The sequence below is a fragment of the Peribacillus sp. NPDC096447 genome, from assembly GCF_044762725.1.
Classification (GTDB): Bacteria; Bacillota; Bacilli; order Bacillales; family DSM-1321; genus Peribacillus.
The window spans coordinates 230686-288356 of the sequence record NZ_JBIWEV010000001.1 but is presented as its reverse complement, the minus strand read 5'-3'; the positions used below and the strand labels follow the sequence as shown (position 1 = coordinate 288356).

The 57671-nt window shown below is 40.3% G+C and carries 59 protein-coding genes and 1 riboswitch (2 of these 60 only partly in view); of the genes, 53 read left to right on the top strand and 6 right to left on the bottom strand.

Translation table 11 applies throughout. The features are described from left to right. Positions 1-203, top strand: the 3' portion of a protein-coding gene (locus ACIQZD_RS01420; protein ID WP_101222466.1) for a GNAT family N-acetyltransferase. 142 nt of this gene lie to the left of the window's left edge; 203 of the gene's 345 nt are visible here — the last part of the coding sequence; its start codon lies beyond the left edge, outside the window; its stop codon occupies positions 201-203. 28 nt (positions 204-231) lie between these two features. Here the strand turns inward: ACIQZD_RS01420 and ACIQZD_RS01415 are convergent, their stop codons facing one another. Together ACIQZD_RS01415 and ACIQZD_RS01410 are read right to left on the bottom strand one after the other, a co-directional pair. Beyond that, a complete protein-coding gene (locus ACIQZD_RS01415) occupies positions 232-768 on the bottom strand; it encodes a DUF309 domain-containing protein (protein WP_402897488.1) in 537 nt (178 codons plus the stop codon). 166 nt (positions 769-934) lie between these two features. Next, on the bottom strand, positions 935-1027 hold the full coding sequence (locus ACIQZD_RS01410) for a YjcZ family sporulation protein (protein ID WP_072273196.1): 93 nt from the start codon (positions 1025-1027) through the stop codon (positions 935-937). A gap of 215 nt (positions 1028-1242) precedes the next feature. Here ACIQZD_RS01410 and ACIQZD_RS01405 point away from each other — a divergent pair, with 215 nt between their 5' ends. From ACIQZD_RS01405 to ACIQZD_RS01320, 18 genes are all read left to right on the top strand, one after another. Beyond that, positions 1243-2010, top strand: coding sequence for a segregation/condensation protein A (locus ACIQZD_RS01405; RefSeq protein WP_101222464.1), 768 nt, complete (start codon positions 1243-1245; stop codon positions 2008-2010). Next, entirely contained in the window at positions 1997-2578 is a 582-nt protein-coding gene (gene scpB, locus ACIQZD_RS01400; protein ID WP_076365560.1) for an SMC-Scp complex subunit ScpB, read from the top strand. The genes ACIQZD_RS01405 and scpB overlap by 14 nt, the downstream gene beginning before the upstream one ends. A 55-nt stretch (positions 2579-2633) precedes the next feature. Beyond that, a complete protein-coding gene (locus tag ACIQZD_RS01395; RefSeq protein ID WP_402897485.1) occupies positions 2634-3050 on the top strand; it encodes a hypothetical protein in 417 nt (138 codons plus the stop codon). 21 nt (positions 3051-3071) lie between these two features. Further along, a complete protein-coding gene (locus ACIQZD_RS01390) occupies positions 3072-3560 on the top strand; it encodes a YpuI family protein (protein ID WP_402897483.1) in 489 nt (162 codons plus the stop codon). A gap of 121 nt (positions 3561-3681) precedes the next feature. Beyond that, a complete protein-coding gene (locus ACIQZD_RS01385) occupies positions 3682-4557 on the top strand; it encodes a superoxide dismutase (RefSeq protein ID WP_137016090.1) in 876 nt (291 codons plus the stop codon). An 880-nt stretch (positions 4558-5437) separates the two neighbouring features. Next, a complete protein-coding gene (gene ahpC, locus ACIQZD_RS01380) occupies positions 5438-6001 on the top strand; it encodes an alkyl hydroperoxide reductase subunit C (RefSeq protein ID WP_034308115.1) in 564 nt (187 codons plus the stop codon). 178 nt (positions 6002-6179) lie between these two features. Further along, the gene (locus tag ACIQZD_RS01375) at positions 6180-7826 is read left to right on the top strand and encodes an FAD-dependent oxidoreductase (protein WP_402897480.1); all 1647 of its coding nucleotides are present in this window, start codon (positions 6180-6182) and stop codon (positions 7824-7826) included. A gap of 158 nt (positions 7827-7984) precedes the next feature. Next, positions 7985-9145, top strand: coding sequence for a D-alanyl-D-alanine carboxypeptidase family protein (locus tag ACIQZD_RS01370; RefSeq protein WP_402897479.1), 1161 nt, complete (start codon positions 7985-7987; stop codon positions 9143-9145). Then, the gene (locus ACIQZD_RS01365) at positions 9138-9731 is read left to right on the top strand and encodes a nucleoside recognition domain-containing protein (RefSeq protein WP_101222457.1); all 594 of its coding nucleotides are present in this window, start codon (positions 9138-9140) and stop codon (positions 9729-9731) included. Before ACIQZD_RS01370 ends, ACIQZD_RS01365 begins: the two co-directional genes overlap by 8 nt. 1 nt (position 9732) lies before the next feature. Continuing rightward, entirely contained in the window at positions 9733-10272 is a 540-nt protein-coding gene (locus tag ACIQZD_RS01360; protein ID WP_137023788.1) for a spore maturation protein, read from the top strand. Between the two features lie 301 nt (positions 10273-10573). Further along, the gene (gene rluB, locus ACIQZD_RS01355; RefSeq protein ID WP_034308106.1) at positions 10574-11314 is read left to right on the top strand and encodes a 23S rRNA pseudouridine(2605) synthase RluB; all 741 of its coding nucleotides are present in this window, start codon (positions 10574-10576) and stop codon (positions 11312-11314) included. Positions 11315-11522: 208 nt separating this feature from the next. Then, on the top strand, positions 11523-12053 hold the full coding sequence (resA, locus tag ACIQZD_RS01350) for a thiol-disulfide oxidoreductase ResA (RefSeq protein ID WP_402897475.1): 531 nt from the start codon (positions 11523-11525) through the stop codon (positions 12051-12053). Between the two features lie 18 nt (positions 12054-12071). Further along, positions 12072-13721 carry a cytochrome c biogenesis protein ResB gene (gene resB / locus ACIQZD_RS01345; RefSeq protein WP_402897473.1) on the top strand — a complete coding sequence of 550 codons (1650 nt, stop codon included), beginning with the start codon at positions 12072-12074 and terminating at the stop codon, positions 13719-13721. Then, the gene (gene ccsB / locus ACIQZD_RS01340) at positions 13714-14892 is read left to right on the top strand and encodes a c-type cytochrome biogenesis protein CcsB (protein WP_402897471.1); all 1179 of its coding nucleotides are present in this window, start codon (positions 13714-13716) and stop codon (positions 14890-14892) included. The genes resB and ccsB overlap by 8 nt, the downstream gene beginning before the upstream one ends. Positions 14893-15186: 294 nt before the next feature. After that, on the top strand, positions 15187-15903 hold the full coding sequence (locus ACIQZD_RS01335) for a response regulator (protein WP_101222452.1): 717 nt from the start codon (positions 15187-15189) through the stop codon (positions 15901-15903). Then, positions 15900-17693: an ATP-binding protein gene (locus tag ACIQZD_RS01330; protein WP_402899832.1), complete on the top strand. Its 1794-nt coding sequence runs from the start codon at positions 15900-15902 to the stop codon at positions 17691-17693. Before ACIQZD_RS01335 ends, ACIQZD_RS01330 begins: the two co-directional genes overlap by 4 nt. Before the next feature lie 213 nt (positions 17694-17906). Continuing rightward, positions 17907-18467 carry an RNA polymerase sigma factor SigX gene (gene sigX, locus ACIQZD_RS01325; RefSeq protein WP_101223453.1) on the top strand — a complete coding sequence of 187 codons (561 nt, stop codon included), beginning with the start codon at positions 17907-17909 and terminating at the stop codon, positions 18465-18467. After that, positions 18433-19656 carry a hypothetical protein gene (locus tag ACIQZD_RS01320; RefSeq protein ID WP_402897468.1) on the top strand — a complete coding sequence of 408 codons (1224 nt, stop codon included), beginning with the start codon at positions 18433-18435 and terminating at the stop codon, positions 19654-19656. Before sigX ends, ACIQZD_RS01320 begins: the two co-directional genes overlap by 35 nt. 132 nt (positions 19657-19788) lie before the next feature. Here the strand turns inward: ACIQZD_RS01320 and serA are convergent, their stop codons facing one another. After that, positions 19789-21363, bottom strand: coding sequence for a phosphoglycerate dehydrogenase (serA, locus tag ACIQZD_RS01315; RefSeq protein WP_402897466.1), 1575 nt, complete (start codon positions 21361-21363; stop codon positions 19789-19791). Between the two features lie 341 nt (positions 21364-21704). Beyond that, positions 21705-21841, top strand: a riboswitch (FMN riboswitch). Positions 21842-22006: 165 nt separating this feature from the next. On the opposite strand from serA, the gene ACIQZD_RS01310 reads away from it, so the two are divergent. After that, a complete protein-coding gene (locus tag ACIQZD_RS01310; RefSeq protein WP_214750431.1) occupies positions 22007-22588 on the top strand; it encodes an ECF transporter S component in 582 nt (193 codons plus the stop codon). A 127-nt stretch (positions 22589-22715) separates the two neighbouring features. Here ACIQZD_RS01310 and ACIQZD_RS01305 read toward each other — a convergent pair whose 3' ends face one another. Then, positions 22716-22964, bottom strand: a complete 249-nt coding sequence (locus tag ACIQZD_RS01305) for a ferredoxin (protein WP_034308087.1) — start codon at positions 22962-22964, stop codon at positions 22716-22718. A 290-nt stretch (positions 22965-23254) separates the two neighbouring features. Here ACIQZD_RS01305 and ACIQZD_RS01300 point away from each other — a divergent pair, with 290 nt between their 5' ends. The 20 genes from ACIQZD_RS01300 to fni all read left to right on the top strand — a co-directional run bounded on the left by ACIQZD_RS01300 (position 23255) and on the right by fni (position 42307). Next, complete coding sequence (locus ACIQZD_RS01300; RefSeq protein WP_402897463.1) at positions 23255-24316, top strand: YpbB family protein; 1062 nt, start codon at positions 23255-23257, stop codon at positions 24314-24316. Between the two features lie 2 nt (positions 24317-24318). Continuing rightward, a complete protein-coding gene (locus ACIQZD_RS01295) occupies positions 24319-25824 on the top strand; it encodes a RecQ family ATP-dependent DNA helicase (RefSeq protein ID WP_402897461.1) in 1506 nt (501 codons plus the stop codon). Further along, complete coding sequence (locus ACIQZD_RS01290; protein WP_402897459.1) at positions 25814-26440, top strand: CPBP family intramembrane glutamic endopeptidase; 627 nt, start codon at positions 25814-25816, stop codon at positions 26438-26440. Before ACIQZD_RS01295 ends, ACIQZD_RS01290 begins: the two co-directional genes overlap by 11 nt. Continuing rightward, complete coding sequence (locus tag ACIQZD_RS01285) at positions 26418-27242, top strand: LysM peptidoglycan-binding domain-containing protein (protein WP_402897457.1); 825 nt, start codon at positions 26418-26420, stop codon at positions 27240-27242. The genes ACIQZD_RS01290 and ACIQZD_RS01285 overlap by 23 nt, the downstream gene beginning before the upstream one ends. Before the next feature lie 142 nt (positions 27243-27384). Then, the gene (locus ACIQZD_RS01280) at positions 27385-27843 is read left to right on the top strand and encodes a YpbF family protein (RefSeq protein WP_137016062.1); all 459 of its coding nucleotides are present in this window, start codon (positions 27385-27387) and stop codon (positions 27841-27843) included. A 95-nt stretch (positions 27844-27938) separates the two neighbouring features. Next, positions 27939-28754, top strand: coding sequence for a metallophosphoesterase (locus tag ACIQZD_RS01275; protein WP_402897454.1), 816 nt, complete (start codon positions 27939-27941; stop codon positions 28752-28754). Between the two features lie 98 nt (positions 28755-28852). After that, positions 28853-29746 carry a MerR family transcriptional regulator gene (locus tag ACIQZD_RS01270; RefSeq protein ID WP_402897452.1) on the top strand — a complete coding sequence of 298 codons (894 nt, stop codon included), beginning with the start codon at positions 28853-28855 and terminating at the stop codon, positions 29744-29746. Positions 29747-29836: 90 nt separating this feature from the next. Continuing rightward, positions 29837-30412, top strand: coding sequence for a genetic competence negative regulator (locus ACIQZD_RS01265; protein WP_101222440.1), 576 nt, complete (start codon positions 29837-29839; stop codon positions 30410-30412). Positions 30413-30680: 268 nt separating this feature from the next. After that, positions 30681-31958: a Glu/Leu/Phe/Val family dehydrogenase gene (locus ACIQZD_RS01260; RefSeq protein ID WP_402897450.1), complete on the top strand. Its 1278-nt coding sequence runs from the start codon at positions 30681-30683 to the stop codon at positions 31956-31958. Positions 31959-32109: 151 nt separating this feature from the next. Next, positions 32110-33078 carry a YpdA family putative bacillithiol disulfide reductase gene (locus ACIQZD_RS01255; protein WP_402897448.1) on the top strand — a complete coding sequence of 323 codons (969 nt, stop codon included), beginning with the start codon at positions 32110-32112 and terminating at the stop codon, positions 33076-33078. A 27-nt stretch (positions 33079-33105) separates the two neighbouring features. Next, positions 33106-34071, top strand: a complete 966-nt coding sequence (locus ACIQZD_RS01250; RefSeq protein WP_402897446.1) for an asparaginase — start codon at positions 33106-33108, stop codon at positions 34069-34071. A gap of 97 nt (positions 34072-34168) precedes the next feature. Next, on the top strand, positions 34169-34855 hold the full coding sequence (gene prsW / locus ACIQZD_RS01245) for a glutamic-type intramembrane protease PrsW (RefSeq protein WP_402897444.1): 687 nt from the start codon (positions 34169-34171) through the stop codon (positions 34853-34855). Between the two features lie 125 nt (positions 34856-34980). Next, positions 34981-35820, top strand: a complete 840-nt coding sequence (sleB, locus tag ACIQZD_RS01240) for a spore cortex-lytic enzyme (protein WP_402897442.1) — start codon at positions 34981-34983, stop codon at positions 35818-35820. A 14-nt stretch (positions 35821-35834) separates the two neighbouring features. Continuing rightward, positions 35835-37190, top strand: coding sequence for a germination protein YpeB (ypeB, locus tag ACIQZD_RS01235; RefSeq protein ID WP_137016047.1), 1356 nt, complete (start codon positions 35835-35837; stop codon positions 37188-37190). A 163-nt stretch (positions 37191-37353) separates the two neighbouring features. After that, positions 37354-38013: a flagellar brake protein gene (locus ACIQZD_RS01230; RefSeq protein WP_402897439.1), complete on the top strand. Its 660-nt coding sequence runs from the start codon at positions 37354-37356 to the stop codon at positions 38011-38013. A 66-nt stretch (positions 38014-38079) separates the two neighbouring features. After that, on the top strand, positions 38080-38277 hold the full coding sequence (locus tag ACIQZD_RS01225; protein ID WP_402897437.1) for a YpfB family protein: 198 nt from the start codon (positions 38080-38082) through the stop codon (positions 38275-38277). A gap of 351 nt (positions 38278-38628) precedes the next feature. After that, complete coding sequence (gene cmk / locus ACIQZD_RS01220) at positions 38629-39303, top strand: (d)CMP kinase (protein ID WP_402897434.1); 675 nt, start codon at positions 38629-38631, stop codon at positions 39301-39303. Beyond that, complete coding sequence (locus ACIQZD_RS01215) at positions 39300-39887, top strand: lysophospholipid acyltransferase family protein (protein ID WP_402897431.1); 588 nt, start codon at positions 39300-39302, stop codon at positions 39885-39887. Before cmk ends, ACIQZD_RS01215 begins: the two co-directional genes overlap by 4 nt. Positions 39888-40101: 214 nt before the next feature. Beyond that, positions 40102-41241: a 30S ribosomal protein S1 gene (gene rpsA, locus ACIQZD_RS01210; RefSeq protein ID WP_101222432.1), complete on the top strand. Its 1140-nt coding sequence runs from the start codon at positions 40102-40104 to the stop codon at positions 41239-41241. 19 nt (positions 41242-41260) lie between these two features. Further along, a complete protein-coding gene (fni, locus tag ACIQZD_RS01205) occupies positions 41261-42307 on the top strand; it encodes a type 2 isopentenyl-diphosphate Delta-isomerase (RefSeq protein WP_402897429.1) in 1047 nt (348 codons plus the stop codon). A gap of 66 nt (positions 42308-42373) precedes the next feature. Here the strand turns inward: fni and ACIQZD_RS01200 are convergent, their stop codons facing one another. Next, positions 42374-42505 (bottom strand): YpzI family protein, encoded by a 132-nt coding sequence (locus ACIQZD_RS01200; RefSeq protein ID WP_101222431.1) that lies wholly within the window; start codon positions 42503-42505, stop codon positions 42374-42376. 112 nt (positions 42506-42617) lie between these two features. Here ACIQZD_RS01200 and ACIQZD_RS01195 point away from each other — a divergent pair, with 112 nt between their 5' ends. The 4 genes from ACIQZD_RS01195 to ACIQZD_RS01180 all read left to right on the top strand — a co-directional run bounded on the left by ACIQZD_RS01195 (position 42618) and on the right by ACIQZD_RS01180 (position 47798). Further along, entirely contained in the window at positions 42618-43238 is a 621-nt protein-coding gene (locus ACIQZD_RS01195) for a YphA family membrane protein (protein WP_402897426.1), read from the top strand. Between the two features lie 464 nt (positions 43239-43702). Continuing rightward, positions 43703-45013 carry a ribosome biogenesis GTPase Der gene (der, locus tag ACIQZD_RS01190; RefSeq protein WP_137016033.1) on the top strand — a complete coding sequence of 437 codons (1311 nt, stop codon included), beginning with the start codon at positions 43703-43705 and terminating at the stop codon, positions 45011-45013. A 16-nt stretch (positions 45014-45029) separates the two neighbouring features. Next, a complete protein-coding gene (locus ACIQZD_RS01185; RefSeq protein WP_402897425.1) occupies positions 45030-46082 on the top strand; it encodes an NAD(P)H-dependent glycerol-3-phosphate dehydrogenase in 1053 nt (350 codons plus the stop codon). 378 nt (positions 46083-46460) lie between these two features. Then, positions 46461-47798, top strand: coding sequence for an APC family permease (locus ACIQZD_RS01180; protein WP_402897424.1), 1338 nt, complete (start codon positions 46461-46463; stop codon positions 47796-47798). 319 nt (positions 47799-48117) lie between these two features. Here the strand turns inward: ACIQZD_RS01180 and ACIQZD_RS01175 are convergent, their stop codons facing one another. Continuing rightward, positions 48118-48273, bottom strand: coding sequence for a hypothetical protein (locus ACIQZD_RS01175; RefSeq protein WP_402897422.1), 156 nt, complete (start codon positions 48271-48273; stop codon positions 48118-48120). 229 nt (positions 48274-48502) lie between these two features. Between ACIQZD_RS01175 and ACIQZD_RS01170 the strand changes: the two genes are divergently transcribed. The 9 genes from ACIQZD_RS01170 to ACIQZD_RS01130 form a co-directional block, all read left to right on the top strand. Continuing rightward, positions 48503-50608, top strand: coding sequence for a sigma 54-interacting transcriptional regulator (locus ACIQZD_RS01170; protein WP_402897420.1), 2106 nt, complete (start codon positions 48503-48505; stop codon positions 50606-50608). 300 nt (positions 50609-50908) lie between these two features. Then, positions 50909-52282, top strand: a complete 1374-nt coding sequence (locus ACIQZD_RS01165) for a putrescine aminotransferase (protein ID WP_402897418.1) — start codon at positions 50909-50911, stop codon at positions 52280-52282. A 210-nt stretch (positions 52283-52492) separates the two neighbouring features. Then, the gene (locus ACIQZD_RS01160) at positions 52493-52690 is read left to right on the top strand and encodes a DUF2768 domain-containing protein (RefSeq protein ID WP_101222425.1); all 198 of its coding nucleotides are present in this window, start codon (positions 52493-52495) and stop codon (positions 52688-52690) included. A gap of 13 nt (positions 52691-52703) precedes the next feature. Beyond that, positions 52704-53429, top strand: a complete 726-nt coding sequence (locus ACIQZD_RS01155) for a hypothetical protein (RefSeq protein WP_402897416.1) — start codon at positions 52704-52706, stop codon at positions 53427-53429. A 232-nt stretch (positions 53430-53661) separates the two neighbouring features. Continuing rightward, entirely contained in the window at positions 53662-55140 is a 1479-nt protein-coding gene (gene spoIVA, locus ACIQZD_RS01150; protein WP_101222423.1) for a stage IV sporulation protein A, read from the top strand. Between the two features lie 502 nt (positions 55141-55642). Further along, the gene (locus tag ACIQZD_RS01145) at positions 55643-55915 is read left to right on the top strand and encodes an HU family DNA-binding protein (protein WP_034308023.1); all 273 of its coding nucleotides are present in this window, start codon (positions 55643-55645) and stop codon (positions 55913-55915) included. A gap of 308 nt (positions 55916-56223) precedes the next feature. Beyond that, entirely contained in the window at positions 56224-56790 is a 567-nt protein-coding gene (gene folE, locus ACIQZD_RS01140) for a GTP cyclohydrolase I FolE (RefSeq protein WP_063233209.1), read from the top strand. Positions 56791-56810: 20 nt separating this feature from the next. Then, positions 56811-57059: a trp RNA-binding attenuation protein MtrB gene (mtrB, locus tag ACIQZD_RS01135; protein ID WP_137016024.1), complete on the top strand. Its 249-nt coding sequence runs from the start codon at positions 56811-56813 to the stop codon at positions 57057-57059. A 248-nt stretch (positions 57060-57307) separates the two neighbouring features. Then, on the top strand, positions 57308-57671 hold the beginning of the coding sequence (locus ACIQZD_RS01130; RefSeq protein WP_402897413.1) for a heptaprenyl diphosphate synthase component 1. 467 nt of this gene lie beyond the right edge of the window; the window shows 364 of its 831 coding nt (coding positions 1-364); it begins with the start codon at positions 57308-57310; the stop codon falls past the right edge of the window.

The window sequence follows — 57671 nt, the reverse complement described above, 5'->3', positions numbered from 1 at the left end:
AAGATGAAGAGATTACGGGCTTGATCGGGATAGAAGTCTCTCCAAATCACATTGAGATACAACATATATCTGTAAATCCATCCTTCCGGAAGCAAGGTATCGGTAAAACGATGGTCAGGGCCATCAAGGAGCAATATCCTGACAAAGAATTAAAAGCAAATGAGTTTACCGAAAGCTTTCTTGACAGATGTGAAGAATTCTGAATATGAAAGCTGGAAAGGAGGACCACCTTTAAGGGCGGTCCTCCTTTCTTGTTTTTCGAAGGGATAGCTGCCGATCCCTTTCAGAAATGACATCCGAACGGTCACGCATTAGATGCTTATCGACTATGGATGAATTAGCCATGTCGCTGTCTGCACCCCATATGTACCCTTCTTGCAAACACATGGTCTGGCATATTTCAATCAAGCCTTGATCCGCAATCGGCAGATTAATGCTTTCATATGGCTTTTGAGATAACATTCGCTCATGGGTGTCCTCGAGCAATTTGAACAGTCGTTCTGGATCGAGTCCCAACTCCAGGAGCTCGGCCTTTTTATGGTGGAGATTTGACAGGGCTTTAGACAGGGTCCTTGAAGCCCCTTTTTTGTTTCCCCTGCGATCATGATACAGGGCAACCGCAATTTGAATGAGCCCGACCCAATGAGAGTCACGCTCTTTTGGTGCGGTTTCTTTCCAATATTCTTCAAGAATTTCATGACATTCGAAGTAATCCCTAGTCCCATGGAAATGGACAAGGAAAGAAAGGTAGTCTTCCGCGTAATTCAATAGGAGCACCCCTTTTGTTTGATGGAATTATCTAAGGTAAGGCAAAAAACATTTTCTTATAGCCTAACACCCGCTATGTATACTCACCAAGTTTAGCATAGAATTTTTTCTTGGAAAATAAAGAAAGCCGATTGCAAGGCAATCAGCTTGATTCGTCAGTCTTCAATTAACACCAAGAAGCACCGACGATAACTAATAAAATGAACAATACTACAATAAACGCGAATCCGCCGCCGTTTCCAAAACCACCTGCACCCATAATGAGTACCTCCTTTGTTCTGCTATTCTTACATTTCTAGGTTATGTTGGATTTCGTAATGTGATTGGGCAACGACCCATTTGTCGGAAATCCCTAATAAAAACTTTTCTAGGGACAGTAAATTATTATTTGGATAAAGGGCGGCAATCCACTATACTTGATTAGTAAAAGAAATAGGCCTTTTCCGGCCAATTAGATTTAAATGAGGTAATTTAATGGGTTATAATATAAAAATTGACGCTTTCGAAGGTCCGATGGATTTACTCCTGCATTTGATTAATCGCCTGGAAATAGACATCTACGATATTCCGATGGCTGATATTACAGATCAATACCTAGGGTACATCCATACAATGCAGCATCTGGAATTGGATGTGGCCAGCGAATATCTGGTGATGGCTGCAACACTGCTTGCCATCAAGAGTAAAATGCTGCTTCCAAAGCATGAAGATGAACAATTGATTGATGAAGATGGGGAAATATTTGAGGAAGATCCACGGGACGAGCTTGTGGAAAAACTATTAGAATATAAAAAGTATAAATATGCAGCCGAAGAATTTAAAGGGATGGAAGAAGAACGCAGCTTGCTGTTCACTAAACCCCCAAGTGATTTATCTGTTTATGTGAAAGAAGCGGAAAGTGATAAACAAGAGTTGAATATAAGTCTATATGATATGTTGGGTGCTCTGCAAAAACTGCTGCGAAGGCAAAAAATTCAAAAGCCGCTATACACGAAAGTAACGAAACAAGAGATATCGATAGAGAAACGAATGGATGAAATCATGATTGAGTTACAATCAATAAAAGGGAAGAAAAGTTTTTTTGAACTGTTTTCGCTCCCGGTTAAGGAGCATATCGTCATCACTTTCATGGCGGTGCTGGAACTGATGAAACTAAATGAAATCATCGTTGAACAGGAAGATAATTTTTCGGAAATCATGATTGCTGCTAAGGAAGGTGTAGAACCAGTTGGAAGTTATTAATTGGAAAGGGATTCTTGAGGCATTATTGTTTGCTGCCGGAGATGAAGGGCTCTCCGTCAAACAAATTGCCTCTGTCCTGGAAATTACGGAATATCAAGCAACCGACATCGTTGAAAGTTTGAAGGAAGAATATATATCTGATGTACGCGGGATTCAGGTGATCGAAATAGCGGGTGTTTATCAAATGACGACAAAGAAAGAGCACTCGGATTACTTGAAAAGGCTAGTGGAAACATCAAGCACTCAAGGCTTGTCCCAGGCGGCCTTGGAAACACTCGCAATCATTGCCTATAAGCAGCCGATTACCAGAGCGGAAATTGATGAAATTCGCGGAGTGAAAACGGAACGCCCCATTCATACACTTGTCACTAAAGTCTTAATAAAAGAGGTCGGACGTGCTGAAGGCTCCGGCCGGGCATATTTATATGGGACAACAAAAGAGTTTTTGGATTACTTCGGCCTGAATTCCATAGATGAATTACCGCCTCTCGCCGATAATTCGGATGATAGCTTTGAAAATGGTGAAGCCGATCTGTTTTTTGAAAAATTTCAGCAAACAATCGAATAACATTTTTCTTTGAATTGTGATAATATAGAAAAAAATGAATGCGGGGGGATTGCGGGTGCAAATTGTAGCATGCAATGGATTTGGGCTTGAAAAGTCAAAGTCAAATTCACCTGAGGACTTCTTTAATCGATCCGTTATACAATACATAAAGGATGGAGAAGAAAAGACGCTGAATGTACTGTATCTTCGCTATTTTGATGAGATGGTCACTCGTTGGACCCCATATCCCGCCAATCCCATATTCAAAAGCCCTAACAGGGATATTTATATGGCTGATATCATTGCCATGGTCTGTCTACTCAAGGACCCGAGCCTGGTTAACCGAAAACGTATATATATAAATGCAGAAAAAGAGCTGGCTGGTTATTTCGAAAATATCGATTTTGAAAAATTGGAGAAAGTGTTTATATCTATTGACCAAGCTAAACCATATGATATAGAATCACATGTTGACTATTATATTCAATCTTAATCATTTGAGGAGGGTTCACGGTTGGGGAATACATTGGTAAAATCTCAGCTTGAGGATGTAAAGGGCTTTTTAGAAACGACAGTGGCTCAGCTAGAGGAATTTATAAATGAGACGACCTATTCTAAGCTGCAAGAAGAAAAAAGCGGGGATGAAACCTATTATAAAGGGATCCTTTCTAGTTTAAGAAAAATGCTTGTAAGTTGTGAAGAGGGCTTGGAGGCTTGCCAAATCGTTCTGAAAAATGATGTTTTCAATAAAGCTGCAGCTGAAAAGACGCTTTATAGAATTTATCATCAATGTATCGAAGAATACTTTTCCCCAAAATCAGATCGGTGGTTTGAGGACAGCAGATCTGCCTATACAGGGAAAAACTCGATTAAATTTCACCAAAGTGTACCTGACAGCATAATATCCATTCTGAAGGCCGTGGAAAGTGGATTCCAGACCATGCGTGAAGAATTGGAGTTTTATGAAACGGATTACCGGACGAAAATGTTACAGTCAAGATAATGAAACAGCTAGGCTTAATAGGCCTTGCTGTTTTTTTTATCTATAAATGGAATCTCCGCTTATTCGAAACATAAAATACTTTGATGATTTATGTGCATAAAGGCTAAGAGGAGGTTCCAAGATGTCTGATGTAAGAGATTATGCTAAAGAGGTAAGTGATTGGGTTGATGGAGTGATGGAATATCTTGAGAAGATCGATATCACCGATTCGCCATTGCTGTCAAATATTGAACGGCTTTCCGAGATGACAAAAGATATGGATGAGGAAGAAATGGATTATGAGGATATGGTCCTGATTGAAGAAGAGATGGCTCGGGTTTACGAGGAAATTGAAGAGCTCGCTAGGGAATTCAATATACAGGAAAGGCAATCGGTGCCGATTGGGAAGCATACGCTACCGCCGTTACCTTATGCCTATGATGCGTTGGAGCCGACGATTTCGCGGGAAATCATGTATCTGCACCATGATAAGCATCATCAAGCATATGTCGATGGTCTGAATAAAGCGGAATTGATGATGAAAAAAGCGAGGGAAACGAAAGATTTTTCCTTGTTGAAACATTGGGAAAAGGAAGCAGCCTTTCATGGATCAGGCCATTATCTCCATACGCTGTTCTGGGAAGAGATGATTCCGGGAGGGGGCGGACAGCCAAGGGGGGATTTACTTAACCAGATTGAGAAGGATTTTGGAAGCTTTGCCGCTTTTAAAAGTCATTTTAGTGAAGCTGCCAAACAAGTAGAAGGTGTTGGCTGGGCGATTTTGGTCTGGGTTCCGCGTGCGCGGCGGCTAGAAATACTTCAATCGGAATTGCATATGGTTTTGACCCAGTGGGATACAATCCCAATCCTTGTTCTTGATGTATGGGAACATGCTTATTACCTGCAATATAAAAATAATCGGGCAGCCTATGTGGACAAATGGTGGGACGTTGTAAACTGGCCGAAAACAGCCGTAAGGTTCACCGAAGCGAAAAAGCTTATTTGGAAAAAGCAATAACAGATAAAAATATAGTGAAGTTTTTGGAGAACCGAATACAAATACACGAGCCGTAAAGGTTCGTTCCAGACTGTAGACAAACTCGATGAATACTCAGTTTGCCTGCAGTTTTTTATTTGAAAAGTTCAGTTGATTACAGAAATCCGCTCCCTTTCCGCCGACTGTCTGTCAAGCCAAATCAAAGCAAGCGCCTTTGATGTCCCGGCTAGCCAGTTTTTCGGCAGTAGTGTCGCCAATTTCTCAATTCAATGAAGATTACAGTAAAAAACCGTAAAGACCGGAGCGATTTATTCGACCCGCAGCACTGTCTTGGGACGTTAACGCAGTTTATCAACCTATACCACACTTTATTCGACCTACCCCGCACAGTATTCGGCCGTTGAGGCACTATATTCGACCGTCCACAAATTTTTTTCGACCTTCACTTTACTATTCGGAATCCGAACAACATTTTGCCACCAAACTGACACGAGCCGTAAAGGTTCGTTTTTTTTTTTTTTTTTTTTTGCCTGAAATTTTATATCAAGAATTTTTTAGGGAAATTATGGCAAGGATATGAAGGAGAACCTGCTAATTTAATTTTAAAGCGACTTATGATTCTCATTTGGATATAATAATTAGATTGAAAGGGAGATGATATCATCTCACGAAATAATGAGCATATGTCTTATTCAATTCCTTGAAATAGCATTGGAAATGTGTTAATAATGCTAATTTGAAGTACTATGGGTTTTTAAAAATAATTAATTTATATCAATATAAAAACTGTGACCAATTTGTGAACTTAAAAATTATTAAGGTATATTTATTGACTAGTTTCTATTTAATAATTATTATAAATAGGAGCAGATAAAAAAATTAGCTATTGGAGGAATTTATTATGTCATTGATCAATAAACAAGTTGAAGATTTTAAAGTACAAGCTTACCATGCAGGAGAGTTCAAAGAAGTTACACTTGAAGATGTTAAAGGAAAATGGGCAGTATTCTTTTTCTACCCAGCTGACTTCTCTTTCGTATGTCCAACTGAATTAGCTGATCTTCAAGATAACTATGAAACATTCAAGGAAATCGGTTGTGAAGTTTACTCAGTTTCAACAGATACTCATTTCAGCCACAAAGGATGGGCTGATGCTACTGATACAATCGGTAAAATCCAATATCCAATGCTAGCTGACCCAGCAAACGTTTTATCCCGTCAATTCGGTGTATTGATTGAAGAAGATGGTTTGGCTCTACGTGGAACTTTCATCGTAAATCCAGAAGGACAAATTAAAGCATACGAAGTCAATGATTTAGGAATTGGCCGTAATGCAGAAGAACTTGTAAGAAAAGTTCAAGCTGCACAATTCGTAGCGGAACATGGAGATAAAGTTTGCCCTGCAAAATGGACTCCAGGTGAAGATACTCTTGAACCAAGCCTTGACCTTGTAGGTAAACTTTAATTTTTAATGGGAGGGTCCATTTCTACAGGTAATGGACATACCCAGCATTGATTACGATTACTGGACAAATCGTCCGACATGATCTAATGACAAAAGGCACTTACCTAAAATAAGTGCCTTTTGTTTTTCAAAATAATCGGTTTAGCACGTCATAATCATTCAGCAAGGAGCGCAAAAGATGAAAAAAATATATGATTTATTAATTATTGGTGGCGGTCCTGCAGGCCTCTCAGCCGGTGTTTATGCAGGAAGAGCTAAGTTAAAAACAATAATCCTAGAAAAAGGAACTGGCGGCGGACAAGCTGCAACTACGTCGGAAATAGCCAATTATCCTGGTATCCGTCATATATCGGGCCCTAGGTTAGTTGAAGAAATGAAGCTTCAAAACGAAGATTTTGGCGTTGAGTTCGCCAAAGCCGATGTAACGGGCGTGGATTTCTCCGGTGAGGTGAAAGTCGTTAAAACCCTTGGCGGGGACTACCATGCACGCGCCGTCATCATTGCAACGGGTGCTTCTCCAAGAACACTAGGATTTCCAGGTGAAGAGGAATTTACCGGCCGCGGTGTAGCTTATTGTTCAACATGTGATGGTGAATTCTTTGAAGGGTTGGAAGTTTTCGTTATCGGGGCAGGATATGCAGCTGCTGAAGAAGCTATTTTCCTGACACGCTTTGCAACAAAAGTTACAATCATCGCCCGGGAATCAAGCTTCTCGTGTGCCCCGTCCATTGTTGATAAAGTAATGGCAAATGATAAGATTGAAGTGAAATTCAATACGGAAATCCTTGGGGTATATGGAGACGGGATGATTCAAAGTGCCCGTTTCATCAATAATGCGACTAAAGAAGAATTTGAATATAAGGCGAAGGAAGAAGACAGTACGTTTGGCGTATTCGTTTTCATAGGTTACGAGCCGAAAACAGAGATTTTCAATGGCCATATCGAAATGGATGATGCTGGTTACATTTTAACCGATGATGATATGAAGACTAATGTGAAGGGTGTTTATGCCGCGGGCGACCTAAGGCCAAAATCCTTGCGCCAGATTATCACAGCTGTATCCGATGGAGCGATTGCAGCAACGGATGCCGGTAAATATATTTCAGAAGAAAAAGATCGCCTGGGAATCAAAGATGAACCTGAAGTTGAGAAACCGGCGAAAAAAGAACAGGCCGCGGTCCCAGCAGGCAAGAGCGCTTTATTGAGTGATGCGTTACGTGGCCAATTAAAGGGAATCTTCGGCAAGATGGAGAGCGACGTTACATTAGTGTCCATCGTCGATGAAAGTTTGCCAAAATCAGTCGAATTGCGAGATTTCTTGTTGGATGTTGCGGAATTAGGAGATAAGCTTCATCTTGAGTTATACAACAAAGGGGAAAATACGGAAATTGAAGAAAAAATCAATGCAGATAAGTTCCCTGTCGTTTCCCTCTTAAATTCGAATGGTGAATACAGTGGCGTCAAATACCACGGTGTACCTGGCGGCCATGAATTGAATTCTTTCATTTTGGCTATCTATAACCTGGCCGGACCTGGTCAAGCATTGGATTCAGCCGTATTGAATTCAATCAAGGGTATCAGTAAAAAAGCGAACATTAAGGTTATGGTTTCATTGGCATGTCACTACTGTCCTGACGTTGTAGTGGGCGCTCAGCGCATAGCGATTGAAAACCCTAATGTTGAAGCTGAAATGGTCGATATAAGCAATTTCCAGGAAATCAAGAAGAAATATAAAGTCATGAGCGTGCCGGCCATGATCATCAATGATGAAGAAGTGGTATTCGGAGCTAAGAAAATTGATGAAATCGCTGCATTATTAGTATGATAGAACGCTAAATCGATAGGGGCCCCCTATCGATTTTTTTTATTGGAAATCACTGAGAAAATCAGTAGATAACAAGAAGGATTACATTCTTTTATTCATAACCCTTGTCCCTTTGCATAAACTTGTACAAAAACAAGTAAAGAGACGAGGGGGCACTCATGCGTTTTCCATATAAAGGGTTATCAAGTTTGTGTATCGTCATTCTCCTGTTGTCTTTTATGGCTCCTGTACAAAGCGCCAAAGCAAATGTATCCGTAAGTGCCCATAGTGCGATTTTAATGGATGAGGATAGCGGAAGGGTCATTTATGAAGTGAATGCCCATGAAAAGAACCGTATTGCAAGCATTACGAAAATAATGACGGCTATCTTGGCTATTGAATCGGGACAAATGGATGAAACAGTGAAGGTAAGCAGCAATGCCTTTGGGACGGAGGGCTCTTCACTTTATTTAAAAGAAGGAGAAAGAATTAAGCTCGAAGATTTGGTTTATGGCTTGATGCTTCGTTCAGGTAATGATGCAGCAGTCGCAATCAGCGAAAAGGTTGGCGGAAGCCTGGATGGATTCGTCTGGATGATGAATCAAAAAGCTGAAGAAATCGGAATGAAAAATACCCATTTTTCAAATCCACATGGTTTGGATAATACGAAGAACCATTATTCAACCGCATATGATATGGCCATACTCACTCGTTATGCCATGCAAAATAAAACGTATGAAAAGATTGCCGGCACAAAGGAACACAGGGCACCTAATTCCACTGAACAATGGGATTATGTATGGAAGAACAAAAACCGTTTACTTACACAACTATATGAATATTGCACAGGAGGGAAAACAGGGTATACCAAACTAGCAAAACGTACCTTGGTCACGACGGCAACAAAAAACGAGCATGACCTGATTGCTGTGACATTGAATGGTCCTGATGATTGGAATGATCATATTCAAATGTACGAATCCGCCTTTAAGGATTATAAGCCGACAGAAATTTTACCCGAAGGCATGGTAAAAAATATGGAAAATAAAATATATAAAGGGCATGTCTACATTAAAAATGATTTTTCGTACCCACTGACAAAAGAAGAGAGAGAATTGGTCAATGTGAAAATGAAATTGTTGAAGCCCCAGAAGGCTTGGAAAGATAAAAGGAAAATCCCGGAAGTGGTCGGCAGAGCATCCATCTATCTCGATGGTAAGAAAATAGGCACTCGTTCGATTTTTTATGGGGAAGCAAAAGAAAGCTTCAAGCAACAATCATTCCAATCTTCATGGGCTGAGGTATTTGAAGCGGTATTGGGAATCGGACGAAATGGTTAATTACATTTGGTTTGGGATGTTTGTGATCGGTATTGTCTTTGGCATGGTTAATGGGACGATGGAACAGGTGAATGAAGCTCTTTTTGTCAGCGCGAAGGAAGCGGTCACCCTTTGTCTGGGATTGATGAGCATACTTGTTTTTTGGCTGGGCCTGATGAAAATAGCGGAGGAGTCGGGGCTGTTAGATAAACTATCCAACTTGTTCAAGCCATTCATGAGATGGCTGTTCCCAGAAGTTCCTCCTAATCATCCCGCAATGGGGTATATACTTTCCAATATGATGGCAAACACATTCGGTTTGGGGAATGCAGCTACGCCTCTTGGTATAAAAGCCATGGAACAGCTAAAGAAACTAAATGGAGGAAAAGCAACGGTCAGCCGCTCTATGGTCACTTTTTTAGCAATCAATACCTCAAGCGTAACGTTGATTCCAACTACTGTCATTGCAATCCGCATGAATTACGATGCCCACTCCCCGACGGACATCGTTTTTCCGACCATAATAGCAACGGCCATTTCTGCCGTTGGAGGAATAGCGATAGATCGATATTTTTATTACAGGAGAAAGAGGAACGGGAGGGAATAGCATGTTGCACTGGATGACCACCATTTCAATTTGGATGATACCGATTTTGATTCTCTGTATATTACTCTACGGCACATTGAAAAGAGTTCCCACCTATGAGACCTTTGTTGAGGGGGGGAAAGAAGGAATCAGCATGTCCTTTTCCCTTATCCCTTTCCTGGTAGGGATGCTTGTGGCGATTTCAGTATTTAGGGCATCAGGGGCCTTGGATTTCATTGTACAATCACTGCACCCCTTGCTTTCCTTTCTTCATTTTCCGTCTGAGGTTTTACCCCTTGCGATTATTAGACCAATATCCGGAACAGCCGCTTTAGGAATCACCAGCGACCTGATATCGGTTTATGGACCGGATTCCTTTGTTGGGCGCTTGGCTGCCACGATTCAGGGAAGTACAGATACCACCTTCTATGTATTGACCGTTTATTTTGGAGCCGTCGGAATCAAAAAAATGGGTGATGCCCTTAAGGTCGGCCTTTTGGCAGACTTGATCGGAATCATAGCTGCCGTTATTGTCGTCACACTGGTTTTCGGTATGAATTAAAGGTAGGGAAATGGGCGATTCCATTTCTTTTTTTTGTCTTTTTTCTTAAAATTAGCCTTCCATTAATAAGGGGCATTCAAACTTTCATCAAAAGAAACATTTTTTTGTATGGAAAAATAAGCTATGTTACACTCATTATGGAAACCAACCCATTTAACCGTCCCATTATTGGTGTAATAATAAAAGAAAAGCTCTTAATCGCGAAAAACCTTTTGTTTTTGCCTCTCAATATGTAATAATTGTATGATTGTGTATGTATAGACAATAACAAACGAATGATTATACTATGGGGTGAAGATAGATGGAACGATTACAAAAGGTGATAGCACATGCTGGACTGGCTTCCCGCCGTAAAGCAGAAGAGTTGATTTTAGAAGGTAAGGTAAAAGTGAACGGCAAAGTAGTGAAGGAATTAGGTGTGAAGGTAGGGCCTAATGATAAGGTTGAGGTTAATGAAGTCCCGCTTGAAAAAGAAGCCCCGGTTTATTTCCTATTCTATAAACCGCGCGGCGTCATTTCGGCAGTTTCTGATGATAAGAACAGAAAAGTCGTAACGGACTTTTTCCCTTACATCAATGAACGGATTTATCCAGTTGGCCGCTTGGATTACGATACTTCGGGCTTATTGATTTTAACGAATGACGGAGAATTTGCAAACACGTTAATGCATCCGAAGCATGAAGTGGATAAAGTGTATGTGGCAAAAGTGAAAGGAATGCCTTTGCGTGAAAGCTTGAAAAAGCTGGATAAAGGTATCAAGTTGGAGGATGGCAAGACTGCTCCAGCCAAGACAAGGGTATTGTCTACCGACAAGAAAAAGGAAACGGCCATCGTTGAAATCACAATACATGAAGGCAGGAACAGGCAAGTCCGCCGGATGTTCGAAGCAATTGGCCATCCCGTCATAAAATTGAAGAGGGAACAATATGGTTTCTTGACCTTGGACGGTTTAACAGCAGGAGATTCCCGGGAGCTGACTCCACATGAAGTTAAATTAATGCGGACATTAGCAACGACCGAGCCTAAACAGCGGAGAATGTAGATAAGAATTTTTCCTGTATTAATAGGTTGAAACCACTACCCCATTCTCCTCCTGGAAGAATGGGTGGTGGAAAACAACCTGTAAATACCTTTTCCTTCATGAATCGGGAAAGAATGTCACAAAACCTTCAGAAATGTAAATAAAAAGGACATGGCGTTAAATGGTATAATGGTATGGTTAAATTTAGTGTGGCCTTAGGAGGATCTCTATGGATAAAAAGAAGCGACGCCTAATTAGCAGAACCATCATTCTCCTGCTTTTAGGTGCAGCTTTAGTGTTTGCCCTTTATACGAACTTCACTAAAGATAAGAATGAAAGCCTGAGCAAAGGATCCGATGCACCCAATTTCGTCTTGACTGATATGGAAGGCAAAGAGCATAAACTTTCCGATTACAAGGGAAAAGGCGTCTTCCTGAACTTTTGGGGTACATATTGCAAGCCGTGTGAATATGAAATGCCTTATATGGAAAATCAATATAAAAACTTTAAAGACCAGGGCGTTGAGATATTGGCGGTTAATGTCGGGGAATCTGACTATGCTGTCAATAATTTCATTACAAAGCATGATCTTACCTTTCCTGTCATGATCGATAAAGGTAGGGAAGTGGAAAATGCTTATCGCGTGGATATATTGCCTGTCACCTTTTTGGTTGATAAAGAGGGGAAAGTGATAGATATCATCACCGGAGCTTTGACAGAAGAGAGCATCCAAAAGCATATGGAGAGAATTAAACCATAATATTGGGGAGTTTTTGACATGAAAGAAGTAAAATGCGATTGTGGTCATGTAAATCCGTTTGGTACAAACATTTGTGGGAAATGCGGAATGGTGCTTGATAAAGAAAAAGAGAACAAACTTATTGATATGAGATATGAAGGAAGTGCCAGGCGTTCACAAACATATAAAAAAACGATCATCGATAAAATATGGAACTTCTTTTCTTCCGTTAAGGTCGGGGTGACGCTCATTGTCATTGCCTTGATCGCTTCAGCTATCGGGACGATTCTACCCCAGGAAATGTACATCCCTTCAACAGCTACGCCTGCAGAGCATTATGAACTGGAATACGGCTGGTTCGGAATGGTGTATTATGAACTCGGGTTTCATAACTTGTATAGTTCATGGTGGTATTTGATTATCATAGGCATGCTGGGCATATCACTATTGATTGCCAGTATCGACCGGTTCTTTCCGTTATATCGATCGTTGAAAAAACAAGGGGTCACACGTCATGACGGGTTCATGAAACGTCAGCGGATTTATGGGGTGACAAAGCTTGAAGACCAAGATATAAACCTTGAAGAAGTAAAGGATAGACTAAAAAGGCAGCGTTATCATATACGAGAGGAAAACGGTCATATACTTGCCGAAAAGGGTCGTTTTTCACGTTGGGGACCCTATGTAAATCATATTGGACTTATCATTTTCTTAATTGGAGCATTATTGCGTTCCGTCCCTGGGATGTATATCGACAAAGTACTTTGGCTGCGTGAAGGCGAGAGAAAGGAAATCCCGGGTACAAATGGTGAATACTACCTCCAGAATAATGAATTTACCTTAGAGGTGTATGACAAAGAGAATGAAGAAGATGAGCAGTACAGTGCTGCAATTGATAAAACCGGTACGATCGCAAAAACCTATCAATCCGATGTTACGCTCTATGAGCGCAAGGGAGAAACCTTACCAGGGGAAAAAGTGGACCTTAATAAGCTTAAAGATTATAAAATCAAAGTCAATGAACCTCTGAAACATGATCATTATGCTCTCTACCAAGTAGACTATAAACTGGATGAGCTCAGTACGATGGCTTTTAATTTGATAAATAAAAAAACTGAAGAGAAATATGGCAGCTTAAAGGTTGATTTGAATAATCCTCAAAAGAAATACGAGTTGAAAGAAGGATATTCCGTTGACTTGATCAGTTACTTCCCCGATTTCGAGTTCGATGAAAAAGGCGAACCTAGAACGATATCGAAGATTCCGAATAATCCGGCATTTATCTTTAAAATGCATACTCCGGATAAGCCAGAGGGTGAAGTCAGTTTCGTGGCGATAAAGGAGACTGTGGAGCCTTTAGGGGAAAACACTTATAAAATGGCTTTTAATGGTGTGGAAACCCAAGATGTCACGGCTTTGACCGTCAGGAAGGATTTAACGCTTTGGATCCTATTCACGGGTGGAATCATTTTCATGATCGGCGTTATCCAAGGGTCTTATTGGAATCACCGGCGTATATGGATTAAGAGGAAAGATGATGAGATACTTTTGGCCGGCCATACAAACAAAAACTGGCACGGCATTAAAAGAGATATAAAACAAGCGATAGAATCAACATCACTTTCCGAACCAATGGATCAACTTGAAGAGGAGAAATCTTCTAGTAAGGGGGAAGTTTTAAATGGCTGAACTAAGCAGTAACTTTTTATATGCCGCTTTCATTTTATATCTGATCGCTACCTTTTTATTTGGTGGATCGATCAAGGATAAACGCGGAGCGGAGGAAAAGAAACAAAACAAATGGGCTAAGCTGGGCATTTTCATTACCATTATCGGATTTGCCTCGCAAATTGGGTATTTCATCACAAGATGGATTGCTGCCGGCCATGCCCCGGTAAGTAACCTGTTTGAATTTACGACCTTTTTCGGAATGATGCTGGTCGGTGCTTTCATATTAATTTATTTTCTTTATAAAACACCTGCCCTTGGGCTATTCGCTTTGCCGATTGCGTTATTGATAATCGCATATGCAAGTATGTTCCCTACAGAGATTTCGCCACTCATTCCTGCTCTGCAGAGCGATTGGCTTCATATTCATGTAACGACTGCAGCGGCAGGACAGTCAATCCTTGCGATAAGTTTTGTTACTGCCATCATTTATTTAATCAAATTCGTCGATCAGACAAAATCAAGCAAAAGAACGTTCTGGCTTGAAGCCGTCATGTTCACATTAGTCTGCACCATCGGTTTCGTTATCATCACTTCTTCTTTTGCTGCCATAGATTATAAGGCGAATTTTGATTGGGTCGATAAAAAAGGTGTACCGGCTAAGCAAGAATTTAACCTACCTGCACTTGTAGGTCCCCATGAAGGGGAACTAATTGATAAAGGACGGTTTGAACCACTGGTGGACATGCCTGCACTGATCAATGCCAAGAAACTGAATACAGTCATTTGGTCAATCGGTATGGGACTCGTCCTGTATGGTTTAATAAGGTTGATTGCTCGCAAAAGATTGGCGGCATTGATTAAACCAATCGTTAAAAATGTGAATTTGAATTTATTGGACGAGATTAGTTATCGTTCGGTCCTTATCGGTTTTCCGATCTTTACTCTCGGTGCCCTCATTTTTGCAATGATCTGGGCACAAGTGGCCTGGACACGATTCTGGGGTTGGGATCCGAAAGAGGTCTGGGCACTGGTTACTTGGTTGTTTTATGCGGCTTTCTTGCATCTGCGCATGTCAAAGGGGTGGCAAGGGGAAAAATCAGCTTGGCTTGCCGTAATCGGTTTTGCCATCATAATGTTTAACTTGATATTCGTAAATCTTGTTATTGCTGGTTTGCATTCATATGCTTGATTCAGTATTGTAATATTTAGATGAAGGGGGTCTTTTGATAGAAACGTCGAGGAGTTGGCTTATCGATTTTTCTAGAGAATGATCCCTTTTTCCGTTACTCCCTTTTATAAGAATACTTCGCTGAAATAGCATTTATGAATTCTTAGTAGCGGTCGATGTCTTTTTTTGTGACAAAATGGTGAAAGGTTCATGGAAGCCATGCAAAATACGCTCTTTATCGTACTTTGTAAGGAAAAAGTATTAGTCATGGAAGTTTTCATTTTGTAGAATATATGAATAGGAGGCTGATACATAATGTATAATGCTATTAAAATTCTCGTGGTGGATGATGAGGAAAGAATCCGCCGGCTGCTAAAGATGTATTTGGAAAGAGAAGAATACATGATCGATGAGGCTGAAAATGGAGATGTGGCTTTAACAAAAGCCCTTGAAAATGATTATGATTTAATTTTATTGGATATTATGATGCCTGGTAAAGATGGAATCGAAGTTTGCCGTGAATTAAGGGAAAAGAAAACGACACCGATTATCATGCTGACTGCTAAAGGTGAAGAAGTAAACCGCGTTCAAGGGTTCGAAGTGGGGACCGATGATTATATCGTAAAGCCTTTCAGTCCCCGGGAAGTCGTGTTAAGGGTTAAGGCTTTATTACGTCGCTCGTCAAGCACAAGTTATATGCAGACGGAGACGACGGCAAAAGATGTGATCGTCTTCCCACATCTAACCATTGATAATGATGCCCACCGTGTACTTGCGGATAACAAAGAGGTTTCATTAACACCAAAAGAATATGAATTATTATATTTCTTGGCGAAATCCCCAGATAAGGTTTTCGATCGGGAGCAATTGTTAAAAGAAGTGTGGCACTATGAATTCTTTGGAGATCTTCGAACTGTAGACACGCATGTTAAACGCTTACGTGAAAAATTAAACCGCATATCCGAAAACGCAGCTAAGATGATTGTCACCGTTTGGGGTGTAGGTTACAAGTTCGAAGTCGTTAATGACTGATGCTATGGGGCAGTGTTGTAGGGAAGCTATGGGCAACGATCCTATTGCTCGTGTCATTTGTATTAATCGTTTTAACCGTTCTGCTGGTCGAATTCTTTGAGAATTTCCAAATTGAAAATATTGAAAATGATTTAACCAAAACCGCTGAACAAATCATTAAGGTTACCAATGAACATCAGGGATCCAGCAATGAGGTTTTACAAATAGCTTCGGAACTAATAGGCAACGAAGCGAAAATGATCATTCTTAATGATGACAAAATGATATTCTCATCCATGGGAGGAGATAATGAGTTCGAAATCACACCGGAACTCATAAAAAATGATCCCGAATTACTCAAGGTTTTTACGGAAAGAAAGACTGTTAAAAAGGAAATGGCGCTTTCCGATGATGCGGATAACGAGGGATTGTCAGCAATCGTAGTAGGCATTCCACTTGAATTGAATGGGGAACAGGATGAAGTTTTTCTATTTCAATCGTTGGAGTCCATGGAAGAAACCACAAAATCCACTACACAGTTCATTTTATTGGCAGCGGGCATCGCCATTATTTTGACAACGATTTTTGCTTTCTTTTTATCCACAAGAATCAATGCCCCATTGGTGAAGATGAGGGAAGCAGCTCTAGCGATTGCCCGGGGGAAATTTGATACAAAGGTTCCAATTCTGACTCAAGATGAAATCGGTGAGCTGGCCATAGCGTTTAATCAGATGAGGAAGCAGCTGAAATTCAATATGAATGCACTTAGTCAGGAAAAGGAACATCTCTCAAGCATTCTCAGCAGTATGGCAGATGGGGTCATTACCTTCAATAAAGATGGCACAATTCTTGAAACGAATCCGCCCGCGGAAAGGTTTCTGCAATCCTGGTACTTTGAAAAGGGCTATAACCGGGAAGATAATGTGAATGTCCCCTTGGTTTTAATGAATCTTTTTGATGAATCAGAATCCTTCAATAAGGAGAAGGTCGGTGAAATTACCTTGCAGGGCCGTGATTGGGGATTGATTGTCAGTCCGCTATATACAAATGCCGACAATATTCGGGGAGCGGTGGCCATCATACGGGATATGAGTGATGAAAGACGTATGGACAAACTTAGGACTGATTTCATAGCGAATGTCTCCCATGAGTTAAGGACGCCGATTTCAATGTTGCAGGGATATAGTGAAGCGATCGTAGATGACATTGCGAGCAGTGAAGAGGAAAAGGTGGAAATGGCCCGCATAATCTATGATGAGTCTTTGAGAATGGGACGTTTAGTCAATGATCTGCTCGATCTAGCTAAATTGGAATCGGGTAAAATGAACCTTAGCTATGAATGTGTACCTATTTCTCCTTATTTAAAGAGGATTACAAGTAAGTTTTCCGGGCTAGCTAAAGAAAAAGGGATCACAATATCAGCCAGTCTTGAAGATGAGCAAATTCAATGGCATTTCGATCCGGACCGTATTGAACAGGTTTTGACGAATTTAATTGATAATGCGATTCGTCATACTCCTCCAGGAGGTAACATTGATGTCATTCAGAGGACAAGTGATCGAAGGGGTCTGATCATTGATGTGAAAGACTCTGGATCTGGAATTCCCGAAGAGGATTTACCTTTTGTATTCGAGAGGTTTTATAAAGCGGATAAAGCAAGGACCCGCGGGCGTTCGGGCACCGGATTGGGGTTGGCAATCGTAAAAAATATAATCAATGCCCATGATGGCTTCATATCGGTAAACAGTTTACCTAATAAAGGGACAACGTTCAGTTTTATCCTGCCTCGAATTTTGGAGAATGCTGAATGAATGACGGGTGGCTTGCCAAAAAATCTTGTTTCATAAGGAACTGAGAAGACAAAGGCAATTGGATTTCTTTCCAACTTGTCTTTGTTTTTTTTAGGAAACAGATAAGTCCCGAATATTTGGAAATTAACAGAATTTTATAATAAGATAAAAGCCGAAGTATGTAACTTTTGTTTAGGATTGACGACTATATTTATGAACGGATGTGGGGAAATGATGGATTCCGTTTTCCACGATCTTTATGAGAAATATCATCAGGAAATTTATCAATTCATTTTTTATATGACTAAGAATCGAGAAACGGCTGAGGACCTTGTTCAGGAGGTCTATATCCGGGTGATGAAGGCGTATGAACGCTTCGAAGGAAAGAGCAGTGAAAAAACGTGGATGTATTCGATTGCTAGAAATGTGACGATTGATTACTTTCGAAAACAAAAAGGGTGGAAAGACAAAATCTTTCCTAACTTTGATTGGGATAGGCAATTGATAAAAGATAAAGAACCCATTCCCGAAGAAGTGGCTATCATGAACGATGAAATCCAAGATATTTATCAATGCTTAAACCGGTGTACCACGAATCAAAGATCCGTCATCATTTTACGATATATTCAGGGATTGTCCATTACGGAAACTGCTGAAGTATTGAATTGGAGTGAAAGTAAGGTAAAAACAACCCAGCACCGTGCTTTGAAGGCTATTAAAAAGTTGATGGAGGATTTATCAGGAAAGGAGGGCCACCGCATTGAGAAGGTCCCGTTGGAAAGAAAGCGAAATTGAAGACTTGCTCCGAGAGCTTCCGAAATTTAAAGATGACCGAACCAAGTCAGAGGTGTTTGAGAGAATACATGATAAAAAGAGAAAGAAACACTGGATACCTCTAATTGCGGGTGTTGCCTCCTTATTCTTAATGGTTGTTTTGGCATCATCGTTAATTATTGAAAAAAAAGGAACGACAAGTCAAGAGGGCAGCGGCAGTAGTGGGAAATTATCTCTATCTGAAAATAAGGAAACGGCAGATCATGAACGGCAGGATGCAAACAACAAAGAAAATCCTCCAGAAGATAAACAGGATTATCAAGAGTTTTCGAGTAAGCAAGCAAAAATCGAATCTAAAGACGAGGTTTCAGAAATGGAACCCGGAAAAGGGAAAAAGGAAAAAAACTTTGCACAAGCGATCTATCAAGATGACCTTAACAATGCATCGATCATTACGATGGGTATCCCAGATGATCAAATGAATTTCATCGTTCCCATTTCAATTAAACTCAAACATTATGATCAAGGTGATACATTGAAAGAGTTAGTTAATCAAATGTCCGATATCAATGAAGAGCAATATGGGCTATCTGACTATTTTCCACTTGATATAAAGATTAGCCAAGGAAACGATACGGCCACTGCTCATATTGATTTTCAAGAAAAAAGCCAACTATTGGATGAAGATACACTTTTTCTCCATTCGATGGAGGATACGCTTTCCTATAATAATATAGATAAAATGACATTTTCTACAGATGGTGAGCAAGGTGCCATGTTTGCGCATGCGGGATATTTAAAGGAGGTGGATATACCTCATCAAAAAAATCGCACATACCTGCTTTACCAAAAGGATGAGTCCTCCCCAAGGTTTCTTGTTCCAAGCAATATGGGATATCAGGACTTTGAGGAGGCGCTGCAGGCTGGAAAAGGGGAGGCAGACATCGAGGGAATTTCACCTGCAATCCCGCCTGACCTGAAATGGGAAAGGATAAGCTCAAATGGAGATCTTGTGATCATTCAATTATCAGATCAAGCTGCTATTGAAAATAGTGAGGAATCCCTTCAAGCTTTAGAAGCCATACTCTTCATAGCTAAGGATTTTGGTTTTGAAAAAGTGAAGTTTGAAAATGCTCCAATTGAAGAGGTAGGCCAGCTGAACTTAACTGAAGACATATTGGTGCCCAAAGCACCGAACCGAGTGAATTGATGCAGCGGGCAAAGTCTAAATAAATATGAAGGTTTTCCATATGATGGTGCGTTATAAACACCCTGTCCATGGTTGTCAAAAGCCCCTTTCATTCACAGAAAAAGTGCCCGCGATGACGGGCACTTTTTTTTCTTATAATGAAATACGGGCCATGAATGTAATTTCTTCTGTTTCCATTAAAAATTGTTTCATGTTATCTTCCAATGGTAAATCAAAGCTCAAAACCATGATGGCTTCCCCGCCAGCTTCTTTTCGGCCAACCTGCATGGTGGCTATATTCACTCCGTGATCACCCAGGACCTTACCTACGTTACCGATTACACCAGGTTTATCGGTATGCTGGATATAAAGTAAATTCGGTTCTGGATGAAAGTCGATTTTGAAACCATTCAAACTTACAATACGAGAACCGTAATTTTCGATATAGGTCCCACTGATTGTTAATTCACGGTGGTCACCTTTTACTTTAAGGCTGATCAAATTCGAGTAACCTAAAGAGTCCGTAGAGATTTTTTCACCAACGGTTATGCCACGCTCTTTTGCGATCAACAAGGCATTCACTTCATTTACTGATGCATCGACTCTTGATCTCAAAAATCCAGAGATTAGACTTTTTGTAAGAATCGCTGTATCAAAATCCAATGATTCTCCTGCATACGTAACGGAGATTTCCTGAATTCCTTCATTCATGCACTGAGAAGCAATGGATCCCATTTGCTGAACAAGTTGATAGAATGGCTGTACCTTTTCAAACACTTCTTTAGATATGGCTGGAAGGTTGATCGAACTTGAGACTGGATTTCCTTCGAAATAGGTCAATACTTCTTGGGCAACCTGAACGGCAACATTTAATTGGGCTTCTTTAGTGGAAGCACCCAGATGCGGTGTAGCAATGACGCTATCCAGTTCAAGCAGTTTATGGCCAAGTGGAGGTTCTTCGACGAAAACGTCCAGCGCCGCCCCTGCAACATGTCCTTGAACTAACATTTCATATAAATCATCTTCGTCCAGAATACCGCCCCGGGCGCAGTTCAGTACATAAACCCCTTTTTTACAGGTAAGCAGTTTTTCTTTATTGATTAATCCTCTAGTTTCATTCGTAAGTGGTGTATGAACAGTAATGATGTCTGCTTTAGGAAGCAATTCATCTAACGGCAGGGCCGTTACGGACATTTTCTTTGCACGATCGACAGTAAGGAACGGATCATAGACAATGACATCCATGCCGAATACCTTAGCGCGTTTGGCAATTTCCCCTCCGATACGTCCAAAGCCAATTATTCCTAATGTTTTACCACGAAGTTCAGTACCCGTATATGAAGAACGTTTCCACTCCCCATTCTTCAGTGAAGCATAAGCTTGCGGAATGTGGCGCATTAATGAAGCCATCATGGCGAATGTATGTTCAGCTGTTGAAATGGTGTTGCCGTCAGGTGCATTAACCACGACAATCCCGCGTTTTGTCGCCGAGGGGATATCTATGTTATCAACACCGACACCAGCGCGTGCTATAATTTTTAGCTGCGGCATACGGTTCATTAAATCCTCCGAAACCTTCGTAGCACTTCTTACAAGAATTGCATCAATCTGATCAAGTTCGTTTGCAGCTTCCTCTACGGTCTTTTGAATGAGATGAATGTTGGATGCCTCAGATAGCGGTCCGAGTCCTTCTGGTTTAATGGCGTCTGCTACTAAAATCCGATACACGTCTAAACACCTTCCTAGGAAAAAAATATCTTAAATTTCAGTTAATTTTACAATTGAAATGCTGAATATGTCAATTTGGCTTATCTGGATGTAAGCGCTTAATAGAATGGTTATCTTCTGATCATCTGTTTAATGTCGCGATATAAATGGCTTCATCTAGGATTGAATAATATAAAAAAATAATTTTCATTATTTTGAATTTTCGTTTTGTGTATCCACTATTTGTTTTAAGCCATTCACTGTGACGATCGATATTCAACCTAAATGAATCAACTGAGAAAAAAAGTGCTATCAAAAAACAGGTAATTCAGATATAATGGAAAGTATAAAAAATTTTATAGATCTATCTTCGGGGCGGGGCGAAATTCCCCACCGGCGGTGATGAAGGAATTTCTTCTTCTAAGCCCGCGAGCCTTACAAGGCAGGATTTGGTGCGATTCCAAAGCCGACAGTATAGTCTGGATGGGAGAAGATGGAGGTTCCTGAGTGCGTTTCAACAGTTATTTGCTGAACGTTTGTTTGATGTAACCTTTAATTTATCCCTTTAATTCTATTGGAATTAAAGGTTTTTTTATTGAGCATCAACATATTTTGGAACCCTAACCTCTTTTTCAGGTAGATCGGAAAAGAAGGAGAGAGACCTATGAAAAAGAACAAAGTGAAAAAAACGGTCACACTTGCCATGATGGGAAGCATTTCTTATTTATTGATGCTTTTAAATTTCCCGTTTCCGGGATTCCCGCCTTTTCTCAATGTTGATTTTAGCGACATACCAGCACTGATGGCGGCATTAATTTTTGGACCGATGGCTGGAATTCTAGTCGAGTTCATTAAGAACCTTTTGGATTTAGTCATGACAGGGACCTTGACTGCTGTACCTGTGGGGCATATCGCTAACTTTATAGCCGGAATACTGTTTGTCTTGCCGACTTATTATGTATTCCAGAAAATCAATTCAAAAAAAGGGATGACATTCGCTTTACTTGCGGGAACAGTTTCCATGGCAGTATTCATGAGTGTTTTAAACTATTATGTCTTCTTACCGGCTTATACCTTCTTTATGGGATGGGATGCAATGTCGGCACCCGAGTCAAGAAAGTTCGTTACGACGGCAATCTTGCCTTTCAATGTGATAAAAGGCGTACTCATCACATCTGTATTCATGTTGCTGTTCATTAAATTACAGACATGGATCAATAAACAAACATTATATAAAAATGCTTAATGGCATTGACGATAGAAATAAAAAAACAACCGGATATTCGTATTCGGTTGTTTTTTTATGCCTGTTTAATTTTGGTATGGGGAGAGGGCAAAAGAAAAGCCATTTTCGATTGAAAATGGCTTGTACGTTATTCGAATTTAAGTGCATCTCCGTCAAATGCCTCGTCAGCGACTTTAATAGAATCCGTTGGGCATCCTTCAAATGCATCCATCATGTCATCTATAAGTACATCAGGAATTTCAACGATTCCCTCGTTATCGTCAAGGGTAACAAATGCAATCCCTTCGTCATCGTAATCATATATATCTGGTGCCGCTGCTCCGCAAGCTCCACAAGCTATGCATGTTTCTTTATCCACAATAGTAAATTTAGCCATGAATATAACCCCTCCTAAGTTGATTGACAACTGATAATCTTTTTATTTCAGATTATTATCTCTTTCTTATTGTAAGACCGAATGCCAAACTTTTCAATAGAAATTGTATTGATAATAACTATCATGTAGCATAATGTCAACGGAAAACATCGAAATAATTAACTTGGTTCTTTCCATGATTCGTCATTTAGTCACATAATTTCCATTGTATTCATCAATAATAACGGCGATTTTTGCAGTTATTTGTTACAATGGGTTTATTGGTTAAATGAAACAAGGATGTGAGTCCCATGAATAATTATCTACAGGCCATCATTCTATATGCGATAAAAAAATTTCAAGGCGAACGCTCCATTTATGCTATATACCATATGCTGCAGGGGAAGAAATCGTCACAAACAATCCAGGATGCCCATTTATTCGGGCTAACGGATATTTTTGGGACAATACCTCGATTTACCCGTCAGCAATTAAATCAAAACATTGAACATTTACTAAAGCATGACTTGATTAATTTAACGGATAAACCAGATGCATATGAAATTAGTATGCAAGGTGAGGGAATGTTAGTCGATTACTTTAAAAATAATCCTTTTCCGGCGTATATAAATGGTTGGAAGTATCACAATATCACCCCGGTTTTCTGGGGAAGGTTAAACTTACTCATTCAAACCATATCCCATATTGTCCACAATGAAAGACGTTTTTATCCGATACAAAGAAATCCCAAAATCCAATTCTTCGTAAAGGAATTTTTACATGCCAATCGTCAGGATCGAGCGTTGATTGCCCAACATCTATATGATGAATTGATATCCCTTTTAGAAAGTCAAAGTGAAATGAAACGAGACATTTTCATTTTGAAAATAACCGGGATTAACAGGATTGGACTTACGTTTGAACAGATTGCAAAAAGGAAAGACGTAGAAGAAGAGTATGTTCGCTTTACTTTCCTTGACTCATTGCATCAAATGCTTGCTGAAATGGAAACGGGAAAGGAATACCCTCTCTTGTCCACATTAACAAATGATTGGAAAAGTAGTGGAAATCCTCATTTGACACAATCTACACAGACTACTTTACGATACATCCAGGAAGGGAAAACTCTGGGTGAAATAGCTGAAATCCGCAGATTGAAAGTCAACACCATCGAAGATCACCTCGTAGAAATTGTCTTATCGGACAAGAGTTTTCCGATTTCAGATTATGTGTCTATCGAGGATGAGAGAAAAATTGCTGAAGCTATTAAGGAACTTGGAACGAAAAAGCTTAAAGCAATCAAGCAGATGGTCGATAATAAAGAGATAAGCTTTTTCCAAATAAGACTTGTACTTGCGAAAATAGGTGAGTGATGATGAATATAGAACGAGTCCTCAAAGAAAAATTCGGTTTTGATGAATTCCGTCCTGGACAAAAGGAAGTGGTCGAATCATTGATGTCCGGCAATCATACTTTAGCAATGCTACCGACCGGATCAGGTAAATCATTATGTTACCAGCTGCCGGCTTATCTTTTAAATAAGACTGTCCTAATTGTCTCCCCGTTATTATCATTAATGCAGGATCAGGCAGATCAGCTGAAGATGAGTGGCGAAAAAAGTGTATTGACCCTCAACTCTTTTTTGACATTAAATCAAAAAAGGAAAGCTTTCGACCGGTTGCATAGTTATCGTTTTATCTTTTTATCTCCTGAAATGCTAAGCCTGGATGGTGTGATAAAATCCTTGAAATCCATAGATATAGGCTTGTTCGTCATAGATGAAGCACACTGCATCTCACAATGGGGGTATGATTTCCGTCCCGATTATTTGAATTTAGGAGAAGTGAGGCGTGAATTGAGCAATCCATTGACTCTTGCCCTGACAGCAACTGCAACCGATGAGGTGCGGAGGGATATCGTTGGTAAACTCAATATTGAGCCGGTCAATGAAACGGTCTCATCTGTTGATCGGGAAAATATTGCAATCATTGTCGAGCGAATGTTCAGCTACGATGAGAAGCTAGCACGTGTGCTGGAGCTTGTCAGGAAATTTACGGGAAGCGGGATTATTTATTTTTCCTCTAAAAAAGTGGCGGAATCGGTCACAGGGTTTTTACAGGAAAACGGGATCGATAGTGCCAATTATTATCACGGTGGAATGGAACAGGAACAAAGGATGCTCATTCAGCAGCAATTCATTTCCGGCCAGTTAAAGATTATATGTGCAACAAGTGCTTTTGGAATGGGTGTGAATAAATCCGATGTCAGATATGTTATCCATTTTCATATCCCATCGACGATGGAAGCATATCTTCAGGAGATAGGCAGGGCGGGACGGGATGGGAAGCAAAGTGTGGCTGTCTTATTATATTGCGAAGGGGATGAAGGGCTTCCGCTGCATTTGATGGAGCAACAGTTGCCTTCGGATTCGCAAATAGATGGTGTATGTTCTTTCCTTAATGCATCACAAAAGATTCCGGTGAATTTGACCCTCTCAGAAAAAGAACAGCTGTCTCAATCCTTTTCGTTAAACGAAGTCCAGCTGCGTTTTTTTACCCAGTTTATTACGGGCAATAACCTACATCAAGTGGCTGAGATGAAAGAGTATTGTCAAAAGAGGAAATCCAGGAATCAAGAAAAACTTCATAAATTCCTGCATTGGATCTATGCACCGGAATGTCGACGTTTAGGAATACTGGACTACTTTGAAGAAGAGCATCGGGAAGTGAATCCCATCTGCTGTGATATTTGTGGGATGGATACCGAAAAAATGGCTGATGTATGGCCGGAAGTCAAGGTGGATCAGGTCAATTCCTTTTCCTCGTGGAAAAAGGAATTGGCTTATATCTTATTAAAAAAGGAAAATGGCAATGAAAAATAAGCAAGCTGAAATGATTAAACAACTTACAGATAAACAGTTGCTATATAATTTGTTTCTTACACAAATTATTCTCTTAACGTTAGCCATCTTTTTAGGTATTATTTTATTTAAAGACCGTTCTGCCTTTTTCGACTTATTTATCTATGATGACCTGAACATTTTGCTGATTGGAATTCCCGCAGGAGTCATTGTCGTGCTATTAGACTTATTGCTTATGAAAGTGACACCCTCTTCCTATCAGGATGATGGTGGCATTAACGAACGCATTTTCAGTAATTTGTCATACCCGATGATTTTTGTCGTAGCTTTAGTGGTAGCGATAAGCGAAGAATTATTATTCCGAGGAGTGCTGCAAACACATTTTGGTTTGCTTCTTACGAGCCTCATTTTTGCAGCCGTTCATTATCGTTACCTTTTTAATTGGTTTTTATTTTTAAATGTTTTGGTTTTGAGCTTCTTTATCGGTTTTCTATTTGAAATGACTAATAATATCATCGTGACGATTACGGCCCACTTTTTGATTGACTTTATCCTTGGTATTTTAATCAGGAACAAAAAGCAAAGAGGGTTGAGCAAGAAAGGGGGTGACTTGAATGAGCCGGGTTCAAAAGAATGAAAAAGAAAATGATCAGGCTGGTGAACTTCGTTCGCGAATTGAACGTCAGAAGGCTAAAACATCATTGCCCAAGCGCAGCAAAGTCCACCAGAATAAAAAGAAAAAAAGTAAAGTGAAGATTAAGTTCCCAATGATACAATTATTAGCGTTATTTTTTATTTTGCTTCCAATTGGATTTTATACCCTTTATACATATCTGCAGGATAGGCCTGTACAGGGTACGAAAAGTGACCAAGTCATCTTGAGTGGGGAAGATAATGAATCGATTCCAACTACAGCAACGGCAGAAGATTTAAAGGAAAAAGAGTCCGCAAAGGCTGAAGAGGAGAAGGAAAAAGAAGAAGCAGAGGCTAAAGCCAAAGCGAAGCAAGAAGCTGAAGAAAAGGCCAAAGCGAAGCAAGAAGCTGAAGAAAAGGCCAAAGCGGAGCAAGAAGCTGAGGAAAAGGCCAAAGCGGAGCAAGAGGCTGAAGAAAAAGCCAGAGCGAAGCAAGAAGCTGAGGAAAAGGCCAAAGCGGAGCAAGAGGCTGAAGAAAAAGCCAAAGCACAGCAAATAGCTGACGAAAAAGCAAGGAAGGAAGCCGCAGAAAAGAAAAAGTCTGCCGAAAATGTTCAAGCCGCGAAAACGGATAAAGAGGGATACAAAGTTGTCTTACATACTGTTCAAGGTCAAGAAACATTATTTCGCATTTCTATGAATTACTACAAATCACAGGAAGGGATTGCTCTGATCAAGGAGTGGAATGGGCTGAATGGCAATGAAATTTCCAAAGGTCAAGTATTGAAAATTCCGATCAGGAAATAACGATGGCACTCTGTCTTTATAGGCAGGGTGTTTTTAAAATTGCTTGACTTGGCCCGGTATGAAGCCAAACGTGACAGGTACTTAATCATTTTTTCCTCTACTCTTTCATATCATGATTTGAAAGAGTAGAGGAGGAAATGCGATGGAATCGACAATCATTTTATTGGACGAGAAAACGGATCAAGCAACAAAACAAATGCTTCAGAATGTCGTGGATCGAAAGAAAAAATTCGAGGCACTTAAAAAGAAGCACCTGCAAAGCTTATGGGCAACCATGATTGTTGCTGCCCTTTTTATGATTTATCTTTATTTTTATATCGTTGTACCTTATTCCTATTCCTTTTTCAGTATGTTTAGTGTTTTCGTCGATCATTTTAGCCATTTCCTTTTTTTGGCGGCAGCAATTGGCCTATATGGATATATGGTTTTAATCAAAAAAAAGCTTGATAAAGCTGAGAAGGAGTTTCAACTGCTACGCTGTGAAATCATTAATAAAAGTAAGCAATTATGGGAAAAAGAGGAAGAATGGAAAAATCGCCATAAGGTTTTTGAAATGATGAAGAAGAATTATGATATTAACTTATATCATGAAAATAAATGATGGGCGCGTTAAATCATATTTAATTGCGGGTAATTTGGTTTTATGGTTATATGAAAGTACGTTTGGGATAAGGATGGAAAGAAGGTTTAACTAAGATGTATTGGTTATCTGGATTATTTTTAGTCATCATTCTTCTGTCATTTGCCACGGTCATTTACATGTGGCGTACGGCTATGCAAGATAGGGTGATTTTTCAAGACTTATATTTCAAAGACTTTCCTGAAGGCTTTGGCGATGTTCGGATTTTTTTCATTTCCGATCTTCATCGACGGATTGTTGCGGATAAATTAATAGAGGAAGTTCGTGACAAGGCAGATTTGGTGATAATCGGCGGTGACATTAGGGAAAGCGGGGTTCCCTTAGAACGTGTGGAAAAAAATATATTGAAACTAAAAGAAATTGGCCCCCTTTATTTTGTTTGGGGAAATAATGATTATGAAGGAGACTTCCATGAACTGGATGCGACTCTTCTGAAACATGGTGTGAAAATCCTTGATAATACAGCTGTTTCTTTTGAGTCTCAAAATGGCAGCAAAATAGCTCTTCTGGGCATTGATGATATATCGGAAGAACGTGATAGGCTTGACCTTGCACTGTCGGATTGCGGGAATGAAGGTTTTCGGATTTTGGTAAGCCATAATCCATTGGTCAAGAATCAGTTGACTCCGGAACACCATATTAGTTTTGTCCTGTCAGGTCACACCCATGGCGGGCAGATTCGCATATTCGGATTCGGGCCATATCAGATCGGCAGCATAAAAAAAGAGGGGGACTGCTTATATATGACGAGTAATGGCTATGGGACAAGCGCAGTGCCTTTAAGGCTTGAGGCTAAGCCGGAAACGCACCTGTTCACCCTGAAAAGGGGGACGGACACTGAAATAGGCGAAGCAGTGGAAAAAACCTATTAGGCTGCTTTTAGACGAGCATATCGGGATTTTACAGACTTTGAAAAATCCACTATAATTTCAACAAATGATCGTACAGTTATTGGAGGCCTTGTAAAACCATGCAAGAAGGTAAATATAATATAAAGGCAGTTTCAAAACTGCTGGACATTCAGCCGGGAACCCTAAGGGCATGGGAAAGGCGCTATAAATTTATCGAGCCTGTCAGGAATGAATCAGGGCACCGGCTTTATACGGAAAAACATCTGCAAATCCTTAAGTGGCTCATCAATAAAACAGAGCAAGGTTTTACAATAAGCCAAGCCGTTTCACTACTCGAAAGTACTGGCACTAAAGCGATTGGAGTTACTGAAACGAACCGTAAGGATGAACAAACAGTTAAGTTATCGGATGAATTGATCGAAGCTCTATTAAATTTCAATGAAAATAAAGCCCATATACTGATAAGCCAAGCATTCAGTATGTATACAATCGAACAAACCATAGTTGAAATACTCGGTTCAATATTGGTTCAGATTGGGGATAAGTGGGAAAGGGGAGAAATTACTTCCGCTCATGAACACTTTGCGTCGAACATCCTAAAATCCAGGATCAGTTCAGTCATGCATGCGATTCCGACTAATGGTTTCCTTCCGAAAGCCCTTACCGTTTGTGCTCCCGGTGAAAAACATGAATTCGGACTGTTGGTCTTCACCATTTTCTTGAAGCGGAAAGGGTATGAAACCATTTATTTAGGTGAATCCATTGCTGATGAGGACCTTTTCACCGTTTTAAACATCATAAAGCCCTCATACCTATTCATGTCATGTTCACTGAAAGAGAATCTTGATGGAACATTTATGCTGGTTGAAGCATTAATAAAGGATTTCCCGGATTTGAAGGTGGGTCTTGGCGGCGCGGCGCTGAGCCTTATATCCGAAGAAAACCGTACTGCCTTCAACGGAGTTTTAATGGGGGACACCCAATCTAAATGGGAGGAATGGCTGAAAGGTTAGCTGCGCTGGCTTAGGTGAAATAATGGATATGCACCCTGCGACCAAGGCTTCATATGATGTATGAAGATGGTAACCAGGGGGCATTTTTTTATGAAGCTGGAGCGATTAACTAATAATAAAATCAAGATTTTTTTGACCCTTGATGATTTAATTGATAGAGGCATTACAAAAGAAGATATTTTAGGGAATTCCTTAAAGGTCCATAAGCTATTTCAGGATATGGTCGAAGAAGCATGCGAAGAACTCAGCTTTAAAATGAGTGGCTCCATTGCAATTGAAATTTTCTCCTTGCCTGCTCAAGGATTGATAATCATTGTGACGAAGGACGAAGAGGAATTATTGACAGATGAAGAGGAGTACTTGGATTTACAAGTGAAAATTGATGACTTCCCCCATATTCTGTATGTTTTCAATGACTTTGAAGATATCGTCCAATTATCTCATAGATTATCTTTTCAAGGTTTGCTTAAAAGTACTCTTTATCATTTTGAGGGAAGATACTATTTACTTATCGAAAATGTTAAAGACACCACCTATGACACGGTCATATCTTTAGCGGCTGAGTATGGCCATGCATCTACTTTGACACTCTGCCGCATCAATGAATACGGAACATGTATAATCGAAAATGAAGCGATACATGTTTTGCTCACACACTTTAGTTGATGTAAAACGAATGAGACAAGGCAGCCACATTAGAAAAAAACAATGCGGTTTGCCTTATTTGTCTCAACTCTCGGCCGAAGAAGATATACGGTTAAAGTGTATGAAAACAGTTGATATGATAACGTTTTCATTTTTAGAATATTTCCAACTTTTAAATTCCCATTTTTACTCTTGCATATCTGTATCGAAGGTGTATACTAGCACATGAAGAGGACTATTTGTACATTATAGATTTATATATGGATGAGATTTTCTAGGAGGTACTTTAATGGAATCGGCAAAAGGCAATAGCCATGTAAATGAAGAAGAAAAACACGACGTACTGAGGTCTACCCAAACTGTAATACATAAAGCTTTGGATAAGCTGGGTTACCCGGAAGAAGTTTTTGAGCTGTTGAAGGAACCATTGCGCTTATTAACGGTGAAGATACCAGTCCGCATGGATGATGGATCGGTTAATATTTTCACGGGTTACCGTGCACAGCATAACGATGCTGTTGGGCCTACAAAAGGTGGTATCCGTTTTCACCCTAATGTAACGGAACGTGAAGTGAAGGCATTATCCATTTGGATGAGTTTGAAATGCGGCATCGTTGATTTGCCATACGGCGGGGGTAAAGGCGGTATCGTATGTGATCCTCGTAATATGTCATTCCGTGAGCTTGAAAGGCTGAGCCGGGGCTATGTTCGCGCAATTAGCCAAATCGTTGGGCCGACTAAAGATATCCCGGCACCTGATGTGTTCACAAACTCTCAAATCATGGCTTGGATGATGGACGAATACAGCCGTATGGATGAATTCAACTCGCCAGGATTCATTACGGGTAAACCGCTAGTGCTTGGTGGTTCCCATGGCCGTGAATCAGCCACTGCAAAGGGTGTAACGATTTGTATCAATGAAGCTGCCAAGAAACGCGGCATCGATATTAAAGGGGCACGGGTCGTCATTCAAGGTTTTGGTAACGCAGGTAGTTTCTTAGCTAAATTCATGCATGACGCAGGTGCTAAAGTTATTGGGATTTCGGATGCATATGGCGCTCTTCATGATCCTGAAGGCTTGGATATCGATTATCTTCTCGATCGGAGAGATAGTTTCGGAACCGTAACGAAATTGTTTAAAAGCACAATTTCAAATAAAGAACTGCTTGAATTGGAATGTGATATTCTAGTTCCGGCAGCAATTGAAAACCAAATCACTGAAGAAAATGCTGCTGATATCAAAGCATCGATCGTTGTAGAGGCAGCTAACGGACCTACAACAATTGAAGCGACACAAATCCTAACGGATCGCGGAATCCTTCTTGTTCCTGATGTCCTTGCTTCTGCTGGTGGTGTAACGGTTTCTTACTTCGAATGGGTTCAAAATAACCAAGGATATTACTGGTCTGAAGAAGAAGTGGACGAAAAGCTGGAAAAAATCCTTGTGAAATCCTTTAATAACATATATGAACTTGCACAATCAAGACGTGTTGATATGCGCCTAGCGGCCTATATGATTGGCGTAAGAAAAATGGCTGAAGCTTCTCGCTTCCGTGGTTGGATCTAAAAGATTCAAATCATGTATTAATTTATAGTTAAAATCATGTTCATTGCTTTATCATTGAAATGATTTGTAAAAACTCCTATCATGTATTGATAGGAGTTTTTATTATTAGACGAACGAATTACATAGTGCATGGAAAGGCAGTGGAATAAAGATGAATATTGAAGAAGTCATTATCATAGGTGGGGGCCCTTGTGGATTGGCTGCTGCAATCGCTCTTAAAGAAGTGGGAATACAGTCCCTGATCATTGAAAAAGGCAATGTGGTTGATTCCATTTACCGTTATCCGACACATCAAACATTTTTCAGTTCGAGTGAAAAACTGGAGATTGGTGATATCGCTTTTATAATCGAAAACCGTAAACCGGTCCGCAATCAGGCGCTAGCCTATTATAGGGAGGTCGTCAGAAGGAAAGAATTGCGGGTCAATAAATTCGAAAAAGTGGAAAAAGTGGAAAAGCATGAAGATGGGAAGTTTTTAGTCAAGACATCGAAGAGTGACTATACTGCTCAGCATGTCATCGTATCGACCGGATACTATGATCATCCGAACTATATGTGCATACCGGGTGAACAGCTTCCTAAAGTGTTTCATTATTTCAAGGAGGGGCACCCCTACTTTAATTGTGATGTTGCCGTCATCGGTGGCAAAAACTCAAGCGTGGATGCAGCTCTGGAATTGGTCAAATCAGGAGCAAGGGTTTCAGTCCTTTATAGAGGAACTGATTACTCTCCAAGTATCAAACCTTGGATCCTTCCCGAATTCGAATCATTGGTCCGCAATGGAACGATCAAGATGGAGTTTAATGCGAATGTTGACAGGATAACGGAAGACAGCGTCATCTATCATGTAGGTGATGAGGAAAAAGTCATTAAAAATGATTTTGTATTTGCTATGACTGGCTACCATCCTGACCATTCATTTTTAGCTTCAATGGGCATTACTATTGATAAGGAGACTGGAAGGCCCGCATATAACGAGGAAACGATGGAGACGAACGTTAGAGGTCTTTATATTGCAGGAGTTCTGGCAGCCGGAAATAATGCGAACGAAATCTTCATCGAGAACGGCAGGTTCCATGGTGGATTGATTGCTTATCATTTGGCTGTTAAAGAAAAGTGAATTATATAAATAAGGAGCTGGGACCGTATGGAAAAAATATCATTAATAACGACTGGTGGGACTATTGCCAGTAAAGCAACTGCAAATGGTATGTTGGCCTCTGGTGCATTGACTGGCCATGAGTTGGCATCACTTTGCGAATTGCCCAACGATATCGAGGTTAAAGTAGTTGATCTTTTCCAGATTTCAAGCATGTCCATGTCCTTCGAGAAAATGCAGCAGCTTAAGTCAGCCATTCAAAAGGAATTGGAGGATCCTGATGTTACGGGAATCGTCGTGACACACGGTACGGATACACTTGAGGAAACGGCTTATTTCCTTGATGTCACGACTAAGGATCAACGTCCAATCGTAATAACCGGCTCACAACGTTCTCCTCAAGAGGTGGGCACCGATGTATATTCCAATCTAAGGAATTCGATATTATGCGCTGCCAGTGATCTTATAAGGGACGTCGGCGTAGTAGTCGTTTTTAATGAGCGGATCTATTCAGCCAAGTATGTCAAAAAAGTTCATGCTTCCAATTTGCAGGGTTTCGTATCTTTTGGCTATGGATATTTGGGGATAATTGATAATGATGTCGTCAGCATCTATCAAAAACCATTACATAGGGAGTGTTATGATATTCGGGATCGCATTCCCAGGGTGGATATCATCAAGTGCCATACAGGCGCTGATGGCCTCTTTATTGATGCTGCGGTTGCAAACGGTGCGAAAGGCATCGTGCTCGAGGGGGTAGGAAGGGGACAGGTTACACCGGTAATGGTGACTTCCATACAGGCTGCAATCGATAAAGGCATAACGATCATCATGACTACGAGTGCGGAAGAAGGAAAAGTTTACCCAGCTTATGATTATGAAGGCAGCGCATTTGATTTAAAACAACGCGGTGTGATATTAGGCGCTGACTATGACAGCAAGAAGGCCCGGATTAAGTTAGCTGTCATGCTGGCAAGCGAAAACACTATAGATGAGACCTTCTTTACGTACTGAAGGATTAAATAAAATTTGGAAGACTTGATTATTGGATTCAGTTTTTCTTCATTCCATGGTACGATTAAGGAAACGAAGATGAAAAGAGGGTCAGCTAATGCTGGTCATGTTGTCCGCGGCCATTGCGCCTGGATTGGCGCTACTGAGCTATTTCTATTTGAAAGATCAATATGAAACCGAACCGATATCGGTTGTGGTCAAAACATTTTTATTCGGTGTCTTTCTTGTATTGCCGATTATGTTCATACAGTATGTGCTCGAAACCGAACATATCTTGAATACCGATTTAGCAAATGCTTTTTTATGGGCTGCACTGCTTGAGGAATTCTTCAAGTGGTTCATACTCATTTATGTCATTTATCAGCATGTAGCATTCGATGAGCCGTATGATGGGATTGTTTACGGAGCTGCAGTCTCCCTTGGATTCGCTACAATGGAGAATATTTTGTACCTGGTGGCCAACGGGGTGGAACATGCTTTTCTCAGGGCCATTCTCCCTGTATCCAGTCACGCTTTGTTCGGTGTGATCATGGGATATTATTTGGGCAAGGCAAAATTTTCAGCATCGAATAATAGGGTCTATTTATCATTGGCATTGATCATACCAATTTCGTTACATGGGGTTTACGATTATATTTTAGTTTCCCAAAAATTTTGGGTGTACTTTATCATGCCATTCATGATTTATTTATGGTGGTTAGGCATGAAAAAAGTAAAAAAAGCACGTTTGTTGTCTGACTTTCATGCAGAAAAACTTTCTCAAAATCAATTCCTTAGCAAATGAAGAATACTATCAAAACGGAGTGCTGGCATATTTTGCCCGCTCCGTTTTTTTTATGTTTGGAATAAAAAAGCCAGTAAAGAAGAAAATAGAATTACATTAATTCAAGAAAAAGAGGAGTGTTTTTGATGAAAGGAATTTCGTCAAAATGGAAATGGCTTTTGCTGTTTTCGTGTATTACTATTTGTTTCGGAATTTACCCGGAAACAAGAACAAATGCCTTTTCGAGCCAAATCATTCAAAAAGGTGCGGTTGGAGACGATGTAATTGAACTGCAGGCACGCCTACAAAACATTGGTTACTATAATGGAAAGATTGATGGAGCCTATGGATGGGGCACTTATTGGGCACTTCGAAATTTTCAACAAGATTTCGGACTTCCAATAGATGGTTTGGCAGGGACTACAACAAAACAGAAGTTGACGAATGCCTCTAATTTCAATAAAGAATTTGTTCACGAACAGATCAATAAAGGGAACGAGTTCACCTATTATGGGGGAGTCCCCATTGAAAAACAGGTAAAAGCGAAAGGAAATGGCACTACGTCTGGAGGGGCCGCTTCCGGAAAAGCTCCTTCCAAAACAACGACATCAGCCAATCTTCCAGGAGGATATTCACAAAACGATATACAGCTGATGGCCAATGCCGTTTATGGAGAAGCACGAGGGGAGCCATATACAGGTCAGGTTGCCGTTGCGGCAGTAATACTGAATAGAGTGGAAAGTGCTGCTTTTCCTAATACCATTTCAGGAGTGATTTTTGAACCTGGGGCCTTTACGGCTGTTGCGGATGGACAGATTTGGCTGACACCGAACGAAAGGGCGAAAGAAGCCGTAGTGGATGCTATCAATGGATGGGATCCAAGCGGTAATGCAGAATATTATTTTAACCCCGATACGGCAACAAGCAAATGGATCTGGTCAAGGGAACAAATTAAAAGAATCGGAAAACATATCTTTTGTAAGTAAAGAGGTGAAGGAAAATGATCAGGAATATAGTGATTGCCTTGCTTGTTGTAGTTGTTGCGGGAACTGCATTCTGGGGCTATCAAGAACATAAGGAAAAAAATGCTGTATTAATCAACGCGGAAAATACGTATCAGCGAGCCTTTCATGATTTAAGCTATCAAGTGGATTTATTGCATGATAAGGTCGGAAGTACTTTGGCCATGAATTCACGTTATTCATTAAGTCCGGCTTTAACGGATGTTTGGCGTATCACTTCCGAAGCCCAAAGTGATGTCGGGCAGTTGCCATTGACCTTGCTTCCTTTTAATAAGACAGAAGAATTTTTATCGAAAATTGCAGACTTCAGTTATAAAACAGCGGTACGTGACCTTGAAAAAGAACCATTGAATGATAAGGAATATGCGACTCTACAATCCTTGTACACACAGGCTGGGGACATCCAGGGCGAGTTAAGAAAAGTGCAGTATCTAGTCCTGAAAAACAATTTAAGATGGATGGATGTCGAAATGGCTCTTGCATCAGGGAAAGAAAATTCGGATAACACGATCATCGACGGTTTAAAGACGGTGGAGAAAAAAGTATCTGGGTACGGTGAAACGAATGAGATGAATCCGACTTTTACATCTGCACAACAGAGGGATGAAAACTTTAAAAATTTGCAAGGTGAAACCATAACAAAAAAAGAAGCCATTGCGACAGCAAAAAACTATGCACACTCAAAAAGCAGAAATTTGCAGGTGAATGTGGAGGAAAACGGAAAAGGTTCCGATTTTGGATTTTATAGTGTGAGCATTCTCGATAAAGATTCCGATACCGAATTGAATATGGATTTGACAAAAAAAGGCGGTTACCCTATTTGGTATATCAATAATAGGGACGTGAACAAAACAAATATTGATTTGAATCAAGCCTATACAAAAGCTGAAGAATTTTTAAAGGAACATGATTTCAGTTCACTTGAATTATTTGAAAGTGCTCAGTACGATAATATCGCATTATTGAATTTCGTGACATCAGAAAATGGCGTCAAGATTTATCCGGATTCAGTCAAGGTCAAAGTCGCATTGGATGATGGATCCATTATAGGATTTTCAGCCGACGAGTACTTAAAATCACATAAAACCAGGGAATTAGCGAATCCGAACATATCCGAGAAAGAAGCTAAGGACAAAATCAACAGTAATGTAAAAATAATGGAAGAAGGAAAGGCGTTAATCACCAATGATATTGGTGAAGAAGTTCTATGTTATGAATTTCTCGGTACGATTAAAGATGATACCTACCGTATTTTCATTAATGCAGATACCGGTCAAGAAGAAAAGGTGGAAAAATTAAAGAATTCCGAACCGATATACGAGAATTTAATTTAATGTTAACTGTTATCATGAATCATTGGTTGTAGGGAAATGTGCTTAGTCACTTTCCCTTTTTCTTATTTCATGACATAATAACGTAAATGATTATTGGATAATATGGGGAAATTAATGGGTAATATTATGCGGTTTCCTTTCTATCAAAAGGACGTGGATAACGATGTTTAAAATTGGTGATATATTAATGCTCGAACCGAAATACTCATCACAGAAGGAAAAGTTCAATTGTATGGTTGTCGAAATGGGACAGGGTTGTGTCTATACCGACTTTCCCATCAACCTAGAGACCGGTAAAACTGCATTCCTTATGGATGGGACAAAGTTGAACGTCACATTTTCCAATGAAGAGCAGGCTGTTTATGTCTTTGATTCTGAAGTGCTTGGAAAAGTGAAAGGCAGAATACCCATGATGCAAATTTTGCTGCCCGAAGCAGAAACGTTTGTGAAAATCCAACGGAGGCAATACGTGCGCCTGGATGTAACCCTGGATACAGCCATTCATCCAGAACATTCCGAGTTTCCCCCTTTTCGCGCATTAACAGAGGATATAAGTGCAGGCGGAGCTTCCATAAGGCTTTTAAAAGGCACTGATATACAATCGGTTTCCCACTTATACCTGTGGATGGCGCTCACGCTTAAATCAGGTGAGATTCATTATTTAAGGTTAAAAAGCAAAGTAATTCGCGTAACGGAGAAAGAGCATGGAAAAATGCTGCTGCACGTCCAATTTCTTGAACCTACAAAAAATGATGTACAGACATTAATGAGATTTATATTTGAAAAGCAGGTCGAATTAAAGAAAAAAGGCTTGCACGTTTAACATGATTGAATGAAAAACAGCGATTCCATCCATACTGCTAATATAAACAGATGGAGGGTGCGGCTTATGAAAACATTTGAAAGACTATTAATTAAAGTGATCATCATTCAATTGGCCTGCTTATTTTTTTTCCAGTTCCTTTTGAGCAGGGAGGATCAAATCTTTGATTTGACCAAGCTCTCGAGATATGAAGGTGTCACCAGCAATAATTATACGAAAATCATTGAAACATTCAATGGGACCGATAGTAAAAGCGGTGATTAATTTCATTTTGTCGACAAAATGAAATTAGGAAAGCTCCTCCGAACCGTGATTTAAAAGTAAAATATATTTTCCTTTTTATATGGAAAAAACCCTACCCAGATTGAAGAATTTAATGAAAATACTGCAGGCAAACTCGTTTTTCTATGAATTGTCTACAGTCTGAAGCGGTGATCCGCTTTTTTGTATGAAGATTTTCAAAAAAGGATAACTATTGATGGCTGTAGTGATAAAAAAAGAACAAAGGTGATTTTGAACCTACACATCCCTTTTATTAATGATTTTCCCGCTAGTTGTGATAAAATGAAAGGGTACTAAATAATCAGCATGATTGTAGGATTCTTGGGAGGATTTATGGAAAAAAAATTATCAGTCGCAATCGATGGACCAGCTGCTGCTGGAAAAAGCACGGTTGCTAAAATTGTTGCAGAAAAGTTCAATTACATATATGTGGATACAGGTGCAATGTATAGGGCCCTTACCTATAAGGCCCTTAATCAAAAGATTCGCCTGGATGATGAACCAGCATTATCAGAAGTTCTCATCAATACGGAAATCGAATTAAGACCAAGTGAAAATGGACAGTTGGTGTTCTTGGATAATGAGGACGTGACTGCCCAAATCAGGAATAATGAAGTGACTGGTTCCGTTTCGGAAGTGGCAAAGCACCGAAGCATCCGGGAAGAATTGGTTCGCAGGCAGCAAATCTTTGGTGAAAATGGCGGAGTCGTCATGGATGGCAGGGATATTGGTACGCATGTTTTACCCAACGCCGAAGTAAAGGTATTTCTTATCGCATCTGTGGATGAAAGGGCACAGCGGAGGCATCAGGAAAATATATTGAAAGGTTTTCCTTCAGATATCGAAAAGTTAAGGGAGGAAATTGCAACAAGGGACAAGCTGGACTCGGAACGCGAGGTATCGCCACTGAAAAAGGCTGCGGATGCTATCGAAATCGATACGACTTCATTATCGATTCAGGAAGTTGCAGAAAGTATCATGTCTTTAATAGAAGAGAGGAAAAGATGACATTGGATTTTTACACATTTGCCAAGAACATCGTAAAAGGCGTTTTAACGCCTTCGTTTAGGGTTAAAGCGCTCGGAAAGGAACATATCCCTAAAGAGGGCGGAGTATTGATCTGTGCCAATCACATTGATAATTTGGATCCGCCCGTAGTTGGAATGACATCTCCAAGGGATATTCATTTCATGGCGAAAGAAGAGTTGTTTCAAGCACCTGTTTTAAAGGGTATATTACCCAGAGTAAATGCATTTCCCGTGAAGCGGGGCAATAGCGATCGGGAATCCCTGAGAAAAGGTTTAAAGCTTTTGAAGGAGGGCAAGGCGATCGGTCTGTTTCCCGAGGGAACCAGAAGCAAGACTGGTGAATTGGGAGAAGGTTTGGCGGGTGCTGGATTTTTCGCTTTGCGGTCTGATGCCATTATCATACCGTGTGCAATCATCGGCCCATATAAATTTTTGCGTCCGTTGAAGGTCGTTTACGGTCCTCCAATAAATTTTACAGAATATCGCGAACAGAAAATATCAGCCGATGAAGCTACCAAAATCATCATGGACCAAATTGGGAAATTGATTTCCGAGCATAAATAGTCCTTCATACTTGACAATTTTCTGATTTTGTTAGAATTTATAAAATAAGGGTATTGTTCCTTATTGCCGATAAAAAGGAATATAACTTTATTACTCTAAAAAAACTGTTTTTATCTTTATTAGGAAAGTGTTTTTATTGAACCACTTTAAATAAAATATGTGGCCGATGAAGAGGAAATTTGCTGATCAGTCATGGGTTAAGGAGGAGTTAGTAATGACAGAAGATATGAACCAGGTAGAAGTGAACAATTACAAAGTTGGGGATCAAGTTAAAGCAACCGTTTCAAAGGTAGAAGAAAAACAGGTCATTGTCGATGTGGAAAACAGCAAGACTGATGGAATCATACCAATCAGTGAGCTTTCAAGCCTTCATGTCGAAAAGGCGTCAGATGCCGTTTCGGAAGGTGATGCATTGGAGCTGGAAGTCATTAAGGTCGAAGAAGAAGCTCTCATTCTATCAAAACGTAAAATTGACGCTCTTAAAGCATGGGATGACCTGGAATTGAAATTTGAAAATGGAGACGTATTTGAGGCTGAAGTTAAAGATGTCGTCAAAGGCGGGCTTGTTGTAGATCTAGGCGTACGTGGTTTTGTTCCGGCTTCTCTAGTAGAAGACTATTTCGTTGAAGATTTTTCTGATTACAAAAACAAAACTTTAACATTCAAGATCGTTGAGCTTGAGAAAGACAAGAATCGCTTAATCCTCTCGCATCGGGCAGTCGTCCAAGAACAAAAGGAAAAGCAAAAAGCAAACGTTTTGGATAAGATTGAAAGCGGGCAAGTGCTTGAGGGCGTGGTCCAAAGGATTACCGATTTTGGTGCATTCGTGGATATTGGAGGCGTAGACGGTCTTGTCCACATTTCCCAGCTTTCCCATCAGCATGTCGACAAGGCATCCGATGTCGTTTCCGAAGGGGATAAAGTGCAAGTTAAAGTACTATCCATCGATCGTGATAACGAAAGGATCTCACTTTCAATTAAAGATACCCTTCCGGGACCTTGGGCAGGCATTGCAGAAAAAGCGGCCAAAGGCTCTACACTGGAAGGTATCGTCAAACGCCTTGTTTCTTTCGGTGCATTCGTGGAGATTTTCCCGGGGGTGGAAGGACTTGTTCATATCTCCCAGATTTCCCACAAGCATATTGCCACACCGCAAGAAGTGCTTAAAGAAGGTCAGTCTGTCGAAGTGAAAGTGCTGGAAGTCAATGAAACGGATCAACGTCTATCATTGAGCATTAAGGAACTTGAAGAACCTCAAGCCAATTACAATACATCGGATTATGAGATCCCTGAAGAATCGAAGGGCTTTCAGCTAGGTGAAATGATCGGTGATCAATTGAAAAAACTAAAATAAGATAATAATGGTGATGGCCTTGGAGAGAAAACAACGAAAATTAGATCATATAGAATTTGCGCTAAAGACAGGGCAGCAGCATAAAACCGGACTAGAAGATATTTCGTTTATTCACCAAAGCTTACCAGGTATTTCCTTGAATAATGTGAACCTCACAGCAGAAGTTGGCGGACTTGAATTAAGTTCGCCAATTTTCATAAATGCCATGACCGGAGGCGGAGGCCCTGAAACCGAAAAATTGAATGGTGACCTAGCCATTGCTGCTCGGGAAACAGGAATCGCCATGGCTGTCGGATCTCAAATGGCAGCCATCAAGGATTCTAGCCAGCAGGCTTCTTTTAAAGTTGTAAGGCAGGAAAATCCTAATGGTGTGTTGATTGGTAATCTCGGTGGCGAAGCAACAGTCGAACAGGCTAAGCGGGCCAGCGATATGATCGGGGCAAATGCCCTTCAGATTCATATCAATGTAATTCAAGAATTGACGATGCCTGAAGGGGACAGGGATTTTGCCGGTACCCTTTCGAGAATTGAAAAAATCAATAGAACGATCGGAATCCCTGTCATCGTAAAAGAGGTTGGATTTGGGATGAGTATGGAAACGGTTCAGCAATTACATTCTATTGGTATTTCGATCATTGATGTAGGCGGGTTTGGCGGAACGAATTTTGCTAAAATCGAGAATGAGAGACGCGCAAAAATACTCGGATATTTCAATGAATGGGGCATACCGACCGCCGCTTCGATTGTCGAAGCAGTTAATGTTTCACCACAGCTATCAGTCATTGGATCAGGCGGCATTCAAAGTCCTCTGGAAATTACAAAAAGCCTGGCATTAGGAGCGAAAGGTGTCGGCTTGGCCGGACATTTCCTCAAGCTCTATAAAGAGTTGGGCTTGGAACAACTGATTAAAGAAATAAATTACATACATGAAGATTTAAAGATCATCATGACTGCACTAGGGTGCGGTAATATCTCAGAGCTAAGGAAATCGAAATTAGTCATCAAGGGCAATACCTATCATTGGTTATCTCAAAGAGGCATTGATTGTTCAGCATATGCTAAATGAATGACCAGAAAAAGAAGCATCTCAATTGAAACGGATTGAGATGCTTCTTTTTGTTCAGGGATAGACTTAACTATTCCTTTTTCGAGCCTCTTCAGGGCTTTCCATTCTAGTTGCCCCTTTATGCTCCAGTGATTGGTCCCTGTCGGACTCCACCCGTTTACTTTCTTTCAATTTCTTCTCTTGCCGATCTTTTCCCATGTTTACACCTCCTTTTCTAATGATAGGAGGAAGGTTTTCCTCATTAAATGCCGTGCTAGACGTTTATACTTTGAATAAACAAGCCATAATGTTCCTAAAAGGGGGGCGCTGCATGGATGGAATAATATTTTATTGGATTTCATGGATAGTTTGGGTCATTGTCATGTATTTTATTCCGAAAACGGTTCCCTTTCGTTTTGATTTTCTATTTCATCTATTAGCCGTTATGGTTTTAGCTGGCTATAAACTGGATGCTCCCTTGGTTTCCGTGCATTTGAGCGGGCCGTATCTTTTCTTTATACTGTGTGTGTATATTAGGAAGAAATCAATCATCAAGATGATGGAACTGATCAGCGGAAGTCTTATTATCACTCTCGCTTATGCCAGTTTTCAACTTTTTTCTATGCTTGATCCGATATGGCTCATCATGAAACCGACTTATCTTTTGTGTATTTTCCTGAATTATCTTATCCTATTACTTTTTAAAAATTGGAAACATCGATTGTTCGTCCTTTTAATTGGGATGATGATGGGAGATATCATATATTCTGGATTGCTTGCTTACCACTCTTTACCTTATGTGGCCCTTGCTTACACATGGCATGATAATGCAGTGCTGGTTTTGGGCGCAAACATACTGTGGAGAATGTTGGAACTGGCTGGCCAATACATTTTTTCAATATCTCAATCGAGATTTTTATCAAAACAAGGAAAAGAGAATTTTAATCAATGAAGAGTATGGTGAAAAATTTATTGAAATGGTGCAAACTGGAATTAGAAGGCTTTTATTCATACAATCATTGTTGATTGGCGAGAAATTTGTTACTATAGGATAGTTAGAGGTCTGTAGATAATCGTAAAATGCTCTAAACAATTAAAAAGGAAGCCGTATGCCGAAGCTTTCTTCATTTTTTTGGGCTGTTTATAATCAAGTTTGAGCATGCAGAGGGGTCAGCTTCACGTCACCTCAGGAACTAGGGCGTCAAGTGGACAAACTGCCCGTGAATACTTGATACATTTAACTGAACATCAGTTGCGAATTTTCTTACTTATGAAAGATTCCTTTAAATGATGATGGATACAGCTCTTTCCTTTAAAAGGAAATAATGAAAATCAATAATGCAAAGCAACCGTATAAATGCATTCATGAATTTCGTGACTTTGACAGAGATATAGTAGCAGAAAGGGTGAATAGCAATGCCAAAACCGGTAATTGCGATAGTCGGTCGTCCGAACGTGGGAAAATCGACAATCTTTAATAGAATAGTTGGAGAACGGGTTTCGATTGTCGAAGACGTTCCTGGAGTGACCCGGGACAGGATTTATAGTTCTGGTGAATGGTTGACACATGATTTTAACATTATTGATACAGGTGGAATTGATATCGGTGACGAGCCGTTCCTGGAACAAATTCGCCAGCAGGCTGAAATTGCCATCGACGAAGCTGATGTGATAATTTTTATGACGAATGGTCGTGAAGGGGTAACGGCTGCTGATGAAGAAGTCGCTAAGATTCTCTATAAATCGAGAAAGCCAGTTGTCCTTGCAGTAAATAAAGTAGATAACCCAGAAATGAAGGATCAAATTTATGATTTCTATGCGTTAGGTTTTGGCGATCCATTCCCGATCTCCGGGTCTCATGGGCTTGGTCTTGGTGACCTTCTGGATGAAGCGGCCAAACATTTCCCTAAATTCACTGGCCAGGATTATGATGATGATGTCATTAAATTCAGTTTGATTGGAAGACCGAACGTAGGTAAGTCATCTCTGGTCAATGCATTGTTAGGTGAAGAACGTGTCATTGTAAGCGATATTGAAGGTACGACTCGCGACGCGATTGACTCTCCTTATAAGTACAATGGCAAAGAATATGTCATTATTGATACAGCAGGGATGAGGAAAAAAGGTAAAGTGTATGAAAGCACGGAAAAATATAGCGTGCTTCGTGCATTAAGGGCAATTGAACGTTCAGACGTTGTTCTAGTGGTCCTGAACGCTGAAGAAGGTATTCGTGAGCAGGATAAAAAAATTGCCGGATATGCCCATGAAGCGGGGAGGGCGGTCATCATCGTCGTCAATAAGTGGGATGCCATCGAAAAAGATGAAAAAACGATGAAGGATTTTGAAGAAAAAATCCGTGCCCATTTCCTATTCTTGGATTATGCGCCAATCATTTATCTTTCTGCCTTAACGAAAAAACGGACACATACCTTAATACCGGTCATTGATCAGGCTAGTGAGAATCATGCTATCCGGGTTCAGACAAATGTATTGAATGAAGTGGTCATGGATGCCGTGGCGATGAATCCGACACCGACACATAATGGCAACCGTTTGAAGATTTATTATACGACTCAGGTAGCGATCAAGCCGCCAACTTTCGTTGTATTCGTTAACGATCCGGAGTTACTGCATTTCTCATATGAGAGATTTTTAGAAAATCGAATTAGGGATGCCTTTGGTTTTGAAGGAACACCAATACGAATTTTTGGACGCCAGAGAAAATAGTAAAGGTGGTTATACCATGGTGAAAGATAAAGAAAGTATCGCAGTGATCGGAGCAGGGAGCTGGGGAACTGCTTTAGCGCTCGTAATCGCTGATAACCAGCATGAAGTGAGATTGTGGGGACATAATCAGAATCAAATCAATGAAATAAATCAAAATCATACGAATGAAAAATACTTGCCCGGGATTGAATTGCCTTTGGGGATTAAAGGTTATTCTTCGATTAAGGAAGCATTGGTCGGGATTGAAATAATAATTTTGGCTGTGCCGACCAAAGCCTACCGGGAAGTACTTGGTCAGATTGAAGAGGCTCATGATAAGCCATTGACAATCGTTCATGTAAGTAAGGGGATTGAACCTGATTCCCTGCTTCGTATATCGGAAATGATTGAAGAAGTCTCTTCGGCGGATTGGCTTAAAGATATAGTGGTTCTTTCAGGACCGAGTCATGCTGAAGAAGTCAGTCTACGTCACCCGACAACAGTTGCCGTTTCTTCCAAGAATATGAAGGCTGCCGAAAGGGTTCAGGACATCTTCATCAATAATAATTTCCGTGTGTATACAAATCCGGACTTGATTGGTGTTGAAATCGGAGGAGCATTAAAGAACATCATTGCATTGGCTGCCGGAATTACGGATGGTTTAGGCTATGGGGATAATGCCAAGGCTGCATTAATGACACGAGGATTGGCTGAAATATCCCGTCTAGGGGTGGCCATGGGGGCTAACCCGCTTACGTTTTCAGGTTTAGCTGGGATTGGCGACTTGATCGTCACTTGTACAAGCGTGCATTCCCGTAATTGGAGAGCTGGGAATATGCTTGGAAAAGGGCAAAAGCTTGAAGAAGTTTTGGAAAACATGGGTATGGTCGTTGAAGGTGTCAGAACCACTAAAGCTGCCTATCAACTAGCTCAAAAGTACGAAGTGAACATGCCGATCACTGAAGCCCTGTACGATGTTTTATTCAATGGGGAAGAAGTGAAAAAGGCAGTTGACCTCTTGATGAATCGTTCAAAAACGAATGAGATGGAAGAACTTTATAACATTTTGGATAGCAGACAGCAGGATTGAAATCCGAATCTGTTGATTTTCATAAAAGAATTTCATTAAATTAGGCATTTGATGATGCGCCTTGCCGTGTATCAGCATACAATGCAACGAAAGTAAACTAGTAATTTGACCTCGGCACGGGGGATTTAGTCAAATGAGCAGAAGATATCTAATATCTTCTGCTTTTTTTTATGGCACAAAATCATCTGTTCTCTTATGAATAATTGAATAGGTTATTCAAATTTGCATAAAGCATTCTGCGTATTTCCTTGTTTTTTGTTATAAATCGACTATTTTTTTTGGTATGAAAATTGCGTGGTGTAATATGACCAAAGAATTATAAGGGAGGCGAGAAAAGTTGGTTAACTTTTCTCGCTAAAAAAGGAAGGGGAATGATACATGCAAGCAGGTAATCTGAAAAGGTCTTTAAACTTGTGGCATATCGTATTGCTTGGTGTTGGATATATGACGCCGATGGTTGTTTTTGATACATTTGGGATAGTTTCCGAAAAAACGGGGGGGCATGTGCCAACAGCTTATGTCATTGCTCTTTTAGCGATGTTGTTTACTGCCGCCAGTTATGGGAAAATGGTAAAAATTTATCCGCAGGCAGGTTCATCCTATACTTACACACAAAAAACGATCAATCCACATTTAGGCTTCCTTGTCGGGTGGTCTTCGTTACTTGATTATTTATTTTTACCAATGGTGAATGGCATATTGACAAAAATATACTTAACCGCTCTTTTTCCGGAGGTGCACCCGTGGATATGGGTGGTGGCATTTGTCCTTTTAATGACAGGCATTAACTTATTCAATGTTAATTTTGCAGCCAACTTTAATAGCTTCCTTGTTTTTTTTCAAATGTTGGTGATCGTTATATTTGTGGCGCTTGTCGTTAAAGGGGTCATGGGTGGAGAAGGGACTGGTGAGGTCTTATCGGTTCAGCCATTCTTCGGGCATCATATGGAAATGTCAACGCTCATAACTGGTGCTACAATCCTGTGTTTTTCTTTCTTGGGGTTTGACGCTGTCACTACTTTATCGGAAGAAACACCGAATCCAGCTAAAACGGTTCCCCGGGCCATCTTTTTGACTGCCCTTATCGGAGGGGTTTTATTTGTGACGGCATCATTCTTTACACAGTTATTTTTCCCGGATGTTTCCCGTTTTAGCGATCCAGAAGCAGCTTCTCCGGAAATTGCCCTTTTTGTGGGCGGGAAGTTATTTCAAGCCTTCTTTCTTGCAGGAACTTTATGCGGTACACTTGCTTCCGGGCTTGCATCCCATGCTAGTGTTTCTAGGTTGCTATATGTCATGGGACGTGACCAAATGATCCCGAAAAAACTATTTGGGTTTGTCCACCCAAAATACAACACGCCATTTTTTAATGTCATATTTGTCGGGTCCGTATCATTGGTTGCACTATTCCTTGATTTGGTTACCGCCACTTCCCTCATAAACTTTGGGGCATTAATTGCTTTTACTTTCGTGAATATTTGTGTAATCGTCCATTCAATAAGAAACAAAAGCTTCAGATCGATTAAAGGATTTCTTTCAACTATTCTGTCTCCGGTTTTAGGTGCTGCATCAGTCTTCATCCTTTGGCTTAATCTCGAGACAAGTTCATTGATCCTAGGAATTGTATGGGCGGTAATTGGGATTGGTTATCTTCTGTATCGGACAAAATGGTTTACGGAATCCCCCCCGCTATTCCGTTTTGAAGAGGCACAGTGAATTTACTCACTTCATGAACGAAGGAGGCTGTTATATGGCTGATGAGAAAATGAAAAGGTCTTTAACGCTCTTTTAATTCGGTTTTTTGTACATGGAATTAGCAACAGTGATTTAGCTCTTATGGGATTGCTGCAGAGATGTCACACGGAATGGTTCCGGAGGCCTGCTCGCTTTAATGGTGATGCTTCTCACAGCGTATATTATGGACAGATGGCAAAGATCATTCCTTCGGCAGGTTCGGTATATGCATATGCGCAAAGTTCTATCAATACATATGCCGGTTTTCTTAGATGGATTATTTATTCATTACAATGGTCAATTACTTGTTTTCAACATTTTTCTTCTCAGCAGCTTTTCCTTTTGTACCGGCTTTTGCATAGGTGCTGAATTTACTGATTATTGTGACGGTTATCGGTATCATGGGGGGAAACCGGCTTCGTTCTGTACTATGGCTGCTTTTCATGATCATATTCATCGTTTTATCATTCCTGATCAGGGATAATAAAAAAGGTTTACGGTCCTTTATAAAATAAGTCTAAGGTGTATAGCAGGTTTTTAGTTCAAAAGGGTCCGTTAAAGGACCCTTTTGTTGTGGAATGGATAAAGGTAAATGCTGGATATGAGTAATCGTACATGTAATTTTTTATCTAGCAATTCAGAATTGTGATAAAATATAGGGTAGGTTACAAAAGGAGAGTGAAACTGTGTTATCTATTCCGGATGATAAAATAAGACCATTCATAACTATAACAATTGATCAGCCTACATTATCAGACCAAAAAATTCATGAGATACAGGAACCTTTCTTCTTTCTTATGAAGGAAAATCAAGTGTTTGCGTATATCCGCATGGATGACCTCCCGTTAAATGAAAAAATAACGACAGTCGATCAGCTTTTACAGTATGCTTTTTCGATTGATAATGTCTGTAAATTAACCCCTAACATATCCTTGCCACTTCTGTTTCAAATTATCGGAGAACCTATCGTGCTGATAAAAACGGATGATGGCCTGCTTACCGGTTATGTAAAAAGGGAAGATGTGTTAGCAGAATTATTCAAGCAGGACAGCAAACAAAATTTAGACCTGCTAAATGTTATTTTAACCTCCATTCCTATGGGGATTTTTGTAGCTGATAAAGAAAAAAATATCGTGAACTTCAATGAATCAGGCTTGAAGATGATAAAAAAGCCTTCTGAACAAGTCCTAAATGAACCTGCTGCGGACATCTTCAATAAGCAGCATATACATAGCGTGTTTGCCAGCGGGAGCAGTATTCTGAATCAGTTGGAGATTACTGATGTCATGAGTGTGCTTGTCGACTATAGCCCGATTCTGAACCATGAAAAAGAAGTCGAAGGCCTGATCATCATCGTTCAGGATTTACCGATGGTTGAGGAAATGGCCATGGAAATAGAATTGATAAAAAGCTCGAATAAAGACTTGAATGCCATTTTAGCGAATATCTATGATGAAATACTTGTAGTCAATCAAAAAGGAGAGCTGCTGCGTTATAGTGACAGCATCATCTCAGGATTCTGGGGGAAGGACTTAAAAGATTATATCGGGAAGAATCTTTTGCAATTAGAAGATGAAGGGATTTTTAATCCTTCGGTCACCCGGTTAGTCCTTGAACAAAAAAAGAAAGTATCGATTGTCCAAGATACGAAAATGAATAAGAAAGTCCTTTCCGTCGGCACCCCTGTGTTCAATGAAAAAGGGGATATAGATCGAATAGTCATTGCATCAAGGGATATAACGGAAACGACACAATTGAAATCGGAATTAAATGAAATGAGGAAAGAACTGGATTCATTCAAAAAACAGGATCAATTTTATAAAGAGTTGGTTTTTGCAAGTCCTAAAATGGAGCAGATAATCAGCCAAGTCAAGAAAATCGCTCATTTCTCATCAACTGTATTGATCAACGGGGAGTCGGGAGTAGGTAAAGAAGTGATAGCCGAAGCCATTCATAAAATGGGCAGGCGGTCCAAGCAGCCTTTCCTTAAGATAAATTGCGGGGCGATTCCGGAAAACCTCCTCGAAAGTGAATTGTTTGGTTATACGAAGGGTTCCTTTACAGGAGCGGATAAAAATGGGAAGGTAGGATACTTTCAGCAGGCCAATAAAGGTGTTTTATTCCTTGATGAAGTGGGTGACATGCCCATACACCTGCAAGTCAAGCTGCTGCGGGTCCTCCAGGAACAGGAAGTGATTCCGATTGGCAGCACTACACCCATTTCCATTGATGTTCAAATTGTTGCGGCCACGAATAAGAGTCTGGAAAAAATGGTCGAGATGGGGACGTTCAGAGAAGATTTATTCTATAGATTAAACGTCATACCCATACATGTGCCCCCTTTAAGGGAAAGGCCGGAGGATATACCGCCGCTAGCCTTTCATTTCCTGCAAAAACTGAATGAAAGGTATCAGCGGAATTACCACTTTTCCCCCGATGCATTAAATATACTGGAAGTCTATACATGGCCGGGGAACATCCGTGAATTGCAGAACATGATTGAAAGATTGGTTGTTTCTGCAGATGAAGAGATGATCGATGCTGATTTCATTCAAAGGTTCATACCTGTGGGCAGTGACTTTAAACAATCGAAACCCATCATTACGAGAATCCTTCCGCTGCAGGAAGCACAGGATCATGTTGAAGAGCAATTGATCATGCTTGCCATGAAACAGTATAAAACTACGACCAAAGCGGCAAAAGCGCTCGGGATAAGTCAATCGTCAGTGAGCAGGAAGTATCAAAAAGTGTTAGCTGAACAGAGTAAGAAAATCGAAAAAAATGCATATTGAATAAAAGCCGTTGCCGAGTGATAAAAAATCACTTGTCAACGGCTTTTATTTTTATAAGAGCATTTGGGAAGTTTTTTTATGATCAAAAGATGATTATTCAAATTGAAATATTGATATGCAAATTTGCATAACTTTAACGTGATTTATCAAAAAGAATGCGGTTTTATTGGTTAATTAACTTGGCATGGTTCTTGCTTGATTAGTAAGTATAAGAAAAAAGGGAGGTAAGCATCAAAGTTTATAAAAGAAGCAATCTCAATTAACCATCCACTAAAGTTATAAAAAAAAGGAGCTTATAAAATGTCAATTAACGTAGAAAGTAAAAACACTCAAGCTAACCAATCAGCAACCCAAGATTATATTAAAAAAGTGCTTCAATTAATCGAACAAAAAGAAATTTCAAAAGAAGACGCGCAGTGGGTAACAAGAGAAACGGTCGAGAATTTCCGTAACCATGTAAACCCTGGATTTTTGGAATATCGGAAGACGGTCACTAAAGACACTCAATTCGCTTCGGTGGAGTGGTCTGATCAAGATTCCTGTTTTACGGATGTAAATGGAAAAAAATATATTGATTGTTTAGGTGGCTTTGGTATTTATAATGTTGGCCATCGTAACCCTAAAGTTGTAAAGGCCGTAACCGATCAATTGCAAAGACAAGCCCTTCATAGCCAGGACTTACTTGATCCATTACGTGCAATGCTTGCCAAGATCCTTGCCGAAATCACACCGGGAGATCTAAAATACTCTTTCTTTACGAACAGCGGTACCGAGAGCGTGGAGGCTGCACTTAAGCTGGCCAAAATGTACAGTGACCGATACACGATCATTTCCACGACAAAATCATTTCATGGGAAAAGCCTTGGTTCCCTATCGGCAACGGCAAAGGGCATGTTCAGAAAACCATTCATCCCGTTGGTACCAGGTGTGCGTCATGTACCATTCGGTGATGTGGATATGATGAGAAAAACGTTTGAAAGTTGTGCATTGGTCGGTGAAGATGTTGCTGCTGTGCTGTTGGAGCCTATTCAAGGTGAAGGAGGGGTCATTCTTCCTCCGCAAGATTATTTAAAGCAAGTTCGGGCATTGTGTGACGAATATGATGCGTTATTGATCTTGGATGAAGTGCAAACAGGAATGGGACGGACAGGTAAAATGTTCGCTTCTGAGCTATATGATGTTGTTCCGGACATTATTTGTTTAGCGAAAGCATTTGGCGGCGGAGTAATGCCTGCAGGGGCTGTCGTAGCCAATGAGAAAGTGTTTAAAAGCTGGTTCGACAATCCATTCATGCACACAACTACATTTGGAGGAAATCCACTCGCTTGTGCTGCGGCCATTGCTACGATCGACGTACTTTTGGAAGAAAACTTACCGCAGCGTGCTGCAGAAGTTGGTGAATACTTCCTAAATGGGTTAAGGGAAGTGGCTGCTGAGCACAAAGATAAGGTTTTGGAAATCCGCGGCCAAGGATTGATGATTGGCATTGAGTTCCATAAAGATGAAGTGGGTTATGAATTCTCAAAAGCCCTCTTTGATAAAGGCATCTTGGTGGCAGGTACGCTTATCAATTCCAAAACAATCAGGATTGAGCCGTCATTGACTATTCAGTTGGATGAAGTCGATACAGTCATTAAAGCGTTTAAAGAGGTCTTGCCGACGCTTCAATCTTAATTTAAAAAAGCAGAAAAACAGCCTTTGGGCTGTTTTTTTGTTGCTTGGGAGGAGGTATGGAAATTACTTACTATACTTATTTCTCGTTTTATATTTTTTTCATGAAAATGAGTCATGAAAACGGGAATTACACAGATTGGACAAGGATTTAATTCCTTTAACGTAATTTGGTATGTTATAATAATTTCTGGAAAAAGGAGTGATGAAGATATGACACCAGCTCTGCAAAAAATGTGGATATCCTTTATAGCAATGGGCTTTATGATTATCTCTATATTTCTAATCTACTTAAGCCGCTATAAATTAAAGGGTTTTTGGAGAGTCTTGACAGCAATTATCGCATACATACTTATGATTCTGGCCGGATTGATCATCCTTATCGTTGTTCTTAGCGGGCCAACCACTTGATAGGTGAGGGGAAATGATGAGAAATTTTTTCAAAATATTATGTTTATTTTGCATCTCTGTATCATTATCTGGTTGCTTATATCCGGAGAAGCAAAAAATGCAAAACCAATTGCCTTATAAAGAGCAAATACAATCCGTCCAAAGTGCAGTGGATCAATTTCAGAAAGATGAAGGGGGCATACTGCCCATCGTTACAAAAGATGCAGGTACACCGATTTATCAAAAATATGTCATAAAATTTTCAAAGATTTCACCGAGGTATATGGCTGAACCGCCGGACAATGCATTTGAATCAGGAGGCGTCTTTCAATACATCCTCGTTAATGTTGAAAATGATCCGACCGTAAAGCTGTTGGATGTCAGGATGGCGCAGAAGATTCAGGATGTTTCCTTGAGATTGACTGCCTATCAGCAAAGCAACGGATACCCGCCATTTAAGGAAAGGTTATCCGATAATGTCTTCACGCTTGATTATGAAAAAATGGGCCTGAAGGACGCTCCGACGGTCACGAGTCCATTTTCACAAAAAGACTTATATCTCGTAGTTGATGGTCAAGGCAGTATTTTTGTTGATTATACCCCGGATTTAATTGAGGCATTGAAGAAGCATGAGGGGGAAATGAAGCCAGGTGAAGATATCCGGGAACTGCTGGTGCAAAGTTCGGAGTTCGTCCCTGCCTATTCATTGCCATATACAATTGATGAAAAAACAAAAAATCCAATATTCCTTACAAAATAGGCATAACCCTTCTTCTGCAAAATATATTGTAGGGGAAGGGTTATTTCTTTTATCTTTATTTCATCTTACTTTTAAAATAACAACCCTTATATAAAATTTCTGGTGGAGGAAGGGATTGAACCAGGGAAATAATTGGAATAAATTTTTAGGACAACATCATAGATATATAATGTCCTAAATAAATGCAAATGGATAAACGAAATCCCAAAACTCTAATTCGGGAGGGGATACCTTGGAAAAGGTAGATATTTTTAAAGATATAGCTGAACGGACCGGTGGCGACATATATTTGGGGGTGGTCGGTGCCGTCAGGACGGGGAAATCCACATTTATTAAAAAATTCATGGAGCTAGTCGTCATTCCGAATATCCCGTCAGAGGCGGACCGCGCAAGGGCACAGGATGAATTGCCTCAAAGTGCTGCTGGAAAGACAATCATGACTACGGAACCCAAATTCGTACCGAACCAGGCAGCATCGATTCAAGTGGCTGAAGGTCTCGACGTGAATATTCGTTTAGTCGATTGTGTCGGTTATACAATACCTGGGGCTAAAGGGTATGAAGATGAAAATGGTCCCCGCATGATTCACACGCCGTGGTATGAAGAGCCGATTCCGTTCAATGAAGCGGCTGAGATCGGTACTCGCAAAGTAATTCAAGATCATTCCACATTAGGAGTGGTCGTTACGACGGATGGGTCGATAGGAGAAATCCCGCGAAGTGATTATTTAGAGGCCGAGGAAAGGGTTGTCGAAGAATTGAAGGAGGTTGGCAAGCCATTTATCATGATTGTCAATTCCGTTCAGCCTCACCACCCGAATACGATAGCCCTGAAGGAATCCCTGCAGGAAAAGTATGATATCCCTGTATTGGCGATGAGTGTCGAAGGAATGCGGGAATCGGATGTTTACAGCGTACTCCGCGAGGCCCTGTACGAATTTCCAGTTCTCGAGGTCAATGTTAATCTTCCGAGCTGGGTAATGGTTCTGCGCGAGGATCATTGGTTAAGGGAAAGTTACCAGGAAGCGGTTAAAGAGACCGTAAAGGATATTAAACGCCTGAGGGATGTAGATCGTGTAGTCGGTCATTTCAATGAATTCGAGTTCATTGACCGTGCAGCGCTTGCAGGCATTGAGATGGGGCAGGGTGTTGCAGAGATCGACCTATACGCCCCTGATGAACTCTATGATGATATTCTGAAGGAAATTGTCGGTGTGGAGATTCGGGGCAAGGATCATCTATTATCTTTAATGCAGGACTTTGCGTATGCCAAAGCAGAGTATGACCAGGTGGCCGATGCATTGAGAATGGTCAAACAAACAGGATATGGTGTCGCAGCCCCTTCCCTTAACGATATGAGTCTTGATGAACCGGAAATCATCCGTCAGGGAGCCAGGTTCGGTGTCAGGCTAAAAGCCGTAGCTCCTTCCATCCATATGATCAAGGTCGATGTCGAATCCGAATTCTCGCCAATCATCGGTACCGAAAAGCAAAGTGAAGAATTAGTCCGGTATCTGATGCAGGATTTCGAAGACAATCCACTTTCCATTTGGAACTCAGATATTTTTGGCAGAAGCCTAAGTTCCTATGTAAGGGAAGGCATACAGGTGAAATTAGCGATGATGCCTGACAATGCCCGCTACAAATTGAAAGAAACACTGGAGAGGATTATTAATGAGGGCAGTGGGGGATTGATTGCCATCATCTTATAAAAACGTTTAAAAGCTGGACCAACTCCATTTATGGATTGGTCTTTTTGCATGCGAAAGACTCGGGATCACAAGAAAAATATCATTTATGAACGCTAAAATTTGAAATAATCTGCTGTTTTTTAGTATAATCTTGAAAAAACCCTGTGGTTAAGCGATTTTCAGCAATATAATAAGTTTAATTTCTATAAAAAAGGGAAATGATGAATAGCGAAAGACAAAATTTATAATATATACAATTATTGATGAAAAGATTCCCATTATTTTTTGAATTCCCTTGCTAAGCTAATAGGATTTGTGATAATCTACATACAGAAAACGCGTTATAACAGCGATTTCAACGTATTTATAAATTTCCGGATGAATTATTTGGAAATTAATTCGGCTTGGTAATCCTTGATTGCCAGGGAATGAAAATTTTGGTCCGAAGCTAATATCAAATCACTATTATAGTGTTGTAATAATGATTTTTTATAAAGATCCCTTTTGGGAGGAGGTGAATGGCATGAACAAAACAGAATTAATTAATGAAGTTGTTACAGCAACTGAAATTTCTAAGAAAGACGCTACAAAAGCTGTTGATGCTGTTTTTGATACAATCTTAGAAGCTCTAAAAAACGGTGATAAAGTCCAATTGATTGGTTTTGGTAACTTTGAAGTTCGTGAACGTGCGGCTCGTAAAGGCCGTAACCCACAAACTGGTGACGAAATCGAAATTGCAGCTAGCAAAGTGCCAGCTTTCAAACCCGGTAAAGCGCTGAAAGATGCAGTGAAGTAATTCTACCATTACATACGGGTGCTTAACCGAAAAGGGCCGCGTGAAAACGCGGCCCTTTTTTTGCTTCTTAATTTCCATCTGTGATAATATAAAAGACAGTGAATATTTTAGAAACGCTGCAGATGGTTAATCCGTCACAAGGAAATGCCCATCCAAAAACCGCTTCCGGCGAAACTGCCGTTCAAAGGCTCAATGTATGGGTGTATGGGTCTTCTTTAATAATTGCAATTATGGATATCCGGGTGCAACGCGCTTTGGATTTTTTATCTGAATACATAATATTATTGATTTTTTAGGAGGTACAAAAAATGGCTAATGTTGATCATGCCAAATTGGAAGAAGCGGTTAAAATGCTTCTTGAGGCTGTAGGGGAAGACCCAACGAGGGAAGGACTGCTGGATACTCCTGGCCGTGTAGCCAGAATGTATGAAGAAATTTTTTCTGGACTTAATCAGGATCCAAAGGAATATTTCGATACTGTTTTTGGAGAGGACCATGAAGAACTCGTACTTGTAAAGGATATTCCGTTTTACTCAGTATGTGAACATCATTTAGTCCCTTTTTACGGGAAAGCCCATGTAGCATATATTCCGAAAAACGGAAAAGTGACTGGCTTAAGTAAATTGGCACGGGCGGTTGAGGCTGTATCGAAGCGTCCGCAACTTCAAGAGCGCATCACTTCCACAGTTGCTGACTCGATAATGGAAAAGCTCGAGCCTCATGGTGTAATGGTTGTAGTAGAGGCTGAACATATGTGCATGACCATGCGAGGTGTAAAAAAACCTGGATCTAAAACAGTGACTTCAGCTGTAAGGGGAACGTTTGCGAAGGATCATCGTACTAGAGCTGAAGTGCTGGCATTCATTAAAGACTAAGGACATGGGGGCAGGAAAAAATGAATGAAAAAAAGATCTTGAATGATTTTGTCGTAATCAAAGCCATTGAGGATAGTGTGAACGTCATCGGGTTGACAAGGGGAACGGACACCAAGTTTCATCACTCCGAAAAACTTGACTCAGGAGAGGTGATGATCGCACAATTCACGGAACATACCTCGGCAATTAAAATCAGGGGCCATGCAAAAGTCTATACTCCATTCGGAGAGATAGAAAGTGATTCCAAAAAGAATTCACCTGAGAAATGATAGCTTATCAATACTTGGTTAATTAGTAAATCAATCATCTGATATCACGTTTAACAAGCTGTAAATTTCCCGCATCCATTTTTTTGAAGAGCAAAAGACGATGGTTTCCTTACCTTTGGAAGTTTCATTTTATAAACGTTGACCATTTCATCTGATTGTTTTTATGGTATAATAATGTGTATTTTACACAGACAGAAACCAATATGAATGAAAAAAATTATCTTTCGGGGATGCAAGGGTGATCTCAATTGTTAAACATAACGGACGACATAAGGCAATTAAAGCGATTAATAGAAACGAAAGCTCAACATCCATATTTATTGAAGTATATACAAAAGCCAAGCTTGGACGAAGATAAACTGATATTGCTTTGGGGATTGTTTAACGATTTGGACGTTTTAAGCGAAAAACGAAATCAATACATCATTTCAACCATGTTAGTGCAAATAGCTCTGGATACCCATGAAATCGTCTCGAATTCAGGAGAAGGAACCGAGTTGCCCGAGGTATTGAAAAATCGTCAATTACAAGTGCTTGCCGGTGATTACTATAGTGGCTTATATTATCAAGGGCTTGCCAGTGTAGGTAATGTTGATATGATCCGTATACTTT

Bases quoted from the DNA above. Each gene is read 5' to 3' on its own strand.
- ACIQZD_RS01255 (WP_402897448.1), top strand. From the start codon at position 32,110: ATGAATATTGAAGAAGTCATTATCATAGGTGGGGGCCCTTGTGGATTG.
- ccsB (WP_402897471.1), top strand. From the start codon at position 13,714: ATGGCTGAACTAAGCAGTAACTTTTTATATGCCGCTTTCATTTTATAT.
- ACIQZD_RS01370 (WP_402897479.1), top strand. From the start codon at position 7,985: ATGCGTTTTCCATATAAAGGGTTATCAAGTTTGTGTATCGTCATTCTC.
- resB (WP_402897473.1), top strand. From the start codon at position 12,072: ATGAAAGAAGTAAAATGCGATTGTGGTCATGTAAATCCGTTTGGTACA.
- ACIQZD_RS01175 (WP_402897422.1), bottom strand. From the start codon at position 48,273: ATGAATATGATCATGAAAAGCAGCCATAGTACAGAACGAAGCCGGTTT.
- ACIQZD_RS01365 (WP_101222457.1), top strand. From the start codon at position 9,138: ATGGTTAATTACATTTGGTTTGGGATGTTTGTGATCGGTATTGTCTTT.
- mtrB (WP_137016024.1), top strand. From the start codon at position 56,811: ATGAATGAAAAAAAGATCTTGAATGATTTTGTCGTAATCAAAGCCATT.
- ACIQZD_RS01270 (WP_402897452.1), top strand. From the start codon at position 28,853: ATGCAAGAAGGTAAATATAATATAAAGGCAGTTTCAAAACTGCTGGAC.
- ACIQZD_RS01285 (WP_402897457.1), top strand. From the start codon at position 26,418: ATGAGCCGGGTTCAAAAGAATGAAAAAGAAAATGATCAGGCTGGTGAA.
- ACIQZD_RS01275 (WP_402897454.1), top strand. From the start codon at position 27,939: ATGTATTGGTTATCTGGATTATTTTTAGTCATCATTCTTCTGTCATTT.
- ACIQZD_RS01295 (WP_402897461.1), top strand. From the start codon at position 24,319: ATGAATATAGAACGAGTCCTCAAAGAAAAATTCGGTTTTGATGAATTC.
- resA (WP_402897475.1), top strand. From the start codon at position 11,523: ATGGATAAAAAGAAGCGACGCCTAATTAGCAGAACCATCATTCTCCTG.
- ACIQZD_RS01225 (WP_402897437.1), top strand. From the start codon at position 38,080: ATGAAAACATTTGAAAGACTATTAATTAAAGTGATCATCATTCAATTG.
- ACIQZD_RS01405 (WP_101222464.1), top strand. From the start codon at position 1,243: ATGGGTTATAATATAAAAATTGACGCTTTCGAAGGTCCGATGGATTTA.
- ACIQZD_RS01305 (WP_034308087.1), bottom strand. From the start codon at position 22,964: ATGGCTAAATTTACTATTGTGGATAAAGAAACATGCATAGCTTGTGGA.
- ACIQZD_RS01250 (WP_402897446.1), top strand. From the start codon at position 33,106: ATGGAAAAAATATCATTAATAACGACTGGTGGGACTATTGCCAGTAAA.
- ACIQZD_RS01310 (WP_214750431.1), top strand. From the start codon at position 22,007: ATGAAAAAGAACAAAGTGAAAAAAACGGTCACACTTGCCATGATGGGA.
- ACIQZD_RS01165 (WP_402897418.1), top strand. From the start codon at position 50,909: ATGTCAATTAACGTAGAAAGTAAAAACACTCAAGCTAACCAATCAGCA.
- ACIQZD_RS01360 (WP_137023788.1), top strand. From the start codon at position 9,733: ATGTTGCACTGGATGACCACCATTTCAATTTGGATGATACCGATTTTG.
- ACIQZD_RS01195 (WP_402897426.1), top strand. From the start codon at position 42,618: ATGGATGGAATAATATTTTATTGGATTTCATGGATAGTTTGGGTCATT.
- ACIQZD_RS01300 (WP_402897463.1), top strand. From the start codon at position 23,255: ATGAATAATTATCTACAGGCCATCATTCTATATGCGATAAAAAAATTT.
- ACIQZD_RS01335 (WP_101222452.1), top strand. From the start codon at position 15,187: ATGTATAATGCTATTAAAATTCTCGTGGTGGATGATGAGGAAAGAATC.
- ACIQZD_RS01385 (WP_137016090.1), top strand. From the start codon at position 3,682: ATGTCTGATGTAAGAGATTATGCTAAAGAGGTAAGTGATTGGGTTGAT.
- ACIQZD_RS01145 (WP_034308023.1), top strand. From the start codon at position 55,643: ATGAACAAAACAGAATTAATTAATGAAGTTGTTACAGCAACTGAAATT.
- ACIQZD_RS01290 (WP_402897459.1), top strand. From the start codon at position 25,814: ATGAAAAATAAGCAAGCTGAAATGATTAAACAACTTACAGATAAACAG.
- folE (WP_063233209.1), top strand. From the start codon at position 56,224: ATGGCTAATGTTGATCATGCCAAATTGGAAGAAGCGGTTAAAATGCTT.
- ACIQZD_RS01410 (WP_072273196.1), bottom strand. From the start codon at position 1,027: ATGGGTGCAGGTGGTTTTGGAAACGGCGGCGGATTCGCGTTTATTGTA.
- rpsA (WP_101222432.1), top strand. From the start codon at position 40,102: ATGACAGAAGATATGAACCAGGTAGAAGTGAACAATTACAAAGTTGGG.
- ahpC (WP_034308115.1), top strand. From the start codon at position 5,438: ATGTCATTGATCAATAAACAAGTTGAAGATTTTAAAGTACAAGCTTAC.
- ACIQZD_RS01155 (WP_402897416.1), top strand. From the start codon at position 52,704: ATGATGAGAAATTTTTTCAAAATATTATGTTTATTTTGCATCTCTGTA.
- rluB (WP_034308106.1), top strand. From the start codon at position 10,574: ATGGAACGATTACAAAAGGTGATAGCACATGCTGGACTGGCTTCCCGC.
- prsW (WP_402897444.1), top strand. From the start codon at position 34,169: ATGCTGGTCATGTTGTCCGCGGCCATTGCGCCTGGATTGGCGCTACTG.
- sleB (WP_402897442.1), top strand. From the start codon at position 34,981: ATGAAAGGAATTTCGTCAAAATGGAAATGGCTTTTGCTGTTTTCGTGT.
- der (WP_137016033.1), top strand. From the start codon at position 43,703: ATGCCAAAACCGGTAATTGCGATAGTCGGTCGTCCGAACGTGGGAAAA.
- ACIQZD_RS01280 (WP_137016062.1), top strand. From the start codon at position 27,385: ATGGAATCGACAATCATTTTATTGGACGAGAAAACGGATCAAGCAACA.
- ACIQZD_RS01230 (WP_402897439.1), top strand. From the start codon at position 37,354: ATGTTTAAAATTGGTGATATATTAATGCTCGAACCGAAATACTCATCA.
- cmk (WP_402897434.1), top strand. From the start codon at position 38,629: ATGGAAAAAAAATTATCAGTCGCAATCGATGGACCAGCTGCTGCTGGA.
- ypeB (WP_137016047.1), top strand. From the start codon at position 35,835: ATGATCAGGAATATAGTGATTGCCTTGCTTGTTGTAGTTGTTGCGGGA.
- ACIQZD_RS01180 (WP_402897424.1), top strand. From the start codon at position 46,461: ATGCAAGCAGGTAATCTGAAAAGGTCTTTAAACTTGTGGCATATCGTA.
- ACIQZD_RS01265 (WP_101222440.1), top strand. From the start codon at position 29,837: ATGAAGCTGGAGCGATTAACTAATAATAAAATCAAGATTTTTTTGACC.
- ACIQZD_RS01375 (WP_402897480.1), top strand. From the start codon at position 6,180: ATGAAAAAAATATATGATTTATTAATTATTGGTGGCGGTCCTGCAGGC.
- ACIQZD_RS01185 (WP_402897425.1), top strand. From the start codon at position 45,030: ATGGTGAAAGATAAAGAAAGTATCGCAGTGATCGGAGCAGGGAGCTGG.
- ACIQZD_RS01200 (WP_101222431.1), bottom strand. From the start codon at position 42,505: ATGGGAAAAGATCGGCAAGAGAAGAAATTGAAAGAAAGTAAACGGGTG.
- ACIQZD_RS01260 (WP_402897450.1), top strand. From the start codon at position 30,681: ATGGAATCGGCAAAAGGCAATAGCCATGTAAATGAAGAAGAAAAACAC.
- ACIQZD_RS01160 (WP_101222425.1), top strand. From the start codon at position 52,493: ATGACACCAGCTCTGCAAAAAATGTGGATATCCTTTATAGCAATGGGC.
- sigX (WP_101223453.1), top strand. From the start codon at position 17,907: ATGGATTCCGTTTTCCACGATCTTTATGAGAAATATCATCAGGAAATT.
- ACIQZD_RS01215 (WP_402897431.1), top strand. From the start codon at position 39,300: ATGACATTGGATTTTTACACATTTGCCAAGAACATCGTAAAAGGCGTT.